This is a genomic window from Neobacillus sp. GCM10023253 (genome assembly GCF_042653105.1).
Taxonomy (GTDB): Bacteria; Bacillota; Bacilli; order Bacillales; family Cytobacillaceae; genus Neobacillus; species Neobacillus citreus.
The window spans coordinates 1-57,671 of sequence record NZ_JBHSHV010000019.1 but is presented as its reverse complement, the minus strand read 5'-3'; the positions used below and the strand labels follow the sequence as shown (position 1 = coordinate 57,671).

General features: G+C 39.5%; 52 protein-coding genes, 14 tRNA genes, 1 rRNA gene and 2 pseudogenes (1 of these 69 running past the window's edge). 20 read left to right on the top strand and 49 right to left on the bottom strand.

The window, feature by feature from the left end:
* Positions 1-481, top strand: the final stretch of a protein-coding gene (nagE, locus tag ACFPA1_RS21565; protein ID WP_378585437.1) for an N-acetylglucosamine-specific PTS transporter subunit IIBC. It extends 1,412 nt beyond the left edge of the window; 481 of the gene's 1,893 nt are visible here — the last part of the coding sequence; its start codon lies off the left edge, out of view; it ends in the stop codon at positions 479-481.
* Positions 482-903: 422 nt separating this feature from the next.
* Here nagE and menC read toward each other — a convergent pair whose 3' ends face one another.
* From menC to queG, 9 genes are all read right to left on the bottom strand, one after another.
* A complete protein-coding gene (gene menC / locus ACFPA1_RS21560) occupies positions 904-2,010 on the bottom strand; it encodes an o-succinylbenzoate synthase (RefSeq protein ID WP_378585434.1) in 1,107 nt (368 codons plus the stop codon).
* Between the two features lie 95 nt (positions 2,011-2,105).
* Positions 2,106-3,590 (bottom strand): amino acid permease, encoded by a 1,485-nt coding sequence (locus ACFPA1_RS21555; RefSeq protein ID WP_213141171.1) that lies wholly within the window; start codon positions 3,588-3,590, stop codon positions 2,106-2,108.
* Positions 3,591-3,605: 15 nt separating this feature from the next.
* Complete coding sequence (locus ACFPA1_RS21550; protein WP_378585431.1) at positions 3,606-4,739, bottom strand: amidohydrolase; 1,134 nt, start codon at positions 4,737-4,739, stop codon at positions 3,606-3,608.
* Positions 4,740-4,779: 40 nt separating this feature from the next.
* Positions 4,780-5,628: a MurR/RpiR family transcriptional regulator gene (locus ACFPA1_RS21545; protein ID WP_378585428.1), complete on the bottom strand. Its 849-nt coding sequence runs from the start codon at positions 5,626-5,628 to the stop codon at positions 4,780-4,782.
* 189 nt (positions 5,629-5,817) lie between these two features.
* Positions 5,818-6,987, bottom strand: coding sequence for a sporulation protein YhbH (yhbH, locus tag ACFPA1_RS21540; RefSeq protein ID WP_378585425.1), 1,170 nt, complete (start codon positions 6,985-6,987; stop codon positions 5,818-5,820).
* 259 nt (positions 6,988-7,246) lie between these two features.
* Positions 7,247-9,142 carry a PrkA family serine protein kinase gene (locus tag ACFPA1_RS21535; protein ID WP_213141175.1) on the bottom strand — a complete coding sequence of 632 codons (1,896 nt, stop codon included), beginning with the start codon at positions 9,140-9,142 and terminating at the stop codon, positions 7,247-7,249.
* 318 nt (positions 9,143-9,460) lie between these two features.
* On the bottom strand, positions 9,461-9,934 hold the full coding sequence (gene trmL, locus ACFPA1_RS21530; protein ID WP_213141176.1) for a tRNA (uridine(34)/cytosine(34)/5-carboxymethylaminomethyluridine(34)-2'-O)-methyltransferase TrmL: 474 nt from the start codon (positions 9,932-9,934) through the stop codon (positions 9,461-9,463).
* 60 nt (positions 9,935-9,994) lie between these two features.
* A complete protein-coding gene (locus ACFPA1_RS21525; RefSeq protein ID WP_378585576.1) occupies positions 9,995-10,888 on the bottom strand; it encodes an amidase domain-containing protein in 894 nt (297 codons plus the stop codon).
* Positions 10,889-11,194: 306 nt separating this feature from the next.
* Positions 11,195-12,325, bottom strand: a complete 1,131-nt coding sequence (gene queG, locus ACFPA1_RS21520; RefSeq protein ID WP_378585421.1) for a tRNA epoxyqueuosine(34) reductase QueG — start codon at positions 12,323-12,325, stop codon at positions 11,195-11,197.
* A 107-nt stretch (positions 12,326-12,432) separates the two neighbouring features.
* Here queG and ACFPA1_RS21515 point away from each other — a divergent pair, with 107 nt between their 5' ends.
* Positions 12,433-13,104, top strand: a complete 672-nt coding sequence (locus ACFPA1_RS21515) for a B3/4 domain-containing protein (protein WP_378585419.1) — start codon at positions 12,433-12,435, stop codon at positions 13,102-13,104.
* 63 nt (positions 13,105-13,167) lie between these two features.
* Here ACFPA1_RS21515 and ACFPA1_RS21510 read toward each other — a convergent pair.
* Positions 13,168-13,241 (bottom strand) — tRNA-Gly (locus ACFPA1_RS21510).
* A 259-nt stretch (positions 13,242-13,500) separates the two neighbouring features.
* Between ACFPA1_RS21510 and ACFPA1_RS21505 the strand changes: the two genes are divergently transcribed.
* Positions 13,501-14,463: an NAD(P)H-dependent glycerol-3-phosphate dehydrogenase gene (locus ACFPA1_RS21505; protein ID WP_378585416.1), complete on the top strand. Its 963-nt coding sequence runs from the start codon at positions 13,501-13,503 to the stop codon at positions 14,461-14,463.
* Between the two features lie 140 nt (positions 14,464-14,603).
* Here the strand turns inward: ACFPA1_RS21505 and ACFPA1_RS21500 are convergent, their stop codons facing one another.
* From ACFPA1_RS21500 to ACFPA1_RS21470, 7 genes are all read right to left on the bottom strand, one after another.
* On the bottom strand, positions 14,604-15,536 hold the full coding sequence (locus ACFPA1_RS21500) for an alpha/beta hydrolase (RefSeq protein WP_241113800.1): 933 nt from the start codon (positions 15,534-15,536) through the stop codon (positions 14,604-14,606).
* Between the two features lie 494 nt (positions 15,537-16,030).
* Positions 16,031-17,740, bottom strand: coding sequence for an FAD-binding dehydrogenase (locus ACFPA1_RS21495; RefSeq protein WP_378585573.1), 1,710 nt, complete (start codon positions 17,738-17,740; stop codon positions 16,031-16,033).
* 153 nt (positions 17,741-17,893) lie between these two features.
* Entirely contained in the window at positions 17,894-19,309 is a 1,416-nt protein-coding gene (locus ACFPA1_RS21490) for a DUF4179 domain-containing protein (protein WP_378585412.1), read from the bottom strand.
* Positions 19,302-19,841: a sigma-70 family RNA polymerase sigma factor gene (locus ACFPA1_RS21485; protein ID WP_378585410.1), complete on the bottom strand. Its 540-nt coding sequence runs from the start codon at positions 19,839-19,841 to the stop codon at positions 19,302-19,304. The genes ACFPA1_RS21490 and ACFPA1_RS21485 overlap by 8 nt, the downstream gene beginning before the upstream one ends.
* 327 nt (positions 19,842-20,168) lie before the next feature.
* On the bottom strand, positions 20,169-21,161 hold the full coding sequence (locus ACFPA1_RS21480; protein WP_378585407.1) for a zinc-dependent alcohol dehydrogenase family protein: 993 nt from the start codon (positions 21,159-21,161) through the stop codon (positions 20,169-20,171).
* 77 nt (positions 21,162-21,238) lie between these two features.
* Positions 21,239-21,616 (bottom strand): PaaI family thioesterase, encoded by a 378-nt coding sequence (locus ACFPA1_RS21475; protein ID WP_213141182.1) that lies wholly within the window; start codon positions 21,614-21,616, stop codon positions 21,239-21,241.
* A gap of 332 nt (positions 21,617-21,948) precedes the next feature.
* Complete coding sequence (locus ACFPA1_RS21470) at positions 21,949-22,326, bottom strand: RidA family protein (protein WP_213141183.1); 378 nt, start codon at positions 22,324-22,326, stop codon at positions 21,949-21,951.
* A gap of 322 nt (positions 22,327-22,648) precedes the next feature.
* On the opposite strand from ACFPA1_RS21470, the gene ACFPA1_RS21465 reads away from it, so the two are divergent.
* The 4 genes from ACFPA1_RS21465 (at position 22,649) to ACFPA1_RS21450 (ending at position 24,413) form a co-directional block, all read left to right on the top strand.
* Positions 22,649-23,605, top strand: a complete 957-nt coding sequence (locus ACFPA1_RS21465) for an EamA family transporter (RefSeq protein ID WP_378585404.1) — start codon at positions 22,649-22,651, stop codon at positions 23,603-23,605.
* 113 nt (positions 23,606-23,718) lie between these two features.
* Positions 23,719-23,865: a hypothetical protein gene (locus ACFPA1_RS21460; RefSeq protein WP_213141185.1), complete on the top strand. Its 147-nt coding sequence runs from the start codon at positions 23,719-23,721 to the stop codon at positions 23,863-23,865.
* A 273-nt stretch (positions 23,866-24,138) separates the two neighbouring features.
* Positions 24,139-24,261 carry a YjcZ family sporulation protein gene (locus ACFPA1_RS21455; RefSeq protein ID WP_213141186.1) on the top strand — a complete coding sequence of 41 codons (123 nt, stop codon included), beginning with the start codon at positions 24,139-24,141 and terminating at the stop codon, positions 24,259-24,261.
* A 38-nt stretch (positions 24,262-24,299) separates the two neighbouring features.
* Positions 24,300-24,413 (top strand): YjcZ family sporulation protein, encoded by a 114-nt coding sequence (locus ACFPA1_RS21450; protein WP_213141187.1) that lies wholly within the window; start codon positions 24,300-24,302, stop codon positions 24,411-24,413.
* Between the two features lie 180 nt (positions 24,414-24,593).
* On the opposite strand, the pseudogene ACFPA1_RS21445 reads toward ACFPA1_RS21450, so the two are convergent.
* Positions 24,594-24,878 (bottom strand): annotated as a pseudogene (locus ACFPA1_RS21445) (LutC/YkgG family protein); the annotation flags it as partial.
* Between the two features lie 6 nt (positions 24,879-24,884).
* Between ACFPA1_RS21445 and ACFPA1_RS21440 the strand changes: the two are divergent.
* Together ACFPA1_RS21440 and ACFPA1_RS21435 are read left to right on the top strand one after the other, a co-directional pair.
* Positions 24,885-25,677: pseudogene (locus ACFPA1_RS21440) on the top strand (L-lactate permease); the annotation flags it as partial.
* Positions 25,678-25,817: 140 nt separating this feature from the next.
* Entirely contained in the window at positions 25,818-26,975 is a 1,158-nt protein-coding gene (locus ACFPA1_RS21435) for a pyridoxal-phosphate-dependent aminotransferase family protein (RefSeq protein WP_378585399.1), read from the top strand.
* 195 nt (positions 26,976-27,170) lie between these two features.
* Here the strand turns inward: ACFPA1_RS21435 and ACFPA1_RS21430 are convergent, their stop codons facing one another.
* The 4 genes from ACFPA1_RS21430 to ACFPA1_RS21415 all read right to left on the bottom strand — a co-directional run bounded on the left by ACFPA1_RS21430 (position 27,171) and on the right by ACFPA1_RS21415 (position 31,692).
* Positions 27,171-27,800 (bottom strand): class I SAM-dependent methyltransferase, encoded by a 630-nt coding sequence (locus ACFPA1_RS21430; protein ID WP_378585396.1) that lies wholly within the window; start codon positions 27,798-27,800, stop codon positions 27,171-27,173.
* Between the two features lie 194 nt (positions 27,801-27,994).
* Positions 27,995-29,164 carry a M20 aminoacylase family protein gene (locus ACFPA1_RS21425; RefSeq protein WP_378585394.1) on the bottom strand — a complete coding sequence of 390 codons (1,170 nt, stop codon included), beginning with the start codon at positions 29,162-29,164 and terminating at the stop codon, positions 27,995-27,997.
* A gap of 22 nt (positions 29,165-29,186) precedes the next feature.
* Positions 29,187-30,437 carry a diaminopropionate ammonia-lyase gene (gene dpaL, locus ACFPA1_RS21420; RefSeq protein WP_378585391.1) on the bottom strand — a complete coding sequence of 417 codons (1,251 nt, stop codon included), beginning with the start codon at positions 30,435-30,437 and terminating at the stop codon, positions 29,187-29,189.
* Complete coding sequence (locus ACFPA1_RS21415) at positions 30,430-31,692, bottom strand: Zn-dependent hydrolase (RefSeq protein ID WP_378585388.1); 1,263 nt, start codon at positions 31,690-31,692, stop codon at positions 30,430-30,432. Before ACFPA1_RS21415 ends, dpaL begins: the two co-directional genes overlap by 8 nt.
* Positions 31,693-31,873: 181 nt before the next feature.
* Here ACFPA1_RS21415 and ACFPA1_RS21410 point away from each other — a divergent pair, with 181 nt between their 5' ends.
* Complete coding sequence (locus ACFPA1_RS21410) at positions 31,874-32,773, top strand: AraC family transcriptional regulator (protein ID WP_378585385.1); 900 nt, start codon at positions 31,874-31,876, stop codon at positions 32,771-32,773.
* A gap of 66 nt (positions 32,774-32,839) precedes the next feature.
* On the opposite strand, the gene ACFPA1_RS21405 is transcribed toward ACFPA1_RS21410, so the two are convergent.
* Positions 32,840-33,733 carry a DMT family transporter gene (locus tag ACFPA1_RS21405; RefSeq protein WP_378585570.1) on the bottom strand — a complete coding sequence of 298 codons (894 nt, stop codon included), beginning with the start codon at positions 33,731-33,733 and terminating at the stop codon, positions 32,840-32,842.
* Positions 33,734-33,936: 203 nt separating this feature from the next.
* On the opposite strand from ACFPA1_RS21405, the gene ACFPA1_RS21400 reads away from it, so the two are divergent.
* Positions 33,937-34,806 (top strand): LysR family transcriptional regulator, encoded by an 870-nt coding sequence (locus ACFPA1_RS21400; RefSeq protein WP_378585382.1) that lies wholly within the window; start codon positions 33,937-33,939, stop codon positions 34,804-34,806.
* Between the two features lie 196 nt (positions 34,807-35,002).
* On the opposite strand, the gene ACFPA1_RS21395 is transcribed toward ACFPA1_RS21400, so the two are convergent.
* Together ACFPA1_RS21395 and ACFPA1_RS21390 are read right to left on the bottom strand one after the other, a co-directional pair.
* A complete protein-coding gene (locus tag ACFPA1_RS21395; RefSeq protein WP_213141195.1) occupies positions 35,003-35,179 on the bottom strand; it encodes a hypothetical protein in 177 nt (58 codons plus the stop codon).
* 191 nt (positions 35,180-35,370) lie between these two features.
* Positions 35,371-35,880 carry an arsinothricin resistance N-acetyltransferase ArsN1 family A gene (locus ACFPA1_RS21390; protein WP_213141196.1) on the bottom strand — a complete coding sequence of 170 codons (510 nt, stop codon included), beginning with the start codon at positions 35,878-35,880 and terminating at the stop codon, positions 35,371-35,373.
* A 118-nt stretch (positions 35,881-35,998) separates the two neighbouring features.
* On the opposite strand from ACFPA1_RS21390, the gene ACFPA1_RS21385 reads away from it, so the two are divergent.
* The 3 genes from ACFPA1_RS21385 to ACFPA1_RS21375 all read left to right on the top strand — a co-directional run bounded on the left by ACFPA1_RS21385 (position 35,999) and on the right by ACFPA1_RS21375 (position 37,623).
* On the top strand, positions 35,999-36,445 hold the full coding sequence (locus tag ACFPA1_RS21385; RefSeq protein WP_213141197.1) for a MarR family winged helix-turn-helix transcriptional regulator: 447 nt from the start codon (positions 35,999-36,001) through the stop codon (positions 36,443-36,445).
* Between the two features lie 68 nt (positions 36,446-36,513).
* Positions 36,514-36,723, top strand: coding sequence for a hypothetical protein (locus ACFPA1_RS21380; protein WP_213141198.1), 210 nt, complete (start codon positions 36,514-36,516; stop codon positions 36,721-36,723).
* 33 nt (positions 36,724-36,756) lie between these two features.
* A complete protein-coding gene (locus ACFPA1_RS21375; protein WP_378585376.1) occupies positions 36,757-37,623 on the top strand; it encodes a permease in 867 nt (288 codons plus the stop codon).
* Positions 37,624-37,854: 231 nt separating this feature from the next.
* Here the strand turns inward: ACFPA1_RS21375 and arsC are convergent, their stop codons facing one another.
* The 3 genes from arsC to ACFPA1_RS21360 are packed head-to-tail and all read right to left on the bottom strand — an operon-like array spanning position 37,855 to position 39,735.
* Positions 37,855-38,277, bottom strand: a complete 423-nt coding sequence (gene arsC, locus ACFPA1_RS21370; protein ID WP_378585374.1) for an arsenate reductase (thioredoxin) — start codon at positions 38,275-38,277, stop codon at positions 37,855-37,857.
* A 26-nt stretch (positions 38,278-38,303) separates the two neighbouring features.
* On the bottom strand, positions 38,304-39,359 hold the full coding sequence (arsB, locus tag ACFPA1_RS21365) for an ACR3 family arsenite efflux transporter (RefSeq protein WP_378585371.1): 1,056 nt from the start codon (positions 39,357-39,359) through the stop codon (positions 38,304-38,306).
* A gap of 28 nt (positions 39,360-39,387) precedes the next feature.
* Complete coding sequence (locus ACFPA1_RS21360; RefSeq protein WP_213141201.1) at positions 39,388-39,735, bottom strand: ArsR/SmtB family transcription factor; 348 nt, start codon at positions 39,733-39,735, stop codon at positions 39,388-39,390.
* A 372-nt stretch (positions 39,736-40,107) separates the two neighbouring features.
* On the opposite strand from ACFPA1_RS21360, the gene ppsA reads away from it, so the two are divergent.
* Complete coding sequence (gene ppsA / locus ACFPA1_RS21355) at positions 40,108-42,708, top strand: phosphoenolpyruvate synthase (protein ID WP_378585367.1); 2,601 nt, start codon at positions 40,108-40,110, stop codon at positions 42,706-42,708.
* 30 nt (positions 42,709-42,738) lie between these two features.
* Here the strand turns inward: ppsA and ACFPA1_RS21350 are convergent, their stop codons facing one another.
* Positions 42,739-43,203, bottom strand: coding sequence for a hypothetical protein (locus tag ACFPA1_RS21350; RefSeq protein ID WP_213141203.1), 465 nt, complete (start codon positions 43,201-43,203; stop codon positions 42,739-42,741).
* Between the two features lie 140 nt (positions 43,204-43,343).
* Between ACFPA1_RS21350 and ACFPA1_RS21345 the strand changes: the two genes are divergently transcribed.
* The 3 genes from ACFPA1_RS21345 to ACFPA1_RS21335 all read left to right on the top strand — a co-directional run bounded on the left by ACFPA1_RS21345 (position 43,344) and on the right by ACFPA1_RS21335 (position 45,981).
* Positions 43,344-43,772 carry a VOC family protein gene (locus ACFPA1_RS21345; protein ID WP_378585365.1) on the top strand — a complete coding sequence of 143 codons (429 nt, stop codon included), beginning with the start codon at positions 43,344-43,346 and terminating at the stop codon, positions 43,770-43,772.
* A gap of 347 nt (positions 43,773-44,119) precedes the next feature.
* Entirely contained in the window at positions 44,120-44,713 is a 594-nt protein-coding gene (locus ACFPA1_RS21340) for a hypothetical protein (RefSeq protein WP_378585362.1), read from the top strand.
* Positions 44,714-44,811: 98 nt separating this feature from the next.
* Positions 44,812-45,981 carry an MFS transporter gene (locus ACFPA1_RS21335; protein ID WP_213141207.1) on the top strand — a complete coding sequence of 390 codons (1,170 nt, stop codon included), beginning with the start codon at positions 44,812-44,814 and terminating at the stop codon, positions 45,979-45,981.
* Positions 45,982-46,219: 238 nt separating this feature from the next.
* On the opposite strand, the gene ACFPA1_RS21330 is transcribed toward ACFPA1_RS21335, so the two are convergent.
* Together ACFPA1_RS21330 and ACFPA1_RS21325 are read right to left on the bottom strand one after the other, a co-directional pair.
* On the bottom strand, positions 46,220-46,564 hold the full coding sequence (locus ACFPA1_RS21330; protein WP_213141208.1) for a hypothetical protein: 345 nt from the start codon (positions 46,562-46,564) through the stop codon (positions 46,220-46,222).
* Between the two features lie 585 nt (positions 46,565-47,149).
* Positions 47,150-48,031 (bottom strand): LysR family transcriptional regulator, encoded by an 882-nt coding sequence (locus ACFPA1_RS21325; RefSeq protein ID WP_378585357.1) that lies wholly within the window; start codon positions 48,029-48,031, stop codon positions 47,150-47,152.
* A 130-nt stretch (positions 48,032-48,161) separates the two neighbouring features.
* On the opposite strand from ACFPA1_RS21325, the gene ACFPA1_RS21320 reads away from it, so the two are divergent.
* On the top strand, positions 48,162-49,385 hold the full coding sequence (locus ACFPA1_RS21320; RefSeq protein ID WP_378585355.1) for a YbfB/YjiJ family MFS transporter: 1,224 nt from the start codon (positions 48,162-48,164) through the stop codon (positions 49,383-49,385).
* A gap of 497 nt (positions 49,386-49,882) precedes the next feature.
* Here ACFPA1_RS21320 and nadR read toward each other — a convergent pair whose 3' ends face one another.
* From nadR to ACFPA1_RS21305, 3 genes are all read right to left on the bottom strand, one after another.
* Positions 49,883-50,911: a multifunctional transcriptional regulator/nicotinamide-nucleotide adenylyltransferase/ribosylnicotinamide kinase NadR gene (gene nadR / locus ACFPA1_RS21315; RefSeq protein WP_378585352.1), complete on the bottom strand. Its 1,029-nt coding sequence runs from the start codon at positions 50,909-50,911 to the stop codon at positions 49,883-49,885.
* Positions 50,908-51,606, bottom strand: coding sequence for a nicotinamide riboside transporter PnuC (gene pnuC / locus ACFPA1_RS21310; protein ID WP_378585349.1), 699 nt, complete (start codon positions 51,604-51,606; stop codon positions 50,908-50,910). The genes nadR and pnuC overlap by 4 nt, the downstream gene beginning before the upstream one ends.
* A gap of 61 nt (positions 51,607-51,667) precedes the next feature.
* On the bottom strand, positions 51,668-52,438 hold the full coding sequence (locus ACFPA1_RS21305; RefSeq protein ID WP_378585346.1) for an NUDIX domain-containing protein: 771 nt from the start codon (positions 52,436-52,438) through the stop codon (positions 51,668-51,670).
* A gap of 263 nt (positions 52,439-52,701) precedes the next feature.
* Between ACFPA1_RS21305 and ACFPA1_RS21300 the strand changes: the two genes are divergently transcribed.
* Positions 52,702-54,162 carry an amidohydrolase family protein gene (locus ACFPA1_RS21300; RefSeq protein WP_378585343.1) on the top strand — a complete coding sequence of 487 codons (1,461 nt, stop codon included), beginning with the start codon at positions 52,702-52,704 and terminating at the stop codon, positions 54,160-54,162.
* 284 nt (positions 54,163-54,446) lie between these two features.
* On the opposite strand, the gene ACFPA1_RS21295 is transcribed toward ACFPA1_RS21300, so the two are convergent.
* The 15 genes from ACFPA1_RS21295 to rrf all read right to left on the bottom strand — a co-directional run bounded on the left by ACFPA1_RS21295 (position 54,447) and on the right by rrf (position 57,465).
* Positions 54,447-55,628: a NupC/NupG family nucleoside CNT transporter gene (locus tag ACFPA1_RS21295; protein WP_378585340.1), complete on the bottom strand. Its 1,182-nt coding sequence runs from the start codon at positions 55,626-55,628 to the stop codon at positions 54,447-54,449.
* 490 nt (positions 55,629-56,118) lie between these two features.
* Positions 56,119-56,200, bottom strand: a tRNA-Leu gene (locus ACFPA1_RS21290).
* Between the two features lie 6 nt (positions 56,201-56,206).
* Positions 56,207-56,280 (bottom strand) — tRNA-Cys (locus ACFPA1_RS21285).
* An 8-nt stretch (positions 56,281-56,288) separates the two neighbouring features.
* Positions 56,289-56,363: transfer RNA gene (locus ACFPA1_RS21280), tRNA-Gly, on the bottom strand.
* Between the two features lie 8 nt (positions 56,364-56,371).
* A tRNA-Gln gene (locus tag ACFPA1_RS21275) sits at positions 56,372-56,443 on the bottom strand.
* A gap of 40 nt (positions 56,444-56,483) precedes the next feature.
* A tRNA-His gene (locus tag ACFPA1_RS21270) sits at positions 56,484-56,559 on the bottom strand.
* Positions 56,560-56,570: 11 nt separating this feature from the next.
* Positions 56,571-56,644 (bottom strand) — tRNA-Trp (locus ACFPA1_RS21265).
* A gap of 5 nt (positions 56,645-56,649) precedes the next feature.
* A tRNA-Tyr gene (locus ACFPA1_RS21260) sits at positions 56,650-56,734 on the bottom strand.
* 29 nt (positions 56,735-56,763) lie between these two features.
* Positions 56,764-56,836, bottom strand: a tRNA-Thr gene (locus ACFPA1_RS21255).
* A gap of 15 nt (positions 56,837-56,851) precedes the next feature.
* Positions 56,852-56,927 (bottom strand) — tRNA-Phe (locus ACFPA1_RS21250).
* 64 nt (positions 56,928-56,991) lie between these two features.
* A tRNA-Val gene (locus tag ACFPA1_RS21245) sits at positions 56,992-57,067 on the bottom strand.
* 6 nt (positions 57,068-57,073) lie between these two features.
* Positions 57,074-57,148 (bottom strand) — tRNA-Glu (locus ACFPA1_RS21240).
* A gap of 18 nt (positions 57,149-57,166) precedes the next feature.
* A tRNA-Ser gene (locus ACFPA1_RS21235) sits at positions 57,167-57,257 on the bottom strand.
* 5 nt (positions 57,258-57,262) lie between these two features.
* Positions 57,263-57,337 (bottom strand) — tRNA-Asn (locus tag ACFPA1_RS21230).
* 11 nt (positions 57,338-57,348) lie between these two features.
* Positions 57,349-57,465: ribosomal RNA gene (rrf, locus tag ACFPA1_RS21225) — 5S ribosomal RNA — on the bottom strand.
* Positions 57,466-57,671 lie beyond the last annotated feature (206 nt).

Here is a 57,671-nt window from a genome sequence, read left to right as displayed (position 1 = left end):
CACACCTGTAGTTTCAAACGGTCTCCAGCCGCTGACTGATAAAGACTTTGTGATGCCTATTGAAGGGGAAATCATCCCGCTATCCGAGGTTCCTGATCAGGTATTCTCGCAAAAAATGATGGGTGACGGCTTTGGCATTGTGCCTGCCAACGGGGTTGTTGTTTCACCTGTAGACGGGAAAATAATGAATGTGTTTCCAACGAAACATGCGATTGGCATCAAATCGAAGCAAGGTTATGAAATTTTAATCCATATCGGTTTGGATACCGTTAATTTAAAAGGTGAAGGATTTAACGTACTTGTTCACGAGGGCCAGCAAGTAGTAAATGGTCAAGAAATTCTGAAGTTTGATTTGGATTTTGTTAAGAAATCCGTACCATCTGTTGTAACACCAGTTATCTTCACAAATTTAACAAAATTAAATGTAAAGAAGCTTGGAAAAGCGGAACAAGGTAAGAGCGGAATCTTATCAATTGAATAGAAATAAAAGGCTGTCGAAAAACTTTCGATGGCCTTTTATTTTTGGCTTTTCAATATTTTGATTATTCATGATTTTATTTACACTTTTTAGCCATATACTTACCGGAATACCTGATTTACTTTCCAAACTTATTTCTCAGGGGAAATTCACCCCAAAAAGCCAGGCGGCGAGCCTGGACAGGTAACATATGAGATCTAAAAAATACCTTTTTAAAATTTACTCGCTTGATTGGAGGATTTACTGGTCAAAAACTAGGATTTACTCGTCAACTTTTGACTTTTACTCGCCTGATTTCAAAATTTACTCGCCCAAATCAAGATTTTACTCGCCAAACCCTAACTCCTTTAGGTTAGACAAAATAAAAAATTGCCGAGAAAAATCTCGACAATCTGAGTCGCCAGGCCCAAACCTGTCGATTTCTATCAGCGATATGTCTTGCTATATAAAGTATATTTTTTAACTTTATCCATGCTAACTTCATATCCCATTCCAGGTGTAGTTGGAACGGTGATCGTTCCATTTTCAGCAATGACCTCCGGCTCAATGATATCTTCTGCCCAGTAAAGGGACGAACCGGCTGTATCCCCAGGAAGGGTAAATCCAGGCATGGCGGTCATGGCGATATTGTGGGCCCTGCCGACACCTGCCTCGAGCATACCGCCGCACCAAAGTTGGACATTGCGCTCCAGGCAGTAGTCATGGATTTTCTTAGCCTCCGTTAAACCGCCGACACGGCCGACCTTTACATTAATAATTTTACAGCTTCCCAATTTCAAAGCCTTCTTTGTATCCTCAAGCGAATGAATGCTTTCATCAAGGCAAATTGGCGTTTTTAAGTTAGCCTGCAATTCAGCATGGTCAATAATATCATTGTACGCCAAAGGCTGCTCAATCATCATAAGATTATAGTCATCCAGAGCTTTTAGTAAATTCATATCCGCTAATGTGTAAGCGGAATTCGCGTCCGCCATGAGCGGGATCTCCGGGAAAACTTTACGAACCTTATCAATTAATTCAACATCCCAGCCCGGCTTAATTTTTAACTTAAAGCGTTTATAGCCTTCCGCACGGCGCTGTTCAATGACATCCAATGTTGCCTCAATGGAATCCTTGATGCCGATACTCACGCCCACATCGATTGTTTTTTTCGTTCCTCCGAGCACACTTGCCAGCGATGCATTTTGCTCTCTAGCGTATAAATCCCAAACAGCCATATCCAGGCATGCCTTCGCCATATAGTTGCCGCGAATATGAGCAAATTTCTCAGCAAGTTCATCTGGATGGTGAATTTCACTATTTAATAAAATCGGAATCAGAAAATCCTCCAGCATGTGCCAGTTGGTTTTGACTGTTTCTTCATTATAATAAGGAGTCGGCATAGCCACATTCTCAGCCCAGCCAACAAGCCCATCCTCATTCATGATCTCAACAAGGATAAAATCTTTATCATACTCTGCCCCGAAACTTGTTACAAATGGGTAAAGCAGATCCATCTTTAAATGACGCAAGATTACTTGTTTTATTTTCACCTAGTGCCCCTCCTCCATTGATATGTATATCCTTCATTATTTCATAATTTTTCAAAAAGCCAAACCGCCGGATTCCGGCGGTTTGGCAGGCAAATTTATTCGTGGCTGAAATCACACTCTTGAAGTGGAACCATTTTCGATTTCTTCGTGATTTTATAACTTAAATAACCCAGGATAAATAATGGCAATCCAATGTAGGAAACAGCAATTCCATACCAGTCAATCTTGTCGCCAATAAAGGCTCCATAGTTGGTGCCGAGCATCGCGACTAAACATAATGCTGTAGCCAAAATTGGACCTAATGGGAACCATTTGGCGACATAAGGCAAGTCTTTCATAGCTCTGCCTTGGGCTTTATAAGCTTTTCTAAACCGGTAGTGAGTTATGGAAATAGCTAACCATGAAAGATATCCTGCCAAACCTGCAGCATTTAATAACCAATTATAAACCGTTCCGTCGCCAAACAGGGACGTAAGGAAGCATAACATTCCGACTAACGTAGTTAAATAAATGGCGTTAACCGGTACGCCGCCTTTGCTCACTTTTTTCAAAAATTTTGGTGCTTTGCCTTCCTCAGCAAGCGTCCAAAGGACACGAGAGCCTACATATAAAGAGGAATTCCCTGCCGATAAAACTGAAGTTAGAATAACAGCATTCATAGCCGCAGCGGCAAATGCAAATCCTGCGTGTTTAAACACAAGTGTAAACGGACTGACTGCAATATTTTCCAAATCGCCGCCTAATAAATTTGGATCTTTGTAACTGATTAATGCACCAATAACAAAAATCGCGAGAACATAGAACAAAAGAATCCGCCAAAAGATTTGTTTGATGGAACGCGGCATATCCCTTTCAGGATTTTCACTTTCACCCGCAGCAACACCGACCATTTCCGTTCCTTGGAAGGCAAATCCGACTACCATGAAAACACTGAAGATGGCAAACAGGCCGCCTTTAAATGGTGCTTCCCCTTTTGTGAAGTTTTCAAATCCGCCAGTATGACCGCTCATGATTCCAAAAATCATTAATAAACCAATGGCGATGAAAACAATAATCGTGACAACCTTGATTAGTGAAAACCAGAATTCTGCTTCTCCATATCCTTTAACAGATAAAATATTTAAGGCAAAAATAATAGCTAGAAAACTTGCACTCCATACGATTCCCGGTGTATTAGGAAACCAGTATTTCATGATTAATGCAGACGCAGATAATTCCAAGGCCAGAATGATTGCGTTATTGTACCAATAGTTCCAGCCGACCGCAAAGCCAAGAGCAGGGTCCACAAACCTTGCTGAATAGGTCGAAAACGATCCGGAAATCGGAATAAGGGCTGCCATTTCAGCCAAGCTGGTCATTAGAAAATAAACCATAATTCCCGCGATCATATAGGCTGCAAGCGCACCGCCAGGACCGGCATCATGTATGGTTGCACCACTTGCCAGGAACAGACCCGTACCAATCGTACCGCCGATGGCGATCATCGTTAAATGTCTGGTTTTGAGCTTACGTTCTAAATGTTCTTTTCCTTGGGGGGAAGCTTGAACAACAGCATCTACTTTACGAGCAGTATTTTGCATAAAACACCTCTTTTTTTAGTATTCTTCTAAAGCAAGCATTATGGTTCTTGTTAAGATTTTCGCGCCATAATGCAGTGCATCTAATTGAAAAGTCATCTTTGGATGATGCAGGCCGGGAGCAAGGCCACAGCCCAATCCAATCATTGTAGCAGGAAGCCCTGGATTTTTCACTGTGTAAAAATGGAAGTCCTCACCCCCTTGAGAAACACAGACAGGCACCACCTGATGTTCCCCAAGAATATCTTTGATAGCGTTTTCAGCAAATTTCATAGCTTGTTCATTCTTAACAGCTGCAGGAACATACTCTTCCATCTTCCACTGAACAAAAGCACCTGTTTCCTCCATTACTTGCTCCATGATTTCATGAGTCCGTTGTGTTAGGATATCCATAACCTCATTGGACTGGGCTCTGGCATCAATGGTAAAGCCCGCCGTTTCCGGAATAACATTAGATGATTCGTTATCAGTGGACAGCTGGGTCATTTTGATGGAATAAGGCAGCTTTGTTTCAATCTTAATCCCCTTAAGCTTCTGGACAATCAGCGCCGACGCTTCAATGACATTGATCCCGTCTTGCGGACGTGCCGCATGGGCTTGTCTGCCTTTAATCGTCCCTTTCACTGTCCCCGCAGAACCGTGGATAATCACAGGTGATGCATGCGAATAAGGAACCTCAAATTGCGGGCGCAGGTGAACGCCAAACAACAATTTAACCTGTTCTAGTGCACCGTCCTCCATCATCTGAAGGGCACCTTCGCCTTTTTCTTCAGCAGGCTGAAAAATAAATCTTAGCGTATGCTTCGGTTTCATGCCACTCGCAGCTAGAGCCAAGGCCGAATAAAGAGCCATCGTACTGTGGGCATCATGTCCGCATGAATGATTGGCCTTTACCACACCATCCACTTCCTGCAGAAGCGCGTCCAGGTCTGCTCTTAAAGCGATTATCTCGTCCGATTGTCCGGGAATCTCGGCGACAATTCCGTAATGGGTGGGATACGTCTTGACGAGAAGGCCTGCATTTTTCAGGCGGTTCACTAAATATTGTGATGTTTTTTTCTCTTCCCAGCTCGGCTCCGCCACTATATGTAAATCGTGATAGGTTTGAACTAGTAATTCTTTGTTCTGCTCAATATAATCAATTGGATTCATTATCAACATCTCATTTCTCATTTCTGTTTCTGCTCGTGAATTATTCACTAAAAACATTAAAATTTGAATACATTTCTTCTAATTTTTGCTGATGGGCCCGAATCCGCTCCTGGTCTTTTTCATGAATGCCTTCAATAATTAAATCAACTAAGCTAATGACCGATGCAATCGAATTGCTTCCCGTCTGGACATTTTCTTCAGTGGTCAAGACAATATCGGAAATTCTCCCAACTGGGGAAAGCATCCGGTCTGTCACCGTAATTAAGCATATTCCATTTTCCGCCACATACTCAGCCAGCTTTATGGTTTGAGTGGAATACCTTGAGAAGGAAAATACGACAACAACAGAATCTTTGGTCAGATTAGATAATTTCTCGATAAAATCCCCTGTTGGGGAGCATAAGTTTACATGGTCTCTAATTGAACCAAGCATAAAGGAAAACCAATAGGCCGCAGCATGTGAAAGCATATGTCCGGCGATTAACACTTGATCTGCCTTTATAAGCGCATCAACCGCTTTCCAAATCTCCTGGACATTTCTTCTATTAATCAATTGTTTTAAAATCTGAATCTCGTTTAAGATGACTCTCTTAAAAGGGTCGCTAGAGCCAATCGGCATAATGGTCTGCTCGCCAATGGCAGCTTGATTTTCGCGGAGCAGCTCTTCTTGAATGACAGCCTGCATCTCACTAAAGCTTTCAAAGCCCAATGCATACGAAAGGCGAATCACTGTGGTTTCACTCACTGCTGCTTGACGGCCGATTTGAAAGGCCGTTTTAAAGGCAGCTTGGTTAAGATGTTCAATCAGGTAGTTAGCCACTTTTTTTTGACCTGTCGACAAATCAGGGAATTTTTCTTTAAGCCTTTGTTGAAATGATTGTGAGTCCATTCCATCACCTCACTGGGGAATGAAGGTAATCCTTCATTCATATTATTTGTTGCAGGAAATCCTTTATTTAAGATTACACTATCACAAATTCGTCAAAATTCAAAGAAAAATTTCAATTGTTTAGATAATTCAAAAACCCACAACATCTCATTACACGAAAAAAGGCAGGTGTCTGGCACCTGCCTTTTGTTATGCAAATACTTCATTCTCCTCTTTTTGGAAGAAACTTTTCATCGCGTGGAATACGTCTGCTTTCTGCTTGAGGATATAGTGGCGGAAATGCTCATCTTTGATGTTTTTGTAGGCGGACATTAGAGTAGAGTGACGGTTGTATTGATTAACTTCTCCATAGCCAAACATATTGGATACTTTCATTAATTCCTCCACCAGCTTTACGCAGCGCGCATTATCTGATGTGAGATTATCTCCGTCTGAAAAGTGGAATGGATAAATATTATATTTGCGTGGATTGTATTTCGTTTCAATAATCTCAAGAGCTTTCCTGTATGCAGAGGAGCAGATTGTACCGCCGCTTTCCCCTTTTGAGAAAAAGTCTTCCTCAGATACTACCTTCGCCTCGGTATGGTGGGCAATAAATTCAATTTCAACCGTTTCATATTTTGTCCGTAAGAAACGGGTCATCCAGAAGAAGAAACTTCGTGCCATATACTTTTCCCATATTCCCATCGAACCGCTTGTATCCATCATCGCTAGCACCACAGCCTTAGAATCCGGCTTCACCACTTCATTCCAAGTTTTAAATTTCAAATCTTCCTTGTAAATAGGATGGAATGCCGGTTTCCCGTTCATCGCATTTCTCTTAAAAGCAGTCATCATCGTCCGCTTTTTATCGATATTGCCCATCAGCCCTGTTTTTCGGATATCGTTGAATTCAATGTTTTCAACGAGATTTTCCTGGTCTTCTTTTTTCTTTAAATTTGGCAGCTCCAATTGCTTGAAAAGGGCTTCTTCAAGCTCCATTAGAGAAACCTCCGCCTCGAAATAGTCCTCTCCCGCTTGGTCTCCGGCGCCCTGCCCTTTGCCTGGACCTTTTTGGCCGCTGTTTGATCCGTCACGCGCTACAACGTCCCCTACTTGACTCTCACCGTCACCTTGGCCCACGTGTTTGTTTTTATCATAATTATATCGAATTTTATATTCGTCCAAAGAACGTATCGGAATTTTTACCACATCTCGACCGTTAGACATGATAATACTCTCTTCTGTAATTAGATCTGGTAAATTATTGCGAATAGCCTCTTGGACTTTTTCTTGATGGCGCTGCTGGTCATCGTGGCCTTTACGGTGGAGGGACCAATCTTCTTTCGAAATCACAAATTGATGGTTATTGACTGACATTGAAAACCCCTCCTTAATGAAATCTTTCAAATAATCACACATTTTTATCAAAAAACATACAATAACGCGAATGGAAAAATGAAGTGAAATATGGATTACTTTATCCTATGCAGAAAAGGAGAATAATTTACAAATTGTTTTGACAATTGGTTCATTTGCCTATGAAAATGGACGAGCCCCTAGGCGCTGTAGCTGGACAATTTTCAAAATTAAGTGAAAAAAACAGACTGGCAGAATAACATCCACCAGTCTTTTACCCCTACCTATTTAACAAACTGCCGACATACCGTAATAGTTCATTTGCGGATGTTGAATTGTAGCCATGCTCATCAATTAAGCGGGCAACAACCTCGTTAATTTTCTTCAACTGCTGCTCATCCGGCGTTTTGGTTGAAGTCGTAATCTTCACGACATCCTTCAGGTCGGCAAACAGCTTCTTCTGGATCGCTTCACGGAGACGGTCATGGGAATTATAATCGAACCGTTTCCCCTTCCTTGCAAAAGCAGAAATACGAATTAAGATTTCCTCACGGAAGGCCTTCTTTGCATTCTCCGAAATGCCAATTTGTTCTTCAATCGAACGCATCAGCTTTTCATCCGGATTGATTTCTTCCCCGGTTAATGGATCGCGCAGCTTGGCTTTGTTGCAATAAGCCTCGACGTTGTCGAGATAATTATCCATCAGCGTTTTCGCAGACTCTTCATAAGAATAAACGAATGCTTTTTGAACTTCCTTCTTCGCAATATTATCATACTCTTTACGTGCTAAAGAGATATAATTCATATAGCGCTCGCGCAGTTCAGCGGTAATCGACGGATGCTGATCCAGACCATCCTTCAATGACCTTAACACATCCAAGGCATTTATTGACGGCACTTCTTTTCTTATAATGGTGGAAGAAATTCGGTTGATGACGTAACGTGGGTCAATTCCGCTCATTCCTTCATCCGGATATTCCTTCTTAAGTTCATCCACATCGGCGGAATTAAAGCCTTCAACACTTTGGCCGTCGTAAAGGCGCATTTTCTTAATGAGATCAATATCGCCTTTTTTCGGTTCCTTTAGTCGGGTAAGAATCGTAAACATGGATGCTACCTTTAACGTATGCGGTGCAATATGAACATCGGAAACATCACTTTCACGGATCATTTTTTCATAAATACGCTCTTCCTGGGAAGCCTTTAAGTTATACGGAATTGGCATGACGATAATCCGTGAATGCAAGGCCTCGTTTTTCTTGTTGGAGATGAAGGAGCGGTATTCGGTTTCGTTGGTATGGGCGACAATAAGCTCATCGGCACTGATGAGCGCAAATCTTCCCGCTTTGAAATTCCCCTCCTGGGTTAACGATAATAAATGCCAGAGGAATTTCTCATCACATTTCAGCATTTCCTGGAATTCCATCATCCCGCGGTTAGCCTTATTTAATTCCCCGTCAAAACGGTAAGCACGCGGGTCAGACTCTGAACCAAATTCAGCGATTGTTGAAAAATCGATGCTTCCTGTTAAGTCGGCAATATCCTGAGACTTTGGATCAGATGGACTGAAGGTTCCAATCCCGGTTCGCTTATCTTCGGAGAAAAAGATTCTTTCTACCTGAACATCTTCAATCCGGCCGCCGTACTCCTGCTCCAAACGCATCATATTGAGCGGCGATAGATTTCCTTCAATCCTGATTCCATATTCATCAAAGAAATCCTGACGTAGATGATGAGGAATCAAATGGAGCGGATCCTCATGCATCGGGCAGCCTTTAATGGCAAATACCGAACCGCGATCGCTATGGGAGTATTTTTCTAATCCTCTTTTTAACATCGTTACAAGAGTAGATTTTCCTCCACTTACCGGTCCCATTAACAGTAAGATCCGTTTCCTGACATCGAGCCTTTTGGCAGCTGGATGGAAGTATTCCTCCACCAATCGCTCTAAGGCTTCTTCCAAACCGAATAACTCATTGCTAAAGAAATTATATTTCTTCGCCCCGTTTACTTCTTCAATTCCGGCATCCTTAATCATATTATAAACTCGAGAATGCGCAGACTGTGCAACCCATGGCTTTTCCTTTAACATTTCCAAATAATCAGCAAACGTTCCTTCCCAGCGCAGTTTCTCTTCTTCTTCTCGGTACCTCTCGATTTTTTTTAAAATGTCCATAAGGCCCTCCCCCTGTAGTTGATCAGAGACGATTAATATACTCTATGCACCTTAACAATCGAACATGCGTAACCAAGACGTATTACTCTTTTCTTTTTCTTTTTTTTCATAAACTTGCCCTTTTCATTTTTAGAAGTTAGGCTATAATAATTATATGTGTATAAAATGAAAACTTGATTAAAGAAGGGGGATATACATAATGGGTACTTTTCTAATCATTTTAGTCATGATCGCATTTTTGTCGGCAATCTTTACTTCGGGATTCAACGACAAACCAGGTTCGAATAAATAAAAAAAGACTGCTCCGGCAGTCTTTTTTTATTTAAGGTTTGGATAAATTTGCTGGCGCAGTGCTTCATAAATGAGGATGGCTGCGGTATTAGACAGATTTAATGAACGAACCTTGTCATTCATCGGAATCCTTAAGGTTGCATCCTTATTTTTTTCAATGACCTCTTTTGGAAGACCGGTTGTTTCGCGGCCAAAAATAAAATAATAATCTTTAGTGGTGTCGCTGTAGTCAAAGGCTGTATGCGGCTTCATTCCGAATTCCGTTACATAATAAAATTCGCCGCCGGCATTTTTTTCATAAAATTCATCTAAAGAATTGTAGTAAACCATGTTAACAAATTCCCAATAGTCTAGCCCCGCTCTTTTCAGCATTTTGTCTTCTAAAGAAAAACCTAATGGCCCGATTAAGTGTAAGTTAGTATTGGTGGCAGCACAGCTGCGTGCAATATTCCCGGTGTTGGATGGGTTTTCTGGCTGGTATAGGACAACGTGCACTGACATGAATTTCACCTCTTAAAAAAACTCTAAAAGGTATTATACCACTTTTTCAAGAATTAGACCTTAGCCGTCAATGATGGCATAAAACTTATACTTAATATTTGGCGTATAGGCGGAGGAATCTTCATATGCCCAGTACCGCATCCGGCTGTTGTACGTGTGAGCATTCACAAGCGGCATCCCGTCCGCATCCTTCCCGGTGACGATGGTATTGTGATTAAACCGGCCGTCCCCTTCAAAATCATAGCAAATGATATCCCCGTATGTTAATTGGTCGGGGCTTGATACCTCTTTTGCTCTTAACCCAAGCTTGGATTGCGCGAAATACATTTTGAGCGAGTGGGCCACTGCCCAGCTGTAGCTCCAATTATAGCTTCGCAGCCACCAGCCTGTGCCGCGGTTTGGATAGCCCCGCATTGGCGCTTCCCCGGCATGAAGGCATTGCGAGATAAAGTTGGTACAGTCGTTTTCAAATTTTTTATAGGCCGGATTGTAGCTGTTCCACCAGCGCTCCGCGTATTGGACAGCCTGGAGTCGGTTGTATTGGTAGCTGATTCGTTCTTCATTGGGTTCAGGGGGCTCGGCTTCGGATGGGGGCGGGTTTTCGTATTGGTACTCCTGGTATAATGGCGGGTGGATTTCTTCATCCATAATTAAGGCCCCGTGATAAAACTTTGCCATTCTTTCTTCTGTCTCTTCCTCTAGATATAGACTTCCTTTTTGTTTGATTAAATATTGATAATGGGCAAGGTATTTCACCTGCTGGAAATCGTCTTCATCGGCGGTGGTAAGAATTTTTCCGGACGCTTTCACCTTAACGATTTCCGCTGACCTTTTCGAAATAGTTTCCCGTTTCTGCTCGGCTTTTGAAAAAAAGTCTTTGGCATTTCGTTGGTTCGGATTGGCAACGAATTGCTGGACCCTGAACTCAAAAAGCTGCTGAAGGGCATCACGCATTTGGCTGTTCATCTCCTTTCACTTTCATACATATGAAAGGAAGCGGGATTTAACATCAAAAAGAGCGAAACCGGTATTTGGTCCCGCTCTTTTTATTGTTACTGTTTTGGTACATATTGTTGTTTTTGCTCCTATGCGACTAGCCGCATACTTTTTTCGATCGTTGGGGCTCATAGAAAGGCTATATGCGACCGAACCGCTGATTTGTTCATGCGTTCGGTCGCATACAGCGAGGCAATAAGTTATTCCTTCTTACTTGGAGCAGTTTTTATATTCGAGAAGCAACAATCTTTTAGAAAAGAGCCTTTATTTTAAAATATTCAACCCTTTTTCAATCTCACACCGCACTTCGATATCTGCTTCCTGATCCAACGCTTTTACTAATGCTGCCTTTGCAGCGTCCCCGCCAATTTTACCAAGCGCCCAGGCCGCAGTCCCTCTTGCAACGGAACTCGCCTCGTTTTCTAGAACCTCAATTAGGTCGGCAACTGCGGTCTCATCCTTAAAATGGGCCAGCGCAATCATGGCATTCCGTTGAATCGGCTTCTTCCCTCTCCAGGATCCTGCCAGATAGCCAAAGCGATTTTTAAATTCGCGATTGCTTAATTTTAAAATTGGCTTCAACAAAGGTTTAACCGCCTCTGGGTCCGGCTCCATTTCAACATGAAAATGAAAGTTCTTACCTTTGTTATGCGGGCACGCGGTCTGACAGGAATCGCAACCGTAAATACGATTGCCGATTTTGTCGCGGAACTCATCAGGAATAAATCCCTTCGTCTGCGTTAAAAAAGAAACACAACGCTGCGCGTTAATCTGTCCGCCTTGAATCAATGCTCCCGTCGGACATGCTTCCAAACACTTCGTGCAGGAACCGCATTGATCTTCGACAAGAGAATCCGGTTCAAATGGAATACTCGTAATCATTTCGCCTAAATAAACATACGAGCCGAACTCCGGGGTAATAATGGCACAATTTTTTCCGCTCCAGCCAATTCCCGCCCGCTCGGCGACAGCACGGTCGGAGAGCTCGCCTGTATCGACCATCGATTTCAGCTGCGCTTCCGGTAGCTTCATTAAAATAAACTCCTCAAGCTTCTGAAGTCGGTCTTTAATAATATGATGATAATCTTGACCCCACGAAGCGCGGGCATAAATCCCTCGCCGTTCACCCTTTTTACTCTCCACACGGTTTGTCATTTTTGAAGGGTATGCTAACGCGATTGAAATAATCGACTGAGCACCATCCATAATTAATGCAGGAGTGGTCCGTTTTTCAATATCCGGCTCTTCAAAGCCTGATTGATAGCCCAGTTCCTGCTGGCGGATTAATCGGTTTTTCAATTCCGTGAATGGGTCAGCAGTAGTAAATCCAATTTTATCGATACCGATTTCTTTGCTGTAAGCTATGACTTCTTGCTTAAATTTTCGAACGTCCATTGGTTTAACCTCCCTTCACACGTTTTGATCTATAAAAAAGTTGTTTAATTATTATCAGCCATCTATCTATGATAAACTATTTTAAGGAAATTTTGGAGGTGGAAACGTTGGAAATTCAGGTTTCAACAGAGTTAACAGAACTGATACCCAATTTTAAAGTCGGGGTAATCGAATATAGCAATATAACAGTAGGCGAATCACCACAGATGTTAAAGGGGCGGCTTCAGCTTTTTCAGGAATCGATTTTCTTTGAGTTGGAAGAAAAAAATGTCACTGACCTTCCCGGAATCCAGGAATGGCGGAATGTTTTTAAGAGGACTGGGAAGGATCCGAACCGTTATCGCCATTCGGCAGAAGCTTTGTTCAGGAGAGTAAAAAAGCAAAATTACTTTGCGTCCGGTCAGAGTGCGGTTGATTTATATAATTTTTTCTCACTGCAATATCAAGTGCCGATTGGTCTTTATGATAGGGATTTATTGGAGGAACCAGTTGAAATTCGTATTGGAAGAGCGGGCGAGGAATATATAGGATTAAACGGCAGAAGCAATTCTCTCGAGCGGCTTATTTTAACATCTGATGCAAACGGACCGTTTGGAAGTCCTTTTGTCGATTCTGAGAGAAGCGCAGTCACCACTGCAACTAAAAATGCTTTGCAAATCATTTACCTAAGACCATCAACAGATATGGAGAACGCCAAAAAGCTGACGGAGTCCTTAATGAACATGTTTGTCCAAATCCATGGCGGAGAAGCTTTCTATCGGATTCTTGGGAATTCTTGAGAAAAAAATAAAACGCAGCGCAACGTTCTTTGCGAAACGGTACACTGCGTTGGCTACTATGTATGGAGCGGGTGATGAGAATCGAACTCACAACAACAGCTTGGAAGGCTGTGGTTTTACCACTAAACTACACCCGCATATCAAAAGTGTGAAATATTTATTAACAAATCCGACCTTTATAATATTACATATTTCACAAACTATCGTCAAGAGAAAAACACGAATTTTGTCGAATTTTTTCAAAGGTGATGAAAAGACTCTGCTTAGCCAGTGCTAGGCGATTCAAATCTTGCATTCGCATGGGCTTTGAGATGATGAAGAGTAATGATGTTTCAAGAGATAGAAGGGCAATTTTAAAAGAGAAGATGATGAATTTAAAAAAATGAGGGTGAAATATTGAATATTTCAGTTTTAGGTTGTGGACGTTGGGGGACCTTTTTGGCTTGGTATGCTAATAAAGTTGGACACAATGCTATGTTATGGGGGAGAGAAAGCTCCAGAAATTTTATAGGATTAAAAGAAACTCGAAGAAATGATTATCTTTCTTTACCAGAAGATGTAGAACTAACTAATTCATTAGAAAAAGCAATATCATTTGCAGAAATCATAATTATTTCCATTAGTGCACAAGAATTACGTTCATTTGCAAATCAATTAAGTACATTAAATACAATACAAGGTAAAACATTTATTTTATGTATGAAGGGGTTAGAAGCTAATAGTGGAAAAAGACTTTCCCAAGTATTTGGAGAAGAGGTTGGAAGAAATGTAAATACTGCAGTATGGGTTGGACCTGGGCACGTACAAGATTTCGTGAGTAATATACCAAACTGTATGGTGATCGGTTCTGACAATATTGAAGTAACCAAAAAAATTGTCCAAGAGTTAAATAGTGATTTAATTAGGTTCTACTATGGGCAAGACCTTATTGGGAATGAGATTGGCGCTGCAGCAAAAAATGTGATGGGTATAGCAGCAGGAATGTTAGATGGGTTAAATTATAGCAGTTTAAAAGGTTCACTTATGGCAAGGGGAACAAGGGAAATCTCTCGGCTTGTTAGAGCAATGGGAGGAAATGATGTAACTGTATATGGATTAAGTCATCTCGGAGATTTTGAAGCAACGTTATTTTCTGAACATAGTCATAATAGAAAATTCGGTCAGTCATTAGTAGAAGGAAAAGAGTTTGGAAAATTAGCAGAAGGTGTTGCAACTGTAAAGGCATTGATGGAATTATCCAAGCAGTATGACGCTCAACTCCCAATTTGTAATGCGTTATTTGAGATCATATTTGAGAATAAAAATGCAGAAGAAACATTAAAAGATTTATTTTTAAGACCTGTAAAATTTGAGTTTTAGAGGATGGGAAATGGCTCAGTATAGTTAAACTGAGCCATTTCTTTTAGTACAAAACACGGTACAAATTGTTTACATATTCGGCTGTATTTTCAGGTTTTTTTGCGATAGGGAATGGAACCCGTTACTAAATGGTGGACTTTTTAAATATGTTTATGAATCCAATTCACAACATCCTTATAAACTTCGTCCCTATTGAGCTCATTCAGGAGTTCATGGCGGGCATCTTCGTATAATTTATAGCTTACATCAGCCATCCCTGCCTGTTTATATGTTTGATAAGTTTTGATGACACCTTTTGAATTCGCGCCTACCGGGTCATTACTTCCGGAAATAAGGAAAATTGGCAGCCACGACGGAACAGACCTAATGTTTTCGGGTTTATTGATAGTTTCCAAGCCGAGAAGCAGATCATGGAAAAAGCCGCTTGAAAAAACACCGCCGCAATACGGATCAGCCAAATATAGATCAACCTCCTGTTCATCCCTGCTTAACCAATCAAACTCAGTCCTGGCTGGACGAAACGCTTTATTGTAGCTTCCGAAGGTTAAATTATTCATCAAAGGGCTAGGCGCCCTATCGCCTTTCGTCCTTTTCTCCCTAGAAGCAACCATTTTGCCGATTTTCCCAAGAAGACCTGGGTCACCGCCTGTGCCGGAAAGAATCACACCAGCAAGTCTATCCCCAAATATTTGAATATAGCGTCTTGATAGAAAAGAGCCCATACTATGCCCGAATAAAAAAATCGGCACATCAGGATTTTCTTTTTCGATAATGGTTGTCAGGGTTTGCATATCTTGAACAACCTTTTCGAACCCCTGCTCTTTGGCAAAATATCCGATACTGTTTGTCTTATTACCGGTTCTGCCATGGCCGCGGTGATCGTTACCGTAGACAAATATATTGTTGGAAACCAATTCCCTTGCAAACCTGTTGTAACGCATAATATGCTCGGCCATACCATGTGCCAGCTGCACAATGGCACGAGGCTTATCCTCGCTCCCCTTCACCCACTTGCTTGCAAAGATTTCCACGCCATCAGTTGATTGAAAAGAAAAACCTGTCTGCACAGCCACCACAACCACTTCCATTCTTACAATAATGATAAAAAAAGAGACCCACCCAATTACAGCATAGCAATTGTGTGAATCTCCAGTTCTCCGACACTTTGATTAACTTAACAAGAATATATAAGAGGATTTAAAGTTTGTCAACGCTTTCTTTAATTTAACATGCAATCGTCAATTCAGTTATATGAACCAGCTCCACGTTATATAAAGAGTCTATTTCTTTAATTTCGCAATAACCGGAAGTATACCTGTAGATAATCTCATAATCTTTTCCCTTGTATCTAACATGCGTATTTTGATTCAATAGACTCACCTCAATAATATTTATTAATTTAGTTATATAACTTTTTTAGAGAAGAAACTATAAGCCATTTTTACAAATTTTTTAATGCAGCTATTACTTTTGTAGTATTTTTGGTGAAAAATAATTGAACATCTCGTTGTTCATGCAAAAAAACGACTCTACTTTTCAGTAAAGACGTTCCTATCCTTCTATTAATCTATTTCAATTCTGCAGCAATGGATCTTCCCGCAACACGGCCAGTGAACAGACACCCACCCAAAAAAGTCCCTTCAAGGGCACGATAGCCGTGGACACCACCACCGCCGAATCCGGATACCTCACCGGCAGCATATAGGCCGGGAACAGGATTGCCCAATTTATTCAATACCCTTCCTGATAAATCCGTCTGCAAGCCTCCAAGTGTTTTCCGGCTGACGATATTCAAACGGACGGCAATCAGCGGGCCGTTTTTCGGGTCAAGGATTTTGTGCGGCGGTGCCACACGGATTAACTTATCACCAATATAATGACGCGCTCCGCGCATTGCTGTAATCTGAAGGTCTTTGGTAAATTTATTACCGATTTCCCTGTCACGTGCTTTTATTTGGCGTTCGATATCCGCGAAATTCAATAAATTTTCTCCTGTCAGGTTATTCATCCCTTTGACCAGGTCAGCCAAGTTATCTGCGATGACAAAGTCCTCCCCTTTATCCATAAAGGCTTTAACTGGAGCAGGCGCATCGCCAATTGCTCTCCCTAACACCTTACGAATGCTTTTTCCCGTTAAATCTGGATTTTGTTCCGAGCCGGATAGGGCAAATTCCTTTTTAATGATTTTTTTCGTTAAAATAAACCAAGAGTAGTCATAGCCTGTCTTTTTGATGGCTTCAAGGGTGCCCAATGTGTCGAAGCCCGGAAAGTTTGGTGCCTGAAAACGCTGACCGCGAGCGTCCAGCCAAATGGAGGAAGGCCCTGGCAGAATCCGAATACCATGCTTGTTCCAAATCGGATTCCAATTCTTGATGCCCTCCGTATAATGCCACATGCGGTCGCGGTTGACAATGCGGCCGCCTGCTTCCTCGGTAATGGCGAGCATTCGGCCGTCAACATACGCCGGGACGCCTGAAAGCATTTGTTGAGGAGGCTCGCCAAGCCTGCTTGGCCAATTTTTCCGAATCAAATCATGGTTGCCACCAATTCCACCGCTTGAAACTAATATGGCTTTGGCACTGTATTCAAAGCTGCCTGCAACTTCCCTGCTGCTGTCCTCCCCGCGGGCGGCGGAACTAGGGACAAGAACAGAACCACTTACGCCTGTAACAGCACCATTACTTGTAATCAGATCGTCTACCCGGTGGCGCGGCCGGAACTCCACTAGCCCATTTTTCATGTGCTCACGGACACGGCGTTCAAATGGCTCGACAATACCAGGACCGGTTCCCCAGACGATATGGAAGCGCGGCACGGAGTTCCCATGCCCATCTGCAAGGTAGCCGCCGCGTTCGGCCCAGCCAACAACTGGAAAGAAGCGAACCCCCATCCCGTGCAGCCAGGCACGTTTCTCCCCTGCCGCAAAATCAATGTAAGCTTCCGCCCATTTTCGACCCCAATAATCTTCATCGTCTTCCCGGTCGAATCCCGCCGATCCCAGCCAATCCTGCCGGGCTAGCTCTTTGGAATCCTTGATCCCCATCCTCCTCTGCTCCGGGGAATCGACTAAAAACAAACCACCGAACGACCACCAGGCCTGTCCACCCATCGAGGTATCGGGCTCTTGGTCCAAGAGCAGCACTTTTTTCCCGGCATCAGCGATTTCCGCCGTTGCTACTAGTCCGGCAAGTCCGGCCCCTACCACAATTACGTCGAACTCCATTCCGCTTTCCTCCATCTCCATCCAACGCCTATTTAAATTTTCAGATAATGATATGTTACCACCTTTTTATTATTTTTTTAATCATCATCAGAAAATTTGTGGAGATGATAACTTAATAGAGAGATCTTACTGTTAATTCTATTTGGCTATCAATGTAGAATTCCACTCGTCAACTATCTGTTCCACAAAATGAGTTACTTTCATTGTTCATTCATTCCCCACTGGAAGTACAACAGTAAATGGTTTTAAATCCTTAGATGGGACAAAGCTTGAAAAATCAAATAGCAACATTGTGTTTTCCAGTTTAAAGTTCTCAATCTTTTCTTCTCCATTTAAGTCGAATGTGGATTGGAAGTGTGCTGTTGCCTTATCAACCATTTTTACTTTATTAAAGGGAATACCATGGTTTTTAGGAGGCCAAGGATTTTCCGGGTCAATCTTGGTTAAATATTCCTTATCCACCAACCAAAAAAGGTACTCCAAATTATGGTTAATTGTTTCAAGTTGACCTTGACTCAAATTCTTCGGAAGCCCTGTAAATTGATAATCGATTACCAATTTCTCACCTTTTTGAGTAACATCATTTACCTGCAGGCCAAAATTGAACCGTGTGCTTTTTAAGGTGAAAGATTTACTATTCAAAAGCTGTTGTACTTTTGGATCTGCTGCCGATAACCGAGGATAAAAGGTAAGTGAAGTAATATCTGAATGGAGTTTGGTCATCTCTGTCCGAACGGTACTATGATATCCATCTTCTTGTTTCGATTCCTCGAGATATGTTGGGTTTTCAAACCTATACACTTTTCCTTTATTATCAACTGCTTTTGATAGATTAATTACATCACCCTTGTATTTCTCCACGGTCTCATAAATAAGCGAAGATGATGCTTTTGCGGTAAGAATCTCCTTTATACGGATTTTGACCTCATCTTTCGGGTAACCTTGCTCCTGATTAATAACAAGTGTACGATTTTTTTCTTGTTGAATGGGAATTTCAAAATTCCATTCACCTTTTATCCCATTGATATTATGAATCGTTATGGGAAGAGTAAAATTCTCCTTCAATGATTTATATGGATAGTCCATTTTCCATTGAAAGTTATATCCATTTTCCACTTTCTTAATGTCATTTGACTTTCCATTTAGCCAAGGGTCATGATCCCCTTTATAGTGTTCAAAGTTTATATCAAAGCTTACTTCACCTTTTTCGTTTCCCCCCTTTTCAACATCTTCATCTACAAATCCTGTAATGGATACCACACTGCCATCAAAGTAGGCGCTGGTCAGTTTTACAGTCACTCCATTTCTTGTAATTGCTTGATTTAATTCTGTAACTGCATTCTGATTAGCTAACTCCACACCTGTTGCATCATTAAATTCTTGAAAAATCCCGCCTATTAAAGGGGTTTTAGCTAATACCCTATTCATGGTAGGATTAACAAATCCTGAGGCAATGGTGATTCCAAGAAGAGCAGCAGCTGCCGCCACACCTGCAAGAACCCTCTTTTTCTTTGCCTTTTCCCTATTGCCTTCCTTGTTTATCCCTTTGGAAATGGCGCTAAATACTTTTTCTTTGGGCACAGGTATTTTCTCTATTGCTGTTTTGAGTTCCTTGTTATCCATGGCATTGGTCCTCCTCATTTTTAAAGGATTTTTTTAACTCCGCTTTGCCTCTGCTTAAATAGGTTTTTACAGTACTCTCTGGAATTTCCATGACACTGCTAATCGCTTTTATCGAGTAATCGTAATAGTAAAATAAGATAATCACAGTACGGTAATTCTCTCTCAGCTGCTGAATGGCGTTAAGCAGCTGTATTGATTCTTCAATGTTTGGATGTACCTGACCCGGCAGGTTTGACAATATCTCATCACTCAAAGGAACAACATTGCTTTTTCTCTTTAGGACATGTCCCGAACATCGTATGACAATCCTGGTTAGCCAGGTCATAAAATACTCCGGATTTTTTAACGAATGGATAGATGTAAAGGCCTGATAGGTTGCTTCTTGGACAACATCCAACGCATCTTCTTCGTTATGTACATAAAGATAGGCAGTACGGTAGATTCTTTCATAATGTTGTTGAACTAACTTTTCAAAGGCGCTTTTATTACCTTTGATTGCTTTTTTAACTAGCCGGTGGCTTTCTATTTCCATCTTATTTAACCCCCTTTACTAATTAGTGGAATCTATTAACAAGAAAAGTTTCAAAAAGTTTAAGTACTTTCCAAGAAAAGCATATCATGTATTTAAAATCCTACGTTCAAAATAAAAAGCAGAAACCATTTTTGGTTTCCGCTTTCTATAGCAAAACGGGAATTTACTGCTTAAAATGTAAAGTAAAATGAATATCCATTTGCACCGTATTTGCGGTGCTTTTTGTTTTCAAAAAAATAGCCCAGCCCCATATGAACTAAGCTATTCCCTGTATTTCTTTTGGAGTTTATTCAACTAAAGCTACCCGTATAATGAACAAGAATGAACTCAGTAACTTGTTAAAAATACTTTCCCTTTTGTTTTATTAGAAGATTCAACAGCGTCAATTGCCTTTTTGACATCCGACAAGTCATACTTAGAATCGACCATCATCAAACGTAATTTTTTTCCATCTATTAGCCGTATTAAATAATTAAACGTTTCTTGCCATTTTTTTGCTGAGACATTTTTATTCCAATTCCGTAAATGAAACATATTCGCATTCACTTTTGCTTGATTTACAATATCGGCCCAATTTACTTGTATCCCCGATAAAAGACCGATTGATAAAAAATGTCCATTTGGGCGGATACTAAAAGCTAATTCATTACCATCCGTACCTCCAACAGAATCAATGGCAGCATCGGCACCCATTCCACTTGTCAAGTCCATAACGGTTTCATCTAGACGACTTATAGAGGTATCGATCACATTAGAAGCACCCAGATGAAGTAATTCCTCTGTATACTTATTATTTCTAGTCACTGCAATCAATTGAAAACCTAAAATCTTTGATAATTGAGCAAAAATATACCCAATAGAAGAACCACATGCGTTAACCAATAAAACATCATTTGGTTTTAATTTTAAAACTTCCGTACAAACCACCCACGCTGTAACGGGATTAATATACATTTGTGATGCAGTAAAATCATCAATAGAATCAGGTATAGGAACGGCAAATTCTGCTGTTGTCTTAACAAACTCTTGCCATGTACCTTCCCCACGTAAAGGTAAAACCCGTTTACCAATAAGGCTTTTTGAAACTAAAGGACCCACATTCTCTACAATCCCAACTCCTTCATAACCAGGAATATTTGGTAAAGAAATTCGATGAGAATACGCCCCTCTAATTGGAATTAAATCCGAAGGATTGATAGGTCGTGCCAACATTCGAACAAGAACTTCATGTTCTTTTGGTGGTTCAATGGTTTTATATTCGATTTTTAACACATCTTTAGGACTGCCGAATTCAAAGAAATTAATATATTTTGCCTCCAAAACAATATAGGCTCCTTATATAAATTAGAATTATTTAATTATAGTATTTTAGTTGGAACCCGTTAGCCACATCAAGCTTATTTTAGGTTTGTTCGAAATAGGATTGCTCTAGATTTAGCTACAATTTCTTGTTTATCATTATAAATCGAACACTCCGTGTGAATTAAAGTTTTCCCCTGTTTTTCGATTTTGGCATTTGCCATCAAGTATGTACCAGTGGCGGGTTTCATAAAGGAAACATTTAAATCAACGGTGACAGCTTGTTGTATCCCGTCTTCAGTTGCTGGTATCAAGTTTGATACGGCTACATCAGCCAAAGAAGAAATGATACCACCATGTATAACCCCTGCACTATTAATGAATAGATCCTGAACCGGCAATATGATTTGCAAATTATTATCAATCTTTTCGTATTTCAAACCTAAAAATTCGTCAAATGGTTGTCTTATAAACATCTGGTACACCTCTTGAATTAAACTGAATGTTGGTTTCACTGTGTTTGAAAAATAACCGGAAAAATTCCGCTTAAATTGGGAAATACCCGTATTCCCCTAAAAATAAAGGAAGTTTTTCCGGTTATTTTATACTAATCTTTGGATTTTGTCTTTTTTGGAGTAGTTAACCGGAATTTCTCCGCTTATATCTCCTTCTTAAGCCTCCACTATATACATTAGCCGGAAATTCTCCGCCTATAAATCTCATACCTACACGAAAACCAAAAATGAATAATAACGGGTCATTTTTAAAAAAATACACACTTGATAACACACTTTTAACTCTAGAAATTTTATCTTCTAGCTATCATCTCGATTTCAATTTGTGCACCAAGAGGCAGGGCTGACACACCTATAGTTGTACGAGCTGGATACGGCTCAGAAAATTGTTTAGAATAAACTTCATTCATTGCTGTGAAATTATTCATATCCGTTAAGAAGACATTCACTTTTTCAACATGATCTGGAGTTAAACCTGCTGCTTCCAATACATTGAATAGATTTCTAAAACACTGATTTGTCTGTTCAATAATATCTCCTTCTACAAGCTTTCCAGTCTGTGAGTCTACTGGGGTTTGCCCAGATAAAAATATTAAATCTCCTGCTTCAATTGCATGTGAGTACGGACCAACAGCAACCGCTCCAGATGCACTAAAAGCCTTTCTTGACATACAAAACTCCTCCTTTAGATAAAAAGAAAAAAATAAGTATATGAAGAAATTGTAAGTTATATGGAAGATATAAGCAATAAAACCGTCCTTCCAAGCAATGTCTGCAAATGCCCATTTGGCATTATAAAAAAGTGTTAAAAACAACCTCAACCTTTTTAAACAATAGTTTCCATAATAAACAAACGTTTGTAAACTATTTAGTTATATACTATACTTTTAAAAAGTAATCTTATAGATTACAAAAATAGTAAATCTTTGCTTTATATTGTAGTTTTGATTTTTTTGCCTTAAAAAGATAAAAAAATATTGCAGGAGGTAGAATATGAGGAAGTATCTGTACCCTCTCTTAGTTATAATAGCCGCGAGTAGTTATGGTGTAGTTTCAACAATTATAAAACTGGCAATGAACAGTGGTTTCTCAGCCTCGGAAGCTGTTACAAGTCAATTCTTTATCGGTTTTTGCATTGCTGTGAGTATTTATTTCCTGACAAGCAGAACAAAAATAAGCTTTAAAGGTATTAAAATGCTAATCTTTGCAGGCATTTTAACCGGTTTTACAAATATTGTATATGGACATTCTCTGAACTATTTACCAGCTTCTTTGGCTGTTGTTCTCCTATTTCAATTTACATGGATCGGTATGCTGATTTCCTGTATAACAAAGCGTCAACTACCTACTCGAATTGAATTTATTTCAATACTATTATTGGTTTTGGGGACCATACCGGCAGCCGGTTTAATTGATGTTGATTTAACGAAAATACCTTTACAAGGGTGGATATGGGGGTTAGCGGCAGCCTTTTGTTATTCACTATTTTTATATGTAAACGGCCGGGCAACCGCAAGGATGAATACCTCTGGCCGTTTGGTGTTTGTTTCTTTCTTTGCTTTTATGATGTCTGCTGCATTTCAATCTCCAGAGATTATTTGGAATGGTACTTTGTTTAACGAAGGACTTTGGATTTATGGTTTGGCATTAGGGTTATTTGGCATGATTTTTCCGGTGTTTTTATTTACTATTGCCGTTCCTAAAGTTGGATTAGGCATGACATCCATTTTGAGTGCTATTGAATTGCCAATTGCGGTAATGGTGTCCGTTATATTACTAAGCGAAACTGTCAGCACGATACAGGTAGCGGGGATCGTAATAATCCTTCTTGGTATAAGTTTACCAACCATGTTAACTGGAAAATTATTGTTAATGAAAAATAAAATTGCAAAACAAAAAGCAAAAAATAAATCCTACATGACTGGTGAATTAAAAAAACACATTAGTTAAGGTAAATCGATAATTTTATTTCAGCACCGCCTCGTTAAAAAGTTAAGATATGCTCCAAACCATTTTTATTATCAAGGGAAAAGTTGGACATATTATCCCTAGGAGGTGATAAGGTGGCTGACAATAAGAAAACTTCCAAACACCTAGAAAGAGACAGTAAATTAGATCGATACGAAAACGACGATCGACATAATGATAATGCTAGGACAGCAACAGCTTTTGAACCAGTAATCCCAAGAATTGATACAGAAAATCTTTAACAGTAAGTTTCAAACATTTGAAATGGCATACCGTATAGCAAACTAATACTACACCTATCAACGCTTGGCTCTAAACCCAAGCGTTATTCACTCCCCAGTTAATCCAATATTGATCCATGTTTCTGCCAAAACATGGACAACCACGACCATAAACTTCGCTAAAACAATCTTTCCCTCTCTTAATAACAATTTCAAAAAAATGGATGAAAGCCTTTCCCGCTTTTTTATTTTCAACATACCTTATTACTACCGAAAAGTAAGGGAGGTATTAGGATGGCTGATGGTGCAGGATACGGCGGAGGTTTTGCGCTGATTGTGGTATTGTTTATCCTTTTAATTATCGTCGGTGCTTCTTTTGTCGGCGGATACGGAGGCTATGGCGGCTTTTATTACTAAGTCCGTTTATTAACTTCAATGAAAGGTGGGATATTATAATGTTCTACGGTGGATATGGCTATGGCGGCTATGGATACGGCGGCGGCAGCTTTGTTTTAATCGTTGTATTGTTCATTCTTTTAATCATTGTTGGCGCATCTTGCTTTTATTAATTAGATTAGAACCCCCAAAAATTTAGGGTTTTCTAAAAATACAAAAGGTCAACTCTTCGGACGAATCGAAGGAGTTGACCTTTTGTTTGCTATTTTATTTTGTCAAATAGACATTTGCACCTTTTACATAGAAAACAAAAAGGAGCCGTGTCCATCTAAGGAACGACCCCTCATCAAAAATTATAAATCATTAATCACAATATAAGTAGCCTTTATTGGACCATGTACGCCGACAACCAGATTCAACTCAATATCGGCCGAGTTACTTGGGCCAGAAATAAAATTGATGCAGGACGCCACATGTCCGGTTTCTTGATAAATCTCCCGCATTTTCACTGCAGCCTGCGTCATCCTTGGAACAAGGCTGCTCTTCGGAATCAGCATAATCGATGTTGCCGGCAAAAAGCTAACCGTTCTTCCCTTATCTTTATCGCTAAACAAAACAACTGTACCAGATTCAGCAAGAATTCTGGTGCGCAAATTTTCAAGGCATGGTCTCCATTCCTTGTGCTGACGGCAATCATTTCGATTTGGGGAATCCCAACTGCAAAGCTGACACTTACTGGGCATTATGAAAGTGCCAATACATTTCTGAAGCCATTAACGCTATTGGATCCAAGCTGACATTTATGCCTGAAGTGCCGTTTTTAAATAATAAAATCATCAATACTGCAGGGGCCCCAGTTGCTGCTGATTACAAGCTGGAAATTCTCGGGGCAGCAGGAACGGCCATTTTAATAGCAGCTATTCTTACTAAATTTATTGTTGGAATCTCATGGTAAAACTGGATTCTAACATTCGGTGAAACTTTAAATGAATTAAAGTATCCAATTCTGACAATTGCTTCTGTTGTCGGATTTGCCTATATTACTAATGCATCCGGAATGACCACAACTCTAGGAATGACTTTGGCCAAAACTGGATCGGTTTTATTCCCTTTCTTCTCACCATTCCTTTGCTGGCTGGGAGTGTTTATAACAGGTTCGGATACATCAGCCAACTTGCTGTTTGGGAATCTGCACAAGATTACAGCTACTTCTATTGGAATGGACCCTGTGCTTGCACTTGCCGCGAATTCGTCCGGGGGAGTAACCGGTAAAATGATATCGCCGCAATCAATAGCAGTTGCCTGTGCAGCTGTTGGACTAGCCGGAAAAGAATCAGATTTGTTCCGTTTTACAATCAAACATAGTATTTTCCTAGTCGTTATTATTGGAATCATCGTTTGGCTGCAAATTCAGTTCTATCCTTTATGATTCCTTAAATATTGAAAATGCTCGAAAGGCTCTACCCTTATAGAAAGCAGCCTTTCGAGCATTTTCAAAAGAAAAAGACTTTCATATTTGCTTTATTTTAATTGGAGTACTATTAATATTTATATAAGGTTATATTGGAGGAAAATGTATGTATTCAAATATTTTAAGACATCCTGGACCAACTCCTATTCCGAAGAAAGTACAGCTTGCGATGAGCCAAGATATGATGAGCCACCGCAGTGAAGAATTTGTACAGCTATATCGGGAAACAACAAAACGTGTGAAGCCTGTTTTTGGAACAAAGCAGGATATTTTACTCATCCCATCGGGTGGTGCCGCGGCATTAGAAGCTGCAGCTGTAAATACTGTCTCTACTGGTGAAGAAGTGGTTGTTATTACCGTCGGCGCTTTTGGAAATTATTTCGTCTCTATTTGTGAAAAATTTGGCTTTCATGTACATAAGCTGGAAAAACCTTGGGGTGAAGCTTGTACACCGGAAGAACTTGCTGAGTTTCTAAAGCCCCTATCCAATATTAAAGCTGTCTTCGCTACTTATAACGAAACTTCTACGGGGATTTTAAACCCAATTGACAAATTAGCAAAGATTGTACGTTCCCGAACTGACGCGCTATTTATTGTTGATGGCGTCAGCTGTATTGGCGGAGCACCTGCGGAAATGGATCAATGGGGTGTTGATATTTTAGTAACAGGGTCACAAAAAGCAATGATGCTGCCTCCTGGGCTCGCTTTTTTAAGTATTAGTGACCGTGCATGGAAAGTAATTGAAGAGAATAATACACCTTCATATTACTTAAATTTATTGAGCTATCGTGAATGGGCAGAGAAAGGGATGACACCTAATACGCCTGCTGTTTCATTAATTTACGGTCTTTCTGCTGTATGTGATTTGATTGAGGAGGAAGGCGGATTTGTGCAAACAGTGGCACGGCATGAACTTATGAAAAACATGGTTCGCGAATCTATGAAGGCTCTATCTATTGGCTTGTTGACGTCCGATGAGTATGCTTCGCCGACGATTACAGCTATTCTTACTCCAGAAGGATTGGATCTCGGGACATTTTTAGGCCATCTGAAGAAGAAATACCATCTTGATTTTGCTGGAGGGCTTGGTCACCTGCAAGGTAAGCTGTTCCGATTTGGGCATATGGGTTACTGTTTCCCAAGCGATATTCTTCAGGCGGTTTCTCTATTGGAAGCAGGATTGCAGGATTTCAACTACACCTTTGAACCAGGCGCTGGAGTTATTGCTGCACAAAAAGTGTTCTTGGCCGCCAATTTGAAATAAAAGTTGAATAAAATTAAATTTAGCCTTGTCAGAAAAAACAGTCAAGCATATCTTAATGTATGCCATAGCTTTTCAAGCATATGAATTACCTACCCATTAAGATGGAAGTCTCCGCCCAAGACTTCCTTCTTTTATATTTTTCCTAAGGAAATTTTTTCACTTTGTCTTCTAAAAATAAAACATATCTTGCTTTAATTATAGTCCTTTTTGACATTTGACCATTAAAAATTTAAATGGTGGTTTATTTTCCATATTCTTATGTGGCTCAGCAATTTCCGAAGTTTCTATCAGTCCATATTTTCCAAACTCTTGTTTGACCGAGTCAGCATCATAAAAAAACATTTTTACCCCATCTTTTGTCTCGAAATAGTCTTTACCTAGTTGTTGACCCTTTCCATACATGGGGGCTTCTTTGGAAATCGTCGTAAAAATCATATATGCGTTTGGCTTTAACTGATTATAGCAATCATTAATAAACTTCTCTCTCTCACTTTGATTCAATAAGTGAATAAGGGCATAACAAAATATACCATCATAAAGTTTGTTATCAAAAGGCATATCAGTTACTGATCCATGAAAAATACTAAAATGAAGCCCATTTTGCCTTGCCAAATCAATCGCTGTTTTTGAAATTTCAATACCTGTTACATTTATTCCGTTATCAATAAAAACCTTTGCATTCCTGCCATATCCAATACCAGGAATCAATATATCCTTCACTTTCTTTTCAAGGAAGAAGTCCTTTGTCACGATGGCGGAGTCTGCAGGATCAAATCCCCACATCATTTGATTTTCTATAAAACTTGATTCCCAAAATTCTGTCATACCCCAGGTCTCCTTTACAAACATTGACCATTCATATATTCTCGAAATTATATCAAATTTCAATATTAATTTAAAATATAGCCAATTCAATATAGCCAATGCTTAATTTTATTGAATCGGAACCCCCTGAGGGATTTCAAAAAATTCAAAAGGTCAACTCTCCGGACCATTCCGTGAAGTTGACCTTTTGTTTGCTATTTTACTTTTGGCAAGCGGACTTTAATTAACTCTGCAAAATATTCCGCTCCAATTGTAAGGATCTTATCATTGAAGTCATAGCTTGAGTTATGAAGTGGAACATTGCCGATTCCTTCAGAATCGTCACCATTTCCTATAAATACAAAACAGCCAGGGATTTTCTGCAAAAACGCACCAAAGTCTTCAGAAGCCATCCATGGTTGACAATTTCCATCCACATTTTTTTCGCCGACCACATTTCGGGCTGCTTTTACGGCCATATCAACACACTCTGCCCAGTTAACCGTCGGTGCGAATTCATGGGTATATTCAAATTGGCATTCTGCCCCATTCATTTTGCAAATTCCCTCACTAATCGTCCGCATCCGTTCTTCCAATAGCCTTTGTACCTCAGGAGTATAACTTCTAGTATCCCCCTTAATCACTACATTTGTAGGTATAGCATTTCGAATCCCGTCTGTTATAAATTCAGTACAGGAAATGACAGCAGGAACATTCGGGTTCATATTTCGGGAGATAATGGTTTGCAAAGCAAGAATAATTTCAGACGCAATCACGATGGGGTCTTTACCCATATGGGGGCTTGAAGCATGTGAACCTTGTCCCTTAATATGGATCACAAAGTTATCCTCACTTGCCATAATTCCGCCCGTGCGTGTTGAAATGGAACCCGCAGGCATGCCTGGCATATTGTGCATTCCATAAATCTCATCTACTGGAAAACGTTCAAAAAGTCCGTCTTGCATCATGGCAAAAGCGCCTTTACCAATTTCCTCCGCAGGCTGAAAAATAAACCGAACTGTCCCGTTAAAATTTTTGCGCTCCGTTAATAACTTGGCTGCACCCAATACTGTGGCCATATGTCCATCATGACCACACGCATGCATTTTACCCGGATTCTGGGAGGTATATGAGTGTTGCCCCACTTCAGTTAGATTAAGAGCATCTATATCTGAGCGAATACCGATAATACCTTTCCCGTCGCCCACTGTAAGATTAGCAATGATTCCAGTACCCCCAATATTTCTATGAACCTCTAATCCCATATCTGTTAGTACTTTAGCAAGAAATTCAGAAGTATGTTTTTCTTCAAAAGCACTTTCTGGATGCGTATGAAGATAGTGTCTCCACTCAGTAAGCTGTCTTTCAAAATTTCCATTCATCATATTCATTTCACCCTCTCAATCATTAAACCGATGGATAGGCCCCATCCCATACTACTTTTCTATAATGATCTGGATCCGTGTCACCTTCTGTGCTGATAATTAGAATTTTCGAATCTTGATTCAGATTCAATGTTTCTTTCATAGCATTGAGCGTTAAATTATCAACCACTAGACTAACTAATCCCATACCAACTGCACCAGATTCGCCAGAAACAATATGAGGGTCACCACCCAACGGATTTGCAAGAATTCGCATTCCTCGTGCGGCCACATGATCTGGACATGAGACAAAGATTTCAGCATAATCTTTTAAAACACCCCAAGAAGTGGTACTTGGTTCCCCACACGCTAAACCTGCCATAATCGTATCCAAAGCTCCGGTTACGGAATGTGGCTTCCCATCACCCACATTAATAGATTGGTATAGACAATCAGCTTTATCTGGTTCGACTATAACTGTAATAGGGCGTTCCTCTCCAAATTTCTCTACTAGATATCCGAGCATACTGCCAGCAAAAGAACCCACTCCAGCTTGTAATAGCACATGGGTCGGGCGGTCTTGACCAACTTCAGCAATCTGCTTCACTGCTTCATCCAGGAGTGTTCCATACCCCTGCATAATCCAAGTTGGAATCTTTTCATATCCATCCCAGGCCGTATCCTGTACCAGGACCCAGCCATTTTCTTCCGCTTTATGGCTTGCCAGCCTAACTGTATCATCATAGTTAAGATCCGTTATATAGGCTTCTGCTCCTTCTTTCCGGATATTGTTTAATCTAATTTCCGAAGACCCTTTTGGCATCAATACGACTGATTTTTGTCCTAGCTGGTTGGCAGCCCAAGCAATTCCTCTGCCATGATTCCCATCCGTTGCTGTTACAAACGTAATACTCCCGAGTTTCTCTTTCACTTCATTACTTCTTAGTTTTTCAAAAGAAAGCTCGGAAATCTCAACGTTTAATTTCTCTGCCAAGTATTTGCCGACAGCATAGGAACCCCCTAATACTTTAAAAGCATTAAGTCCAAATCGATAGGATTCATCCTTCACCCATATATGGCTTATACCTAATTGTTTGGACAACTTATCTAAGCTGTGAAGTGGAGTTACTTTATACTCTGGGAAACTCTTATGAAAATTTCTTACCTTTTCCACTACTTCAGGGTTCATAAATGCTGCAGATGCCTTCTCAGTATCTGTTTTTCTCGCATTTTCATTTAGAATATATTTAATCTCTCCAGGTGCGTTTTTTGTTGTAATTACTTCTTTAACCATTTATAAGTTCCTCCTTTACTGCAAGATTACTAACTACGTCGAGCAAAACATTAGTTCCAGCAACCAAATCGGTATCTTTTGTATACTCCTTAGGATTATGACTAATACCGTCGATACTTGGAACGAAAATCATGGCTGTAGAGCAAATCCGAACCATCATTTGAGCATCATGTCCCGCGCCGGATGTCATACGTCTTGACGCGAGTCCGCGTCCGCCTGCAGATTGCTCTATCAATTTTACGATTGTTTCATCAAAAGTTACTGGTTGAAAACGTACCAATTGTTCAGATGTAATGGATACTTCTTCCGATGCCGCCAGTTCTTTGAGATAGTTGGCAAGTGCTTGCTCTTCCTCTCCCAGTCTCTGCTCGTTAGGATCACGCAAATCCACAGTTAAGGTGGCCAATGATGGAATGACATTAACAGCATTTGGCTTAAATTCAATGGTTCCAACCGTTGCAACAGTTTGCCCATTAGAAGCGTTCGCCCGATCGCGTAAATAAGTTATCACCCGTGCTGCGGCAAGTCCTGCATCACGCCGCATATCAGTTGGTGTAGTACCGGCGTGATTGGCAACACCTTCAATCGTAATGCGCTGCCAAGAAATGCCTTGAAGATTCTCAACCGCACCAATTGGAATACCCATTTTATCCAAAATTGGACCTTGTTCGATATGAAGCTCAATGTAAGCGTGTGGCGTTAAAAAGCCAGGCTCCTTCGTACCAGCATAGCCAATACGTTCAAGTTCCTCCCTCAAAATGGTGCCATCCGTACCTACCTGTGCAAGCGCCTCATCTGCTGAGAGCCCGCCAGCATACACAAGAGATCCCATCATGTCCGGCTGATAGCGCACTCCTTCCTCATTGGTAAATGCTGCGACTGCAATTGGACGAGATGGAATAAAACCTGTCTCCTTTAAAGTGTTAATTACTTCAAGCCCAGAAAGAACTCCGTAGCATCCATCGTACATGCCTGCGTTAATGACCGTGTCGATGTGCGAACCTAGCATAATGGGTGCTTCATTTCTATTTTCAGTACCATACCAAATACCAAAGATATTACCGATTCTGTCGATTTCAACTTCCAATCCCGCTTCCTTCATCCATGTGAATAATAGGTCACGTCCAACCTTATCTGCATCTGAAGCAGCTAATCTTGTTCGTTTGTTATCATCGTCCAAACCAGTTCGACCAAGTTCTTGTAAGCGGTTAAGTAAACGTTCACTATTGATTGATAGATTTAACTTTGAAATCATGTTCATTTCCCCTTTTCAACATGTAAAGTTTGTTTAGAAACAACTTAAAACATATTGGCAATTTTGCTGATGTTTGGTGAATCACATTTTAAAATATAATTATAATCATATGGTAATTGAATATTTGCTATAAAAATACTAAAATTGAATAGAAAAATATAAGAATATTGAGGTGTTTGTTATGCAAATGAAAAACTTCATGATTGATGAAAGCTTAAAAGAGCTAACCAAACACCATACAGTCGTTATGCCAATTGCATGTTATAAAACCACCATCAATCAAAATATCCATGGCTATATTCCTCTTCATTGGCATGACGAAATTCAATTTGTGTTAATCGTAAAAGGGGAGGCAATTTTTCAAGTTAATGAAGATTGGATCGTGGTTCAAGAAGGTGATGGACTGTTTATCAATAGTGGATGCCTGCACATGGCACAGGAAAAGGATCGCTCGGGTTGTGTCTATATTTGCTTAAATCTGTCACCCTATTTTGTTTTGTCACAAGAACTCTATCCTACTTATGTAAAACCTTATATTCAAGCGACTAATTTACCCTACTTATATATAGATGCAAATGAGATTTGGGGAAAAAACATTTTAGATGCCATTTTAGAAATCTATGAATGTATTGAGCAAAAGTCCCAATACTATGAAATAGATATATCAATAAGACTACCATTCATTTGGAAAAACTTAATCGATAATGGTTTTAAACTAGAATTTGTTCAGACAGAAATAGTAAAGAGCCAAAGAATGAAGCAAATGTTAAGCTGGATCCAACAGCATTATACAGAAAAAATTATGTTAGAGGATATTGCAAGGGCAGGTCAGCTGAGCCGTTCTGAATGCTGCCGATATTTCAAGCGATTTCTAAAATGTACACCATTAAATTATGTGATCGATTATCGTATTCAAAAAAGCTTATATCTACTGCAGCAAGATGATTCGAATATTACGGAAGTTGCCTATCAAGTTGGTTTTAATAGTACGAGTTATTTTATTAATAAATTCAGAGATTCCATGAACATGACTCCATTAGCATACAAGAAAAATAAAATGGCCCAGTTACGTTTGAACTGAGCCATTTTCTTTATTTTAAACTAAAGGTGACGTTACTTTAAGTACACTTCTACACAATTTTTAACTTTATTCAGCCGGTGTTTTCATTAATTGATTTGAACAGTTGGTTGATCTAATTTCACTAACAAATGTAGAGCCTAATAGCAGTAGTCCACCAAGCATTTGAACAATTGTCATTTGTTCTTGCAGAATAATGGCAGAAATCAATATAGCCACAAATGGATCCACATAACTTAGCATAGCTATACTCTGTCCTTTCAATCCTTCCATACCAGAGAAAAATAACCAAAACCCTATTCCTGTATTGATAATCCCTAAAATTAAAATAAAAGGAATGGATGAGCTTGATACTTCAAAGATACCAAAGCCGGAAGTCAAGAAAACATATGGCATTAGAAGTAAAGTGGTTGTTCCAAGCTGAATGATGGTTAGCTCTAACTTTCCCATATCTTTAATAAATTTATTTAGCAGCAATAACGCAGCATAAAATGCAGCTGCGATTAATCCAAAGGAAAGTCCAAGAAGGTCGTCTGCGCTCGATGCTCTCAGGCCTTCTCCTACAATCATTAACATCCCTATGATCGATACACCAATACACACAATTTTCTTGATGGATAATTGTTCCCGAAGTACAAAGGGAGAAAGAATCATCACAAATACAGGTGCAAAGTAATAACCTAGCGTTGCATTGGCAATTGTCGTATGGTCATATGATTGATAAAGAAAAATCCAATTTCCTCCCAATGCAATACCTGAAAGAATCAAAAATAAAGCATTAGATTTAACTACATTCCATGATATTTTTTTCTTCATCACGAAGAATATTAACAGTAAAAATATGCAGCCTATGAAACTACTTAGTAAAGCCCTTTCGCTCGAAAATAGATCAATGTTTCGAACAACTAAACCAATTGTACCGAAAATAATCATTGATAATATAAACTGAATTTTAGATTTCATCATCTACTCCTACGAATCCGCGATGAGACTTGCAGCTGTCTGGTGCTTTTTCCATAACATCACTCATAAAAACATCGTTCAACACCTTTCCCTTTCCTAACTTGAATAATGAATAGGAAAAATATATCATAATCACAAACATTACAAAAACGAATGTTTATCATGATATATATGACAAAATCAGATGGGACGAGGAAAGAGAGATGAATATCCAAAAATATATGGCATTTATTAAAGCAGTAGAATTGGGTAGTTTTACAAAAGCTGCCGAAATATTGGACTATTCACAATCTGGGATTAGCCGTATGATTAACGATTTAGAAAAGGAATGGGGAATCTTCCTTTTTGAAAGAGGACGTGCCGGTATCAATTTAACCTCGGATGGTTTAAAGTTACTGCCCCAATTAAAGCGAATTTGCAATGAGTATGAGATCTTAATGAGGCAGATCGAAGAACTAAATAATATGGAATCTGGGATGATTCGAATTGGGACATTTTCCAGCGTAGCATCTCATTGGCTCCCTAATATTATTAAAATTTTTAAGAAGGATTACCCAATGATAGATTTTGAATTTCTGCTTGGTGATTATACAGAAATTGAGAGCTGGATCCTAAATGGGCGTGTTGACTTTGGATTTTTGCGGCTACCGACAAAAGCAGAACTTGAAACAGTCTTTTTGGAACAAGACCGGTTGCTGGTAGTGATTCCAGAAAATCATCCTCTTGCTAATTGCGAAAAGTTTCCCATTAACGGCTTACTGGACAGTCCATTTATGCTGTTAGAAAAAGGGGCAAAAGCAGAAATCTCTGAAATTTTTGAGAGGCACCAAATTACACCACATGTTAATTTTACAACATGGGATGACTATGCCATTATGTCTATGGTGGAAAATGGGCTAGGTATCAGTATATTACCAGAATTGATATTACAGCGTATTCCTCACAAGATTATAGCAAAAGAGCTGGAGGTTCCTGCTTTTAGAAATATTGGTGTTGCTATGAGAGAACAAAAATCACTTTCCCTTGCGTCCAAGAAATTTTTAGAATATTTATCATATAGGAACAGAAAATGAATGAATAGATGAAAATATTCAGACGGGCAACAATGCATGTTTGTTTCTGAAAATCCTTTTTGCACTAAAGTCACCATAAATAAGAAAAGTGCCTTGTTCCAATATTGAAACAAAGCACTACGTTTGTTCTATAAGAAAAGCTGCCAGACAGACAGCTCAAATCTTGAACCCTGGCAGTTGGATTTCTTTGTTGTATTCAGCTGTTTGGTGGATCAGGTGGATAATACGAATTCATGCCATGTTCGGGAGGGTATTCCTTTATTTTTCCAGCTTTTTCACCTTCATCTGGCGGAGTCATCCCAGACTTTTTATCAAAATAAACAGCTATTCCTCCCAATACAATGACAGGCAAAAATATATATAACCAAATCATAATAACACCTCCATACAGGTATTATATTATGTATTTAACATTTTTTTACAAAAAATATCACTTAAACTAAACTGCTTCATTAGTGAAAAAGTGATTCAACTTATTTACAGAACTCAAACTAAACACCAAGTAATTTCATCTTCATAATCCTGACTTGTGTTCTAGAATGTTTTTCCGAAAAATAAAGGTGCTTATTTCACGCACTCAAAAACCTTTTCCATGATCATGACATCCACAAAGCGACCATCTAATTTCCCCTGATTCTTAAATACACCAACTTCTCGATAACCTTTTTTTCTGTAAAGCCCTTGCCCAAGATTATTAAAGGGAAATGTGAATAAAACAATTTTGTTAAAGTCATTTTTAATCGCAGCCTGTTCAATTTCATTAAGCAATACGGAACCAACCCCTTTTCCCCTGTAATCCCGTCTAATATAAATGGATAAATCGGCAACTCCAGCATAAGCACACCGGTTGGAATAAGGATTTAATGATGCCCAGCCAACAACCTCATCATCTTGTTCCACTACGATTACCGCAAACCGCCCAGTATGATTGTTAAACCATTCCCTCATATATTCAATATCTTTCTGGTCTTCTTCTAAGGTTGCAATCCTGTCCTCAATACCTTGATTATAAATATTTAATATCGATTCAACGTCACTTACTGCTGCCAGCCTTGTCTTTAACCCTGTTTTCATGATAATCCCCCTAGAAATGAATGACTAAAACCATTATATAAAAAATTTTCCATTTTTAAAAGAAAATTAGTTGCAAATTGCAAATGATTAGTATATAAATAAATTAGAGGTGAAAATTTTGGAAAATGTTAGAGAACTGTTCCAGGTCATGACAAGGCGTTTTGGTCTATTAAATAAAAACTGTTGTCAGGTAGGCGGAGCTGAGATATCCCTCGTCCAAAGCCATATCCTTTATGAATTACTTCGCCGGGAAAAGCCTTCGATGCAACAGGTTGCTGATACGTTAGGGATGGATATAACCACCTTTAGCCGGCAAATACAAACGCTAGTAAAAATGGAACTGGTTGTGAAATCACCTCTACCTGAAGATAGACGTGTTTCTCAACTAACCCTAACCACACAGGGAAAGTATGTTGCTGCAAAGATCGATGCAGACATGAACCAATATCTTAGCGAAGTATTTTCAAATATGAGCGAGTTTGAACAAGAAATGGTCATCAAATCAGTTAAACTGTTAAATGAAGCAATGTCACAATCTACTGTTTGTTGTAAACCGTTAATTTGAGCAAGATCCACTTGCTCTTTTATTAAAAATTAATACTTGCAATTTGCAAGTAAAAAGGAGATAGCAATATGTATTTCAATGAAATGGAATTAAAAGTTTATTATGAAATGAAAAAAGAAGAAATGGAGAAAGCTGTGCTGGCTAGCCGGTATTCGAAAAATAGTCCAGCGTCAAAACTCTATAGAAATTTCTTAAATATGTTTAAGAAAAACCAAAAGGCTGTGCCAAAATCAGATTGCTGTGAAATTAAAATCCAAGAAGTATGCTGCGGAAATTAAAAAGAATGCTGTTTATAAATAAGGAGGTTGCTTATGTGGTCCGAAATGTTTCATAGTTTTCTATCCATTGCATTAGAATTAACATTATTGTTTATTGGAATCTCTTTTCTCATCAACCTATTACAGGGGTTCATTCCCTATAAAAAGATGGAACAGTTGATGGAAAAAAGCCACCCATTGGTAAGTGCTTTTGTCGCACTAGGGTTCGCCTTTATCACGCCGTTTTGTTCCTGTTCAACCATACCGGTAGTAGTTAATCTACTAAATAAAAAAGTGCGATTTGGTATTGTCATGATATTCTTATTTTCCTCCCCCGTTCTTGACCCGACCATCATCACATTGATGACAGCTGTACTCGGAGTAAAAGTTGCCTTTGCTTACACAATCATAACATCCATCCTCTCAGTCATTATAGGTTTCACTTTAGAAAAGTTTGGTTTTGAAGAACAGATAAAAAATGTCGTAGTAAAAGGATACCAGGAACCGGATAAGAAATTTCAGCTAAAAGCGGCTATAGTTGAAACGCTGCACCTTATGAAAAGCGTGTATCCTTATTTGCTAATTGGTGCATTTATAGGGGCATTCATTCATGGAGCCGTTCCTACCAGTTGGATCTCTACATTTATGGGAGGTGATAAGTGGTGGCTCGTACCGATCGCTGCGATTATTGGCATTCCACTCTATATAAGACTTTCAACTATGATCCCAATATCCCAAATCATGATTGCCAAAGGGATAGCTTTGGGGCCAGTGATGGCTCTCATGATCAGTTCAGCAGGTGCAAGTCTACCTGAGTTAACTTTGTTAAACAGCATCTTTAAAAAGAAACTCGTCTTTGCATTCCTTGGTTCAGTCTTTACGATGTCTACTATATCAGGATTTCTATTTTACATTATTTAAGGGGGATATTTAAAATGAGTATTTTTAAAAGTCTATTTCAAAAGAAAAAAAGTTCTTGCTGCAATGTTAAGATTGAGGAAGTAAAAGAAGACACTAATGTTCAATCACAAGATGTACAAAAAAGCAGTTGCTGTAAATAAGCTAAGTTAAAAATTGGCTTGCAGACTGAATACGGCATTCACACACATTTTAAAGCCAGGAGGGTGAATCCCTCCTGGCTTTTATTAAATCTTACTCCCCTGTTTCGGAAAAACGCTTAATTCTTTCCTCGATTTCATCACGAACTCTTTGGAAAAATACCCATTTTTCTTCATCTGTTCCTTGAGCTTTGGCCGGATCATCAAATCCCCAATGTACTCGTTTGACGCTTGGTGGTGTTACAGGGCATTTATCAGCAGCATCACCACACAGGGTTACGACTAAATCCGCACTGTTTAGATAATTAGGTTCGATTATGTCAGAAGTATGCTTGGAAATGTCGATCCCAGCTTCCTTCATGGCTTTTACAGCATTTGGGTTTAATCCGTGAGCTTCTATACCAGCACTACGTACTTCCCACTCTTCACCTAAATAATTTTTTGCCCATCCTTCTGCCATTTGGCTGCGGCAAGAGTTTCCTGTACATAAGAAGTAAAGTTTCTTTTTATTTTCCATGTTGAAAGCCACCTTAATTATTATTGTTAGGCTGCGTGTTCTTTAAAATATTTTCGTTTAAACCATAATGCCACATTGACTAACGCAATCATGACCGGTACTTCCACAAGTGGTCCGATTACTGCGGCAAAGGCTGCGCCAGAATGGATCCCGAAAACACCAACCGCCACAGCTATTGCTAATTCAAAGTTATTGCTTCCGGCTGTAAATGCAAGCGTTGTTGTAACGGGATAGCTCGCGCCAATTTTTCTTCCCATGAAAAAGGAAACAAAGAACATGATAACAAAGTAGATCAATAATGGGATTGCTATCCGAACCACATCCAGCGGCAGACTTACAATAACGTCCCCTTTTAAAGAGAACATGAGTATAATCGTAAATAGCAATGCAATTAATGTGATGGGACTGATCTTTGGAATAAAGACTTTTTCATACCATTGTCTTCCTTTAGCTTTAACTAATGTGAAGCGAGTAATCATACCAGCTATAAATGGAATTCCGAGATAAATGAAGACTGATTTAGCTACCTCTGCAATCGTAATGTCAACAACCGCCCCTTGTATTCCAAACCATTCAGGAATGACGGTCACAAACACATAGGCATAAACAGAGAAGAATAGCATTTGGAAAATAGAATTGAATGCCACTAATCCAGCTGCATATTCTGTGTCCCCTTTTGCAAGATCATTCCATACAATAACCATGGCAATACACCTGGCTAAACCAATCATGATGAGTCCTACCATATACTCTGGCTTATCCGGCAGAAAGATAATGGCCAGCAAAAACATAAGAATGGGTCCAATAATCCAGTTTTGCACAAGCGATAAAGATAGTACCTTCACATCTTTAAAAACCCGGCCAATTTCCTCATACCTAACTTTTGCTAACGGAGGATACATCATTAAGATTAATCCGATCGCTAGTGGAATAGATGTAGTTCCTACCTGCAAACTATTCAAACTGTCTGCAAATCCTGGAAAAATGAATCCTAATCCAATTCCTAATGCCATCGCAATAAAAATCCAAAGCGTTAGGTATCGATCCAAAAAGGAAAGACGTTTTTTCCCCGTGTTACTCATGATCTACACTTCCTTATTCAATTAAAAGTTAACAACCACAACGAAGTGTGGGATTACTTTTATTAATGATTTCGATTTTATCTTTCAAGTCTGGTACATGTTGCAAAATAGGTTCTATAAGTCCATAAAGCTCATTTTCTGGGTTCAAGGAATAATAAATCCATTGACCTCTTCTTTCTTCTTTGACAAGTCCTGCATCCTTTAATTTGCGTAGATGCTGACTGATGGATGGTTGACTCATATCAAATACTTCTTGCAATTCACAAACACAACACTCTCGTTGTTTTAAAATCCCAACAATGGTTAACCGTGTTTTATCGCCTAATAATTTTAAAAAGTTGGCAGTTTGTTCAATTGCAACAGTTGATTGTAACATTAAACACACCTCCTAAATTTCATATAGGTAAATAACTATTTGCTTATTTGTATTTTAAATTGATATATAATTATTCGCTTATATATTAGATTAATTTACATGTTAATTCAAGTGGTTAATTGTAAAGTTAATGTTAATATCTGATATTAATACAAGGGTGTTTTTTGGAAAAAAGCAGATTTTAGTCATTGGCTAAAAGGCGCATAACTACTTACGAGGGGATGAACCGGGGCATCAGGTTACTGGGTATTTTTAAAAAATAAACTCTCCCTAATTTAATTATAACATCTAAAAAATCGTTATCATAGACTGTTTATTCTTATTTATGACTGCTAAAATCAATAGAACATTACTGGTTGGGAGAGATGTAGAATGAGTTCTTTGGTTCTCGAATTTCAGGAAGTGGACAAAACGCAGCATTTGCTCGTTGGCGGAAAAGGATTAAATTTAGGGGAATTATCAAAAATTGAAGGATTGCAAGTACCCGAAGGATTTTGTGTGACAACAGTTGCATATAAAAAAGCCATTGATCAAAACGAAAAGTTTCAAGCATTGTTGGATCAACTAACACGGCTAAAAGTAGAAGATCTAAAACAAATTGGCGAAATCAGCAGGAAGATTCGACAAATCCTTATGCAAGTTGAAATTCCTTCCGATGTTGCGTGCGCTGTTACTCACTATCTCTCCCAGTTTGGCGAGGAACATGCTTATGCAGTAAGGTCTAGTGCGACTGCTGAAGATTTACCACATGCCTCTTTTGCTGGTCAACAGGACACCTACTTAAATATCATCGGAAAAGAAGCCATCTTGCAGCATATCAGCAAATGTTGGGCTTCCCTTTTTACAGATCGTGCGGTCATCTACCGGATGCAAAATGGATTTGACCACAAACAAGTTAATATATCCGTTATCGTTCAACGGATGGTTTTTCCACAGGCTTCAGGGATATTATTTACCGCTGATCCGATTTCTTCTAACCGAAAGCTGCTATCCATCGATGCCAGTTTTGGACTTGGAGAAGCATTGGTGTCTGGCTTGGTATCTGCGGATTGTTATAAAGTGCAGGAAGAGGAAATCGTCGATAAGATGATTGCAACGAAAAAACTGGCTATCTACGGACGAAAAGAAGGCGGAACAAAGACACAGCCAATCGGTCCTGAGCAGCAAAAGACGCAAACACTTACTGACCAACAAATTTTACAATTAGCACACATCGGAAGACAGATTGAAGCTTATTTTGGCTGCCCGCAGGATATCGAATGGTGTTTAATGGATGATACGTTTTATATCGTCCAGAGCCGCCCAATCACGACTTTATTCCCTATCCCTGAAGTGAATGATCAAGAAAATCATGTCTATGTATCGGTTGGCCATCAACAAATGATGACCGACCCCATCAAACCATTGGGTTTGTCTTTCTTCTTGTTAACGACTCCCGCCCCCATGCGTAAAGCCGGTGGAAGGCTGTTTGTTGATGTCACACAACAACTGGCTTCCCCTGTCAGTAGAAACATGTTATTAAATGCCATGGGACAACACGATCCGCTCATGAAAGACGCACTTATGAACATCATCGAGCGAGGAGATTTTATAGTATCGTTACCGGATGATAAAAAAGAACCGAGTCCCAGCAGAGGCAATACAGATATGCTGGCACAAATCGAAAACAATCCATCAATTGTTTCTGATTTGATTAAGCGTAGCCAAACATCCATTGAAGAGTTAAAACAAAACATACAAACGAAATCAGGATTGGATTTATTTGATTTTATTCTAGAGGATATTCAGGAATTAAAGAAGATTTTATTTGACCCACAAAGTTCAGCTGTATTTATGGCTGCTATGAATGCTTCATTATGGGTCAATGAAAAAATGAACGAGTGGTTAGGTGAAAAAAACGCAGCAGACACACTTTCTCAATCTGTACCAAACAATATTACTTCAGAAATGGGTCTGGCACTTTTGGATGTCGCAGATGTGATTCGTCCTTATCCAGTAATCATTGATTATTTACAACATGTGAAAAATGATCACTTTTTGGATGAACTGGTTAAGTTTGATGGTGGACAGGAAGCTAGAGACGCCTTCTTCGCTTTTCTCAACAAATATGGAATGCGATGTGCCGGAGAAATCGATATGACTAGAACGCGTTGGGGTGAAAAGCCAACTACACTTGTCCCCATGATTCTAGGTAACATCAAAAACTTTGAGCCCAATGCTGGCAAGCACAAATTCGAGCAAGGGCGACAGCAAGCTTTGAAAAAAGAACAAGAGTTATTAGACCGATTGAAGCAATTACCAGATGGTGAACAAAAGGCCAAAGAAACAAAACGAATGATTGACCTAATCCGGAATTTCATCGGTTATAGGGAATATCCGAAATACGGCATGATCAATCGCTACTTCGTTTATAAGCAGGCTTTACTGAAAGAAGCCGAACAACTCGTGAAAGCGGGTGTTATTCAGGAAAAAGAAGATATATACTATCTCACATTTGAAGAACTCCTTGATGCCGTAAACACAAATAAGCTGGATTACCAGATCATCACCAAACGAAAAGACGAGTACAAATTATATGAAAAACTAACTCCCCCACGTGTGATCACATCTGATGGGGAAATCGCTACAGGTAAGTACAAACGAGAAAATCTCCCAACCGAAGCGATTTTAGGTCTGCCTGTTTCTTCTGGAGTGATAGAGGGGCGCGCTCGTGTCATCTTAAACATGGAAGATGCCGATCTAGAAGATGGAGATATATTAGTCACCACCTTTACAGACCCTAGTTGGACACCATTGTTTGTATCGATAAAAGGCCTCGTCACCGAGGTTGGCGGCCTGATGACCCATGGCGCAGTGATTGCACGTGAATATGGCTTACCAGCAGTTGTTGGTGTAGAAAATGCCACCAAACTAATAAAAGATGGACAACGAATTCGTGTACATGGAACAGAAGGGTATATAGAAATATTGTAATGGCTTAAAATAAAAAACCAAAGGAGTAAACTACTCCTTTGGTAAATCCTTATGTTCATATTTTAAAAGCTTACTGATAATGGAGGGGTTTTCTGGTTTGTCGGGATGGCTATCGACGATTATACCGAAGGTTAGAGTATCAGTCCCTAAGGGCTTCTCGTTGGCAGGAATGACATTTACTTTAACTATAAATGGATATTCCGTATTTTCGCCTGTTACTTGAGGCTCTGTTACCTCAACAACATTGTAGTTTTTCTCCCAGTCAAATGCCATACCAGAAATGTTTTGATCTTTATAATACTCTCTTGTAGCTAGAATGATTTCCTTGTTAATTAAATTCAGTAGAAAATGTTTTAAATGTTGTTCTTGAGTTACATCATTCGTGACGTTATATAAATCATCTTGTAAACTTTTTTTATTGTATTCTTCTCCTTGGACAACACTTGGTATAGTTAAAAAGAAAAACATGAAAGCTAACATTAAGATATTTTTCACACAGATCGCCTCTTTTTTTCAGCCTTTTTTGACATCTTTATATTTTGTTTAAAATAGGAATATATACATTTGAGTAAATCTTCTAATCGAACATGTAGATTGTTTTATTGCAAAATAACAGGAACATAGGAGGATGAAATATGAAGATCCACAGAATGGATCATGCAGGTATAATCGTAAATGATCTCTCTGCTGCTATAGAGTTTTTTGGCGATTTTGGCCTTGAGGTGCAAGGGGAATGGGAAGGAAAGTGGATAGATCAGGTAGTTGGGCTTAATGACGTTAAAGTAGCATGTGTAGGATTGCGGACGCCAGACGGTCAGGCATGGATAGAGCTAATCAAATTTTATTCGTCATCAGACGAAAGAGAAATTCAGCAACCTTTTGCAAATAATTTGGGAACCCATATTGCCTTTGCTGTTGAAGATATTGAAGCTATTGTTGCCAAATTGAAAAAGAAAGGTACAGAGATCTTTAGTGGGATACAACAATATGAAGATAGTTATAAGTTATGCTTCGTTCGTGGACCGGAGGGAATTATTCTAGAGTTGGCTGAGAAAATCAAATAAATTAAGAGTAATTCATAAGTATCCGGCCGATAAGTAATGAGCTTTGACATGCCGCCAGTGAAACATGTAATCACGTCGATAAAGTTGTTCCGCAAGCGGGCGCTTTTATGAAGCAACTAAAGCCTAATTCCTCCCTTGGGTTCCGAGAAATTAGGCTTTTTTTATTTTGATCCTAATTGTGTTAAAGCACCCGTTAATTGAAGAAGAATTTTTATAAGAGTAACCTACTCCTTTTTAGTTGGCATTTGTCAGCCACCTTCAATACAGGTTGCGTAATAAATGTGGGATTCCAGTTCAATTGCAAAATATAATCTTTATAATGAAGATCATCACGGGTTGGTGAAAAAATGCAAAGAAACAGGTTTTTATATTTATCAATATTCAGCAGTGTTTTAGTCATTCTATATATGTTTTTTCAATGGAAAATAATTGATATTATTACGGTATTTCTAATGTTCCCTGTTCTTTTATTGGTGTTTGGATTCTTTATTTTTATAACAGTACTGGCAATAATAACATTGTTTAAAAATAAGGATTGGAAGCCTATAGTCATCCAAGTTATCACAATTCTATTGCTATTGATCGTTCCTTTCAATCAAATCATATTGGATATTGATTTTAAAATAAACAAATCCGAAAGAGAGCAAATAGTTAAAATGGTTGAGAACGGAGAACTCAAGCCAAATATTTCACACGATTCTTCGCTCCTTCATTTACCTAAGAAATATGCACATCTTTCAAGTGGCGGCGGTGAAATAGTGGTGGAGAAATCTGGAGATGCCTATAACATTCTCTTTTTTACCTATCGTGGGATACTGGATAACTTTTCAGGATTCGTATATACGCCTAACGACCAAAAGTCTTTTAAAAATGCGTTCGATGGCGATTTCAAAGAAATAGATAAAAGGGAGAAAAACTGGTACTTTGTCGGTTCTTACTAGTAAAAATGTAGCGAAATGGCATTTATTATCTTATTCTTGAGTAAACTTTCATCAAAAGATACTATATAGTGTGGGATCTAATTAGGAAGGAAGACAACATGGATAAGCGTATTTATTTTTTAATGATCATATCCTTTGTTATAGGGATGGTTGAGCTGATCATTAGCGGCATTTTAGATTTAATTGCAGAGGATTTACATGTAAGCATCGGGCAAGCCGGTTTGCTGATCACTGTTTTTGCTGTCATTTTTGCAGTTGCATCGCCAATTTTACTTGTTATGACAGCTAAAATAGAAAGAAAACGGCTAACATTAGTTTGCTTATACATATTTTTAATTGGTTGCATCGTAACAGTATTTGCCCCTACTTTTTCTATATTGTTTATAGGAAGAATTATTTTAGGGATAAGCGGAGCACTATTAATCATCTTGTGTTTAGTTATGGCTCCTAGCTTAGCAGGAGAACAGTATAAAGGCAGGGCGATTGGGATTGTCTCTGTGGGAGTAAGTGCTTCATTAGTTTTAGGGGTACCGATCGGGCTTATAATGGGAACTAGTTTTGGCTGGAGAGCACCATTCGTCCTTATAACTGTATTGACAGCATTATCCATTATTGGCGTTCATGTATTAATGGGACGTGTAGAACCAAAACCTCAAATTCCGTTAAGGCAACAGCTTGCAGCATTTAAAAATCACAAAATCACATTAGGGCTGACAACGACATTCCTGTATATGACTGGTCATTCTATTATGTATGCCTATTTTAAGCCTTATTTAGAATCATCCACTGATTTTAATGCTAATTGGGTTAGTGTCATTTATTTAATTTTTGGTTTTGCTGCTGTATGCGGTGGAGGAATTGGCGGACTACTGGCGGATTTATTGGGCTCACGAAAAACAATGGTAATTGCTCTAGCAGTTTTTAGTGTTTTATTCTTTGTATTTCCCTATACAACAGATTTCTATCCAATATTTTTCCTGATCTTGATCTTATGGGGGATGCTCAGTTGGGCGATTTCACCGGCAATGCAATCTTATTTGATCGAAACAGCGCCTGAATCATCGGAAATTCAGCAAAGCTTGAATAATTCATCTCTTCATTTAGGTGTCGCTGCCGGTTCAGTTATTGGAGCTGGAATAGTTGATACACTTTCAGTCAATGTAATTCCATTTGCAGGCGGATTATTCATTATCTTATCATTCATTACTGTAGTCATTTCTGTTCGCAGTAAGAAAAAGATTTCTTATAAACCAAAGAACGCAATTTGAGTTATTTCAACTAAACGTGCCAGGTTCCTTCCAAATAATTAGTTGGTACCTGGCACTTTTCTATTCTCAGTTTACTAATGCATGAATAAACGGGTTGTTATAAACGCCAAGGATTTCGCTTTTAAAAAGAAATTTTTTTGTATCTATTTTTTAGAAGAATGAAAAACTATGTTTATTGGACAACGAAAAGCGTCCCTACCGTAGCAGAAACGCTCATAACATTAACTTAAAAAATCACTCATTCTTCAAATGACAACTTTTGCACACCGTTTACAGCGCTTCCTCTTTCAGTGGCAGGTGAATTGTGTAATGATCCCCCACCTACAAAAAATGGATCTTCATCTTTTGTCCCCCCACGGATGAAGAGATCAGGCAAGCCCTCAGAGGACAAATCAACAAAAGCACCAGGTGCAACAAACTTTCCTGAATTGCCAGCTGGTTTAAGATCTTCAATAGTCACTGCTCCCGCACCACTCGGTTTGTTAGCAACATAACAATAATGGGCTGAAGATACTGCTGCAAATGAAAAGGAAAGGACTAATGTCGAAACTGAGATGCGAATTAAATTACGCGGTTTTTTCACTATGTAGATCACCTCTCTTTTTTTTTACAACAATAAATGATATTACATTAACTCCTACTTTAGACTTAATATTTAATTTATTTACCAGTACACAAGTCTTATAGATAACAAGAGCTTTTTATGAGTTAAAAATGTGAATGAATCCAATAAAATTGCAAATACCATTAAAGTTATGTGTGTACACCTTAGATTTTTCGACGTTCTTTTGTTATATAATAAAACTCCAATCGTAGCGGAAATACCATTAGGGACGGCTGCTCCTAATCCATGAATCCCTTCGCTTGGATAAATGACAGTAATAATATTTAATGTTACCAGACCTCCCTGACATGCCTGACTTTTAAAAAAAACTTCCAAACAAAATTAAAACGCCAGAGGTTACCATTACACCGATTCCCGTAAAAATAAACTTAATCCGTTCCATTGAAATTCCTCCTTTTGATTTATTAATTACAATTTAACTATCAAACCTGAAATCTTTATGAAAGTTATTATTTTTTAGGCTAGTAATTTTTTTAAAAAAAAGGCCAATGCTTTGTAAAAACATTGGCCTGTCTAAAATCGTTTACTTGTTTTTAAATCATTTTAAACTTTGATTGTTGTATTTTCATTACTCAACATTTCTATAAAGCCCCTCAAAGAAGCTGACATATATTTATCTTTACGATAGACGAAAATGGTTTTGACTTTCCCGAATCTATTTGGAATGGGATGTTGGATAAGTTGATTGTCCTTCATATGTTTATCAACCACACTTCGAGGGAGTAAACTTATCCCCAGTCCCGCTGAGACACAGCCAATAATTCCATCAAGTGTTCCAAATTCCATTATTTTTTCGGGAATTACCCCTTCATGCTGTAACCATTCTTCAAACCTTGCCCGATACGAACAGCCATTACGAAACACCAATATTGTTCGATTTTGTATTTCTTTTATAGAAGAAATAGGATGATGTAACGTGTCAGTTATCAGTACCAACTCTTCCTCTATAACTGTTTTAAATGTGAGTTCTGGATGCTCAATAGGTCCAGCAACAAAAGCTCCATCTAATTCATATTGTAGAACCCCCTGGACATTTTGCTCAGTTGGCCCTGTTTTTAACGTAAGGTCAACAGCAGGATATTCACGATGGAATTTTGCAAGTATTGTTGGTAAACGAACTGCAGCAGTCGTTTCCATTGAACCTATTAATAAAGGACCTATAGGTGTTTGATCATCACTCATTTCGTTTTGAATCTCATCTAAAAGTTGAAATATTTGATATGTATACGAAAGTAATGCTTTACCTTTGTCCGTTAGAGTAGTCCCCCGGTTATGTCTATAAAATAGCTTTGTTTGAAGATCCGATTCCAATTGTTGAATTCTTGCTGTGAGATTGGATTGTGCGTAGTTCATTTCCCTTGCTGCCTTTGAAATACTTCCTAACTCTGCAACAGCTTGAAAAAATCTCAATGCTTGCAAATCCATAGTTATCGCCTCTTCCTGTTTTGATATATAGAAAAGTGATATCGGTACATCATTTTTTAGTATTATAGCATATGGCAAAAAACAGATAAGATAAAAATATAATAAAATTATTATAATTGAAGGTGAAAATTTGAATAAAAGCCCTTTTTTATTTTTGATTGGGGGAATTTTTTCATTAATGATTGCGATGGGAATCGGAAGGTTTGCTTATACTCCAATCTTACCGCTCATGCAGAAGGCTCTTGCCTTTACTGATGCTATTTCGGGCTACCTCGCTTCCAGCAATTATGCAGGGTACTTTGCCGGGGCCATTTTAGCAGGAGTTCTCCCATTGAAAAAGCATAGAACATTTTATTTAAGAATTAGTCTTGCGGTAAGTATTATTACCACCTGCTTAATGGGGCTGACTCACTCCTACACAGGGATGCTCATCATTCGCTTTATTTCAGGAGTGTCTAGTGCATTCATTTTTGTATTTGCTTCCAGTATTGTTCTAGATAAACTGGCTTTTGTAGGAAAAACAAATTGGGCTGGCTATTTTTATTCAGGGGTAGGCTTTGGAATCTTTTTTTCGACGCTCTTTATACCGAGTTTTAACGATTTATTTATGTGGGAAGGTGTATGGATAGGATTAGCCATTATAAGCTGTATCCTTACGGTCTTCGTATGCTTTTGGCTTAAAGATTCCCCAAGCTCGAAGGTACAAAAGGATAAACAAATGGTTACTATACAGGCTCCACCCCTAAAATGGCTTCCTTGGTTAATTATTGCCTATGGACTAGAAGGATTAGGCTATATTGTAACAGGGACATTTATTGTGTCAATTGCTGAAAAGACCTCAATCTTTAGCATTGACCCTGCAATTGTCTGGATGGTTGTTGGCTTAGGTGCAATTCCATCCTGTATCGTATGGTCAACCCTCGCAAAAAAGTGGGGATTTGTAAGATCATTAGTCATTTCGATGGTTCTTCAATCAATCGGAATTGCACTGCCTGTCTTCTGGTTGACCCAATCCAGTTTAATGATAAGTGCTTTCTTATTTGGAGCAACTTTTATGGGTATTACCACACTTGCCACAACATTGGCACGCCAAATGAGTCCATCAAATAGCAGTCGAATTATTGGTTATCTAACCGCCATTTATGCTGCTGGTCAAATGATAGGACCAACAATTGCCGGAATATTATTATCTTATACTCAAAGTTTTAATACAGCGTTGATTGGAGCTGCTAGCGTAGTATTCATTGGATCTATGTTACTTGTAAGTGGTATTCGATTTGACCGAATGCCAAACTTAAAAACATCGTTCATAACTCCCGAACGAGAAAGCGGCCCTCCATTCAGGGAGTTATAAAAGATTCATAACTCCCGAACGGGTATGTGGCACTCCATTCAGGGAGTTATAAAAGGTTCATAACGACCGAACGAGTATGTGGCCCTCCATTCAGGGAGTAATAAAAGGTTCATAACGACCGAACGGGTATGTAGCCCTCCATTCAGGGAGTTATAAAAGGTTCATAACGACCGAACGGGTATGTGGCACTCTGTTCAGGGAGTTATAAAAGGTTCATAACTCCCGAACGGGTATGTGGCACTCTGTTCAGGGAGTTATAAAAGGTTCATAACTCCCGAACGGGTAAAGGGCCATCCGCTCTGGTAGTTATAAAGGGTTCATAACTCCCGAACGGAAAAGCGGCCCTCCATTCAGGGAGTTATAAAAGGTTCATAACGACCGAACGGGTATGTGGCCCTCCATTCAGGGAGTTATAAAAGGTCTATCACTCCCGAACGGAAGGAGTCCCTCAACAGATGATACTTCACCAAAATAGCTATCCTAATTCAAATAAGTAACTATACTCCCTCAAACATTCCCCCTATCACCTCAATCGCTTTTTTCAACCGTTCCTGATAGGTTCCGCTGATGCTTACGAACTCGATTCCGTTTTCCTTCAATAATTCCTTCAAACGCTGATTATTTTCTTCACGGACCTGTTGTTCTCCATGCACCCTTAATCCGTCATCTACCCATTTAACATCAGGCTCAAGAAATAAGCATAGATCATACTGTTGAATCCGGGCGATTTCATCCAAGACTCGTTGGTGTTTCTGGTTATACAGTTCTGAATAAAATTGGGTGACAGCTGCTTCCGTGTCAATAAAGACGATTTTATTGGCCTGTTTAAAAGCTTCATATTCTTTCAGTTTGTGGCCATAGGCGATGATTGGATAATCCTCTTCTAAAATAATTCCATCACAGCCTCCTAAATCTTTGCAGTACTCTCTGCCGTATTCTCTCACATAAGTCGTATTATAGATGAGTGCTAGATTCTTCGTAAGCGTCGATTTTCCACAGCTTTCTGTCCCTAAAATAACTACCTTTTTAATAAAATAAGGCTTCGCTAGCTCGGGAATGTAGTCCCAATAATGAAAGACACCTTTATTCCTAATCTCCGTTGCTGAAATGGGGTATTGTTCCCTTTTTTCATCAATCAACATGTGTTTTGCCTCAGGATATAGCTTTTTAAAAATCGGGTCATAGTCGATTTCAGAGCTAAACACCACATCAATCCCCTTCCCGATCACCTCTCTTATTTTCAAGGCCCCTTCCTTCCAATTGTAATCCTCATCACCGTCATGATCTTCCACTTCCACGACCTTAACGTGTTCCATCTCCTTTGTCAGTTGAGAAAGCCAACGCAGCCGGATCCGACTTGGAATATAGGAAAGCTTGCTCCCCTTGCACAATGCCTGATCCCTTTTTTCACTATGTGACAAGACCACATACAATTCATCGACCATCGTAGAAGCTTTGATGATGGCGTACACATGACCTTGATGCAAAGGCAAAAACTTTCCACCGTAAAAGCCAATCTTCTTCATGACATCGCCTCTCCCTTCTGCTGTTTATAAACTTTAGACCAGTTGTAATAGCCGTATATACTGTTGATCAGAAAAGCCGACCACATCACAAGCATGGAGATATCGTTTCCATTCTGTAAAATTAAGGCCTTTACCCAAAGGGCAATCGAAAGCACATTGACCGCAATCCAGAATAACCACTGTTCCGTTAATCTTTTTAGCATCAGTATTTGGGCAATCACCGATAATGTCGTTGAAGCGGAATCGATCCAGACGACATTGCCTCCTAATTTTTCGAGCAGGTAAGCGTACAGAACAAAGATGACCAGAAATACCGAAAGCGTAATGCCCCACCCTTTTTTCGTCAAAGAACTGATTTGAATTTCTTCCCCTTTTACGGTGTGTTCCGTTTTATGATTCTTCCATAAATAGATGCCAACGAACTGGAGCGGAAAATAAAACAAGGCATTCAGCATGACCTCACCGTATAGGCCATAACCGTATGAGATGTAGGCATAGGTTCCGGTTTGGATAATGCCGAAATAGTAATTACTCACCTTCCCTTTGGCTACAAGCACGACACAAAGCATTCCTGAAATCGAGGTGATTAACCCCAGAATCGTATCGTCCCAAGCAAAAAACAAATACACATTCACAAGCGTAAACGTAACAAGCCATAGCTTTTCAAATAAGGTCCAGTCTTTAAGGATCTTCATTTTCAATCGCTCCCTTATAATTATCAATTAACAAATTGTTAAATGTAATGATGAAAAAAAATTAGTATTTGGCATTATAAATGGATACATAAGGATCAAAATCATTGAATCGATACAGCTGTGCTTTATTCTTTGACCAACGATTGGTTTTTTGCGGCTCTCCATCCTTCTCTACTTTTTCAATAAAAGGGAGCGTTGGAGCTTTTCTAAAAAATTGAGAATCAAGCTTTAGCCAAGGCTCATCCATGACGGTCAGCAACACACCCTGCAACTCGGAAAGAACAAATTCCTTTGGCAAAAAGTTTTTGGCAAGCGTTGTTAATGACATATCCTTTTTGATAAACCACAAAGCGTCATCAATAATTTGCTTGTGATCGAAAGCGAGGTCCAGCTGAAACACTTCATCCATCGAGAATAGCTCTACCTCCGCCGCATCGTCTGCTGCCTTCCTTTTAACCAGCTTATTTTCTGGTACAATCGCATAATGGGCGTTCGAGATAATCCAGCCCCGCTTGTCACGACCAAATTTGTCATATACGCCATAGTGCTTGATTTTTAGCCCTTCTACACCCGTTTCTTCTCTTAGCTTGCGAACGGCTGCATCATAGGCCGTTTCCGCTGGCTTAATAAAGCCGCCAGGCAAAGCCCATTTCCCCCCTTCAATATTGGGGTCGCCTTCTTTTGTCCGCTCCGCTCGTTTGATCAGCATGATCTTTAATGTTTTTTGTGGCGGCTTATAAGGACCCACTTCCGTTGAAATAATCGTAAAAACGGCAATATCACTCGTATATCCATCAGGAGTCCGATATTTACTGACATCATAATTTAACAAAGCCTTGCTCACCTGTTTCTGTTGTTTTATTAATTAACATTTTGTTAATTGTTATTTATATTATATCATTTGTTTAAATTTGGTGTTACATTAATTTATCGACAAAATACGATACTGTTAGGATTCACAAATAAAACTATTAAAATCGCAAATAAAAGTGCTGGATTCACAATTCAGGCGTCACTAGCCCAGTACATTTTATATTTATTTTTGAAGATAATACTATTGTTGTTCATAAAATTTGCCTTATTGGAGGAAGAAGAATGAAATGTAGAGCCAAAGTTAATCTTTCCATCATCATGTTGCTTGCATTTTTATTAATCAGTGCCTTTGGAACAGGTGACTTCGTAACTCGTGTAGATGCAGCAAGAGCCAACGAAAAAGCAGATATTATTATTAAAAATGGCTACATACTTACAATGAATGGAACAAAGGAAGTTTTTCCAAAAGGAACAGTGGTTATAAAGGACAAAAAAATTATCGCCGTTGGTGACGAAAAACTTGGTAATCAATATAAGGCACCGAAGATCATCAATGCCAACGGCAATATTGTGATGCCGGGAATGATTAATACACACAATCATGTTCCGATGGTTGCGTTTAGAAGCATTGGTGAAGAGGGCGTTGGCAATCGCTTATTTGATGTGTTTTTTCCGCTTGAAGGAAAGCTTCTTTCTAGGGATCTCATTTATAAAGCATCTATCCATGGTGCCATTGAAATGGCCATGGGGGGAGTGACCACCTATGCCGATATGTACTACCACGAGGATGAGGTCGCAAAAGCAACCGAAAAGATTGGCATTAGAGGTGTGCTTGGAGAAACCGTCATTAGCTTCCCAGTTGTCGATGCTCCCGAACCATACGGCGGACTTAAATATGCTGAAAATTTTATTAAACAATATCAAAACAATGAATTAATCACGCCATCGGTCGTCGCACACGCGCCCTATACGGTTAGTCCTGAAATGTTAAAGGCATCAAAAGCCTTAGCGGATAAATACAAAGTCCCCTTCGCTCTTCATGCTGCCGAGTTCCCCGATGAAGCGCAAAGAGTGGAAAGTAAGTTTGGCCAGAAGTACGAGTCCGTCATTAAATACTTAGATTCATTAGGGATACTAGATGAAAATACCATGCTTGCCCATGCAATCCATATTGATGATGAAGACATTGCCATTATAAAAGAAAGAGGAGCAACGATCGCTCATAATCCGATTGCGAATACAAAAGGAGCCACCGGTGTCGCACCAGCGATTAAGATTGACAAGGCAGGAATTAGGATGGGATTAGGAACGGATGGGCCAATGAGTTCCAACACAATGGATGTCTTTGGGACAATGGGCTATGCCGCTCGGATTCATAAGCTTGTTAACAAAGACCAAAGTTTGATGCCTCCAAGTAAAGTAGTTGAGCTTGCAACCATTGGCGGTGCGAAAGCCCTTGGATTAGATAAAAAAGTCGGCTCTCTTGAGGTTGGCAAATACGCTGATATCATTATTGTCGATGTATATGCACCAAATACGTTCCCTACTTATGATCCATACGCAACTTTAGCATACGCAGCAGGACCGCAAAATGTAAAAGATGTAATCGTAAATGGCAAAATGATTGTCGAAAACAAAAAGCTTAAAACGTATGACTATAATAAAAATCTTAGAGATATGAAGGAAATCTATAAAAAAGTGGCAGAAGTAGAAAAAACACTACCCTATCATAAGAAACCATAATCAAAAAGGTCCGACGAGCGGATAAGAGCTCGTTGGACCTTTTTCGCTGCTCAGTAATTTTCGGCAAAATCCAAGGCGTAGCAGGTGCGATTCTTCATTGGCGAGTGTTGTTAAAGACATATCCTTTTAAAGCACTTTTATTAGACATTTCAAACGCAAGTCCATAATGAAATGTCTTTTAAACCGTTTTATTAGACATGTCCACTTCCTACCAAGGTTTTTTTGTCTTTAAAATTCTGGTTTAACAACATCCCAATTTCGACTAGCTACTATTTTACTGGGACTTATAAAATAATACTTACAATCGTCCCCGAAAGGATGCTGACAAGTGTGGCGCCGTATAGCAGTTTCAAGCTGAAGCGGGCAACCACATTCCCCTGCTTTTCATTCAAGCTCTTGACAGCCCCGGTAATAATGCCGATCGATGAGAAGTTGGCGAAGGAAACAAGGAATACGGACAGAATCCCAAGTGTACGGTCACTGAAGTGATGGGTGCCTTTGGACAAATCCAACATCGCGACAAATTCATTAGTCACCAGCTTCGTTGCCATAATCCCCCCTGCATTAACTGCCTCAGATAATGGAATCCCCATCATAAAGGCGATCGGGGCAAAGAGACACCCTAATAACTGCTGAAAAGAAATGCTGAACAATAACTCGAATACATGATTGATGGCCGCCATTAGAGCAATAAATCCAATCAGCATCGCACCGACGATCACGGCAACCTTAAAACCATCCAGGATGTACTCACCCAGCATCTCAAAAAAAGATTGTTTTTCCGCATTTTGAATTTCCAAAATATCTTCGCTTGGCTTCACCTCGTACGGGTTAATAATCGAAGCAATGATAAAACCGCCAAATAAATTAAGAACTAATGCTGTGACGACATATTTGGGATCCAGCATCGTCATATAGGCGCCTACAATCGACATCGAAACTGTCGACATTGCCGAGGCACAGAGCGTATACAGACGCTTTTTCGAAAGCATGCCCAGTTGTTTTTTTACCGTAATGAAAACCTCCGATTGCCCGACCATTAACGACGCAACCGCATTATAGGATTCCAGCTTTCCCATGCCATTCACTTTACTTAACAACCATCCGATTCCTCTCATAAGGAGCGGGAGAATTTTCAAATATTGCAGGATTCCTATTAATACAGAAATGAAGACAATTGGCAGCAGCACAGTTAAGAAAAATGGTGCCTCTCCCTTATTCGCCAATCCGCCAAACACAAAGGTAACACCTTCATTTGCATAATCGAGCAATTTGCTGAATACCTTTGAAATCCCTTGGATAATGATAAGGCCAAACTCTGTATTTAACAGCAATATGGATAAGGTTATTTGAATAGCAATCATCACAATAATGGGTATAAATTTTACCTCTTTTCGATTAGAGCTTGCCACCCAAGCGGCACACACGACAATTAGAATACCTAAGATTGAAATAACATAGTGCATTTTTTACCTCCTGATGCGTTAAAACATTATGTACGGTTTCCCTTCCCGATTGTTTATAGTGTAGTAAGCTAGTATGTCCGCAGAAAGCATTGGTATATTTTGTCCATATTTTATTTAAAAAATTAATAGAACGATTTGAATAGAATTGAGATTAGCTTTAATAAAGAGGAGTGATTTTCTGGTTAATCGAGTGAACGGAAAGAGCTTTTTCAAGCGAAGAGGTTCATAGAAAGGTTTTATGTGACCGGTCCGATGTTTTTTTCAAGAGTTGCGACGCATAGAAGAGCCATATGCGACCGAACCGCTCATTTTTTAAGCGTTGCGGCGCATAGAAAAGCCATATGCCACCTGACAAGTAATTTTCCAAAATGGTTCGTCTCTATCGCGAGGCAATAAGTTATTCCTTCTTAATTAGTTATTCGGCCAGCACTAATCTTTTCGAAAAAAGCCAAATAAAAAACACTCACATTATATATGAGTGTTTTTATGATACCGGTGGTCGGGGTCGAACCGACACTCCTCACGGAACACGATTTTGAGTCGTGCGCGTCTGCCAATTCCGCCACACCGGCATAATATGGAGGCGGCAACCGGATTCGAACCGGTGGTAAAGGTGTTGCAGACCTGTGCCTTACCACTTGGCTATGCCGCCATATTATTTGGAGCGGAAGACGGGATTCGAACCCGCGACCCCCACCTTGGCAAGGTGGTGTTCTACCACTGAACTACTTCCGCATATTTGACTGGGCTAGCAGGATTTGAACCTACGAATGACGGAGTCAAAGTCCGTTGCCTTACCGCTTGGCTATAGCCCAATAATACAATATTTTCACTAATTCATCAATAAAAAATTCATGGGGCGGCTGATGGGAATCGAACCCACGAATGTCGGAACCACAATCCGATGCGTTAACCACTTCGCCACAACCGCCATTACAGCATTGGCAGGGGTAGTAGGAATCGAACCCACACCAAAGGTTTTGGAGACCTTCGTTCTACCTTTAAACTATACCCCTATAAATGGTGGAGGGGGACGGATTCGAACCGCCGAACCCTGAGGGAGCGGATTTACAGTCCGCCGCGTTTAGCCACTTCGCTACCCCTCCATCTATACTATGCACTTGCTGCTAACAAGTGCCGGCAAGAGGACTTGAACCCCCAACCTACTGATTACGATTCAGTTGCTCTACCGATTGAGCTATACCGGCAAAATTGAATCAAAATGGTGGCTCAGGACGGAATCGAACCGCCGACACAAGGATTTTCAGTCCTTTGCTCTACCGACTGAGCTACTGAGCCAACATANTCGGGTTATGAGCCCGACGAGCTACCGGACTGCTCCACCCCGCGATAATAATTATTATGGTGGAGGATGACGGGATCGAACCGCCGACCCTCTGCTTGTAAGGCAGATGCTCTCCCAGCTGAGCTAATCCTCCGTTAAATGGTGACCCCTACGGGATTCGAACCCGTGTTACCGCCGTGAAAGGGCGGTGTCTTAACCGCTTGACCAAGGGGCCATTTTGAAAAAATTATGATGGCGGAGAGCAAGGGATTTGAACCCTTGATACGCGGTTAACGTATACACGATTTCCAATCGTGCTCCTTCGGCCACTCGGACAGCTCTCCATAAATGGCTCCGCAGGTAGGACTCGAACCTACGACCGATCGGTTAACAGCCGATAGCTCTACCACTGAGCTACTGCGGAATAATATAACAGCCTGGCGACGTCCTACTCTCACAGGGGCTTTCGCCCCAACTACCATCGGCGCTGAGAAGCTTAACTTCTGTGTTCGGGATGGGAACAGGTGTGACCTTCTCGCCATTACCGCCAGACCATTTATCAGACACTATTTTATTATAATGTCTTTTTCATATTTTGCAAGAGGAAATTTAAAATTTTTCATTCCCTCAAAACTAGATAATGCAGAAGAAGTAAATAAGAACGAGTTCACCTAAAAATATGACTTGGTTAAGTCCTCGATCGATTAGTATCAGTCAGCTCCACACGTCACCGCGCTTCCACCTCTGACCTATCAACC

Excerpts from the sequence above, each read along its gene's own strand:
- nadR (WP_378585352.1), bottom strand. The coding sequence starts at position 50,911 with ATGAAGAAGATTGGCTTTTACGGTGGAAAGTTTTTGCCTTTGCATCAA.
- ACFPA1_RS21465 (WP_378585404.1), top strand. The coding sequence starts at position 22,649 with ATGAGGAAGTATCTGTACCCTCTCTTAGTTATAATAGCCGCGAGTAGT.
- ACFPA1_RS21395 (WP_213141195.1), bottom strand. The coding sequence starts at position 35,179 with ATGATTTGGTTATATATATTTTTGCCTGTCATTGTATTGGGAGGAATA.
- arsB (WP_378585371.1), bottom strand. The coding sequence starts at position 39,359 with ATGAGTAACACGGGGAAAAAACGTCTTTCCTTTTTGGATCGATACCTA.
- ACFPA1_RS21490 (WP_378585412.1), bottom strand. The coding sequence starts at position 19,309 with ATGGATAACAAGGAACTCAAAACAGCAATAGAGAAAATACCTGTGCCC.
- ACFPA1_RS21555 (WP_213141171.1), bottom strand. The coding sequence starts at position 3,590 with ATGCAAAATACTGCTCGTAAAGTAGATGCTGTTGTTCAAGCTTCCCCC.
- ppsA (WP_378585367.1), top strand. The coding sequence starts at position 40,108 with ATGAGTTCTTTGGTTCTCGAATTTCAGGAAGTGGACAAAACGCAGCAT.
- ACFPA1_RS21475 (WP_213141182.1), bottom strand. The coding sequence starts at position 21,616 with ATGTTTATAAGACAACCATTTGACGAATTTTTAGGTTTGAAATACGAA.
- ACFPA1_RS21390 (WP_213141196.1), bottom strand. The coding sequence starts at position 35,880 with ATGAAAACAGGGTTAAAGACAAGGCTGGCAGCAGTAAGTGACGTTGAA.
- ACFPA1_RS21545 (WP_378585428.1), bottom strand. The coding sequence starts at position 5,628 with ATGGACTCACAATCATTTCAACAAAGGCTTAAAGAAAAATTCCCTGAT.
- ACFPA1_RS21380 (WP_213141198.1), top strand. The coding sequence starts at position 36,514 with ATGTATTTCAATGAAATGGAATTAAAAGTTTATTATGAAATGAAAAAA.
- ACFPA1_RS21415 (WP_378585388.1), bottom strand. The coding sequence starts at position 31,692 with ATGATTTCAAAGTTAAATCTATCAATCAATAGTGAACGTTTACTTAAC.
- dpaL (WP_378585391.1), bottom strand. The coding sequence starts at position 30,437 with ATGGTTAAAGAAGTAATTACAACAAAAAACGCACCTGGAGAGATTAAA.
- ACFPA1_RS21340 (WP_378585362.1), top strand. The coding sequence starts at position 44,120 with ATGCAAAGAAACAGGTTTTTATATTTATCAATATTCAGCAGTGTTTTA.
- yhbH (WP_378585425.1), bottom strand. The coding sequence starts at position 6,987 with ATGTCAGTCAATAACCATCAATTTGTGATTTCGAAAGAAGATTGGTCC.
- ACFPA1_RS21425 (WP_378585394.1), bottom strand. The coding sequence starts at position 29,164 with ATGATGAATGGAAATTTTGAAAGACAGCTTACTGAGTGGAGACACTAT.
- ACFPA1_RS21430 (WP_378585396.1), bottom strand. The coding sequence starts at position 27,800 with ATGACAGAATTTTGGGAATCAAGTTTTATAGAAAATCAAATGATGTGG.
- ACFPA1_RS21375 (WP_378585376.1), top strand. The coding sequence starts at position 36,757 with ATGTGGTCCGAAATGTTTCATAGTTTTCTATCCATTGCATTAGAATTA.
- trmL (WP_213141176.1), bottom strand. The coding sequence starts at position 9,934 with ATGTCAGTGCACGTTGTCCTATACCAGCCAGAAAACCCATCCAACACC.
- ACFPA1_RS21345 (WP_378585365.1), top strand. The coding sequence starts at position 43,344 with ATGAAGATCCACAGAATGGATCATGCAGGTATAATCGTAAATGATCTC.
- pnuC (WP_378585349.1), bottom strand. The coding sequence starts at position 51,606 with ATGAAGATCCTTAAAGACTGGACCTTATTTGAAAAGCTATGGCTTGTT.
- ACFPA1_RS21300 (WP_378585343.1), top strand. The coding sequence starts at position 52,702 with ATGAAATGTAGAGCCAAAGTTAATCTTTCCATCATCATGTTGCTTGCA.
- ACFPA1_RS21550 (WP_378585431.1), bottom strand. The coding sequence starts at position 4,739 with ATGAATCCAATTGATTATATTGAGCAGAACAAAGAATTACTAGTTCAA.
- queG (WP_378585421.1), bottom strand. The coding sequence starts at position 12,325 with ATGGACGTTCGAAAATTTAAGCAAGAAGTCATAGCTTACAGCAAAGAA.
- ACFPA1_RS21525 (WP_378585576.1), bottom strand. The coding sequence starts at position 10,888 with ATGCGTGATGCCCTTCAGCAGCTTTTTGAGTTCAGGGTCCAGCAATTC.
- ACFPA1_RS21295 (WP_378585340.1), bottom strand. The coding sequence starts at position 55,628 with ATGCACTATGTTATTTCAATCTTAGGTATTCTAATTGTCGTGTGTGCC.
- ACFPA1_RS21435 (WP_378585399.1), top strand. The coding sequence starts at position 25,818 with ATGTATTCAAATATTTTAAGACATCCTGGACCAACTCCTATTCCGAAG.
- ACFPA1_RS21455 (WP_213141186.1), top strand. The coding sequence starts at position 24,139 with ATGGCTGATGGTGCAGGATACGGCGGAGGTTTTGCGCTGATTGTGGTA.
- ACFPA1_RS21450 (WP_213141187.1), top strand. The coding sequence starts at position 24,300 with ATGTTCTACGGTGGATATGGCTATGGCGGCTATGGATACGGCGGCGGC.
- ACFPA1_RS21485 (WP_378585410.1), bottom strand. The coding sequence starts at position 19,841 with ATGGAAATAGAAAGCCACCGGCTAGTTAAAAAAGCAATCAAAGGTAAT.
- ACFPA1_RS21535 (WP_213141175.1), bottom strand. The coding sequence starts at position 9,142 with ATGGACATTTTAAAAAAAATCGAGAGGTACCGAGAAGAAGAAGAGAAA.
- ACFPA1_RS21400 (WP_378585382.1), top strand. The coding sequence starts at position 33,937 with ATGAATATCCAAAAATATATGGCATTTATTAAAGCAGTAGAATTGGGT.
- ACFPA1_RS21470 (WP_213141183.1), bottom strand. The coding sequence starts at position 22,326 with ATGTCAAGAAAGGCTTTTAGTGCATCTGGAGCGGTTGCTGTTGGTCCG.
- arsC (WP_378585374.1), bottom strand. The coding sequence starts at position 38,277 with ATGGAAAATAAAAAGAAACTTTACTTCTTATGTACAGGAAACTCTTGC.
- ACFPA1_RS21405 (WP_378585570.1), bottom strand. The coding sequence starts at position 33,733 with ATGAAATCTAAAATTCAGTTTATATTATCAATGATTATTTTCGGTACA.
- ACFPA1_RS21335 (WP_213141207.1), top strand. The coding sequence starts at position 44,812 with ATGGATAAGCGTATTTATTTTTTAATGATCATATCCTTTGTTATAGGG.
- ACFPA1_RS21410 (WP_378585385.1), top strand. The coding sequence starts at position 31,874 with ATGCAAATGAAAAACTTCATGATTGATGAAAGCTTAAAAGAGCTAACC.
- ACFPA1_RS21360 (WP_213141201.1), bottom strand. The coding sequence starts at position 39,735 with ATGTTACAATCAACTGTTGCAATTGAACAAACTGCCAACTTTTTAAAA.
- ACFPA1_RS21325 (WP_378585357.1), bottom strand. The coding sequence starts at position 48,031 with ATGGATTTGCAAGCATTGAGATTTTTTCAAGCTGTTGCAGAGTTAGGA.